General features: G+C 63.2%; 52 protein-coding genes (2 of these 52 running past the window's edge). 36 read left to right on the top strand and 16 right to left on the bottom strand.

Features of this window, described 5'->3' with window-relative positions; genetic code table 11:
- A protein-coding gene (locus tag CTR2_RS27240) for a two-component system sensor histidine kinase NtrB (RefSeq protein WP_087085617.1) crosses the window boundary here: on the top strand, window positions 1-1,778 show its 3' portion. It extends 298 nt beyond the left edge of the window; only the last 1,778 of its 2,076 coding nucleotides appear in the window; its start codon lies beyond the left edge, outside the window; its stop codon occupies window positions 1,776-1,778.
- A gap of 5 nt (window positions 1,779-1,783) precedes the next feature.
- Window positions 1,784-2,413: a response regulator transcription factor gene (locus tag CTR2_RS27235; RefSeq protein WP_003066795.1), complete on the top strand. Its 630-nt coding sequence runs from the start codon at window positions 1,784-1,786 to the stop codon at window positions 2,411-2,413.
- Window positions 2,414-2,478: 65 nt separating this feature from the next.
- On the opposite strand, the gene CTR2_RS27230 is transcribed toward CTR2_RS27235, so the two are convergent.
- Complete coding sequence (locus CTR2_RS27230; protein WP_034374831.1) at window positions 2,479-3,138, bottom strand: YiaD family glycine zipper/OmpA-like lipoprotein; 660 nt, start codon at window positions 3,136-3,138, stop codon at window positions 2,479-2,481.
- A gap of 184 nt (window positions 3,139-3,322) precedes the next feature.
- A complete protein-coding gene (locus CTR2_RS27225; protein WP_003072234.1) occupies window positions 3,323-3,493 on the bottom strand; it encodes a hypothetical protein in 171 nt (56 codons plus the stop codon).
- Between CTR2_RS27225 and mltA the strand changes: the two genes are divergently transcribed.
- Window positions 3,492-4,667: a murein transglycosylase A gene (gene mltA, locus CTR2_RS27220; RefSeq protein ID WP_087085618.1), complete on the top strand. Its 1,176-nt coding sequence runs from the start codon at window positions 3,492-3,494 to the stop codon at window positions 4,665-4,667. The genes CTR2_RS27225 and mltA overlap by 2 nt on opposite strands.
- A gap of 94 nt (window positions 4,668-4,761) precedes the next feature.
- Here the strand turns inward: mltA and CTR2_RS27215 are convergent, their stop codons facing one another.
- Both CTR2_RS27215 and CTR2_RS27210 read right to left on the bottom strand, forming a co-directional pair.
- Entirely contained in the window at window positions 4,762-6,471 is a 1,710-nt protein-coding gene (locus CTR2_RS27215) for an MFS transporter (protein ID WP_087085619.1), read from the bottom strand.
- Window positions 6,472-6,682: 211 nt separating this feature from the next.
- Complete coding sequence (locus CTR2_RS27210) at window positions 6,683-7,165, bottom strand: Lrp/AsnC family transcriptional regulator (protein ID WP_003072240.1); 483 nt, start codon at window positions 7,163-7,165, stop codon at window positions 6,683-6,685.
- 198 nt (window positions 7,166-7,363) lie between these two features.
- Between CTR2_RS27210 and CTR2_RS27205 the strand changes: the two genes are divergently transcribed.
- The 5 genes from CTR2_RS27205 to CTR2_RS27185 all read left to right on the top strand — a co-directional run bounded on the left by CTR2_RS27205 (window position 7,364) and on the right by CTR2_RS27185 (window position 17,050).
- Window positions 7,364-10,942: an indolepyruvate ferredoxin oxidoreductase family protein gene (locus tag CTR2_RS27205; protein ID WP_087085620.1), complete on the top strand. Its 3,579-nt coding sequence runs from the start codon at window positions 7,364-7,366 to the stop codon at window positions 10,940-10,942.
- A 364-nt stretch (window positions 10,943-11,306) separates the two neighbouring features.
- Window positions 11,307-11,639 (top strand): preprotein translocase subunit YajC, encoded by a 333-nt coding sequence (gene yajC, locus CTR2_RS27200; protein WP_003066810.1) that lies wholly within the window; start codon window positions 11,307-11,309, stop codon window positions 11,637-11,639.
- A gap of 88 nt (window positions 11,640-11,727) precedes the next feature.
- Window positions 11,728-13,626 (top strand): protein translocase subunit SecD, encoded by a 1,899-nt coding sequence (gene secD / locus CTR2_RS27195; RefSeq protein WP_087085621.1) that lies wholly within the window; start codon window positions 11,728-11,730, stop codon window positions 13,624-13,626.
- 11 nt (window positions 13,627-13,637) lie between these two features.
- Entirely contained in the window at window positions 13,638-14,594 is a 957-nt protein-coding gene (gene secF, locus CTR2_RS27190) for a protein translocase subunit SecF (RefSeq protein ID WP_003066813.1), read from the top strand.
- A 56-nt stretch (window positions 14,595-14,650) separates the two neighbouring features.
- The gene (locus CTR2_RS27185; protein ID WP_087085622.1) at window positions 14,651-17,050 is read left to right on the top strand and encodes a DUF1631 domain-containing protein; all 2,400 of its coding nucleotides are present in this window, start codon (window positions 14,651-14,653) and stop codon (window positions 17,048-17,050) included.
- A 48-nt stretch (window positions 17,051-17,098) separates the two neighbouring features.
- On the opposite strand, the gene dprA is transcribed toward CTR2_RS27185, so the two are convergent.
- Both dprA and CTR2_RS27175 read right to left on the bottom strand, forming a co-directional pair.
- Window positions 17,099-18,292, bottom strand: coding sequence for a DNA-processing protein DprA (gene dprA / locus CTR2_RS27180; protein ID WP_087085789.1), 1,194 nt, complete (start codon window positions 18,290-18,292; stop codon window positions 17,099-17,101).
- Between the two features lie 13 nt (window positions 18,293-18,305).
- A complete protein-coding gene (locus CTR2_RS27175) occupies window positions 18,306-19,493 on the bottom strand; it encodes a LysM peptidoglycan-binding domain-containing protein (RefSeq protein ID WP_087085623.1) in 1,188 nt (395 codons plus the stop codon).
- 203 nt (window positions 19,494-19,696) lie between these two features.
- Here CTR2_RS27175 and def point away from each other — a divergent pair, with 203 nt between their 5' ends.
- The 8 genes from def to CTR2_RS27135 all read left to right on the top strand — a co-directional run bounded on the left by def (window position 19,697) and on the right by CTR2_RS27135 (window position 25,822).
- Complete coding sequence (gene def, locus CTR2_RS27170) at window positions 19,697-20,209, top strand: peptide deformylase (RefSeq protein WP_087085624.1); 513 nt, start codon at window positions 19,697-19,699, stop codon at window positions 20,207-20,209.
- 11 nt (window positions 20,210-20,220) lie between these two features.
- Entirely contained in the window at window positions 20,221-20,718 is a 498-nt protein-coding gene (locus tag CTR2_RS27165) for a hypothetical protein (RefSeq protein WP_087085625.1), read from the top strand.
- A gap of 42 nt (window positions 20,719-20,760) precedes the next feature.
- The gene (fmt, locus tag CTR2_RS27160; protein ID WP_087085626.1) at window positions 20,761-21,726 is read left to right on the top strand and encodes a methionyl-tRNA formyltransferase; all 966 of its coding nucleotides are present in this window, start codon (window positions 20,761-20,763) and stop codon (window positions 21,724-21,726) included.
- Complete coding sequence (locus CTR2_RS27155; protein WP_087085627.1) at window positions 21,723-22,493, top strand: AzlC family ABC transporter permease; 771 nt, start codon at window positions 21,723-21,725, stop codon at window positions 22,491-22,493. The genes fmt and CTR2_RS27155 overlap by 4 nt, the downstream gene beginning before the upstream one ends.
- On the top strand, window positions 22,490-22,822 hold the full coding sequence (locus CTR2_RS27150) for an AzlD domain-containing protein (protein WP_087085628.1): 333 nt from the start codon (window positions 22,490-22,492) through the stop codon (window positions 22,820-22,822). The genes CTR2_RS27155 and CTR2_RS27150 overlap by 4 nt, the downstream gene beginning before the upstream one ends.
- Before the next feature lie 222 nt (window positions 22,823-23,044).
- Window positions 23,045-24,238, top strand: a complete 1,194-nt coding sequence (locus CTR2_RS27145; protein WP_034394464.1) for a phosphoglycerate kinase — start codon at window positions 23,045-23,047, stop codon at window positions 24,236-24,238.
- 296 nt (window positions 24,239-24,534) lie between these two features.
- The gene (locus CTR2_RS27140; RefSeq protein ID WP_034347941.1) at window positions 24,535-25,014 is read left to right on the top strand and encodes a Crp/Fnr family transcriptional regulator; all 480 of its coding nucleotides are present in this window, start codon (window positions 24,535-24,537) and stop codon (window positions 25,012-25,014) included.
- Window positions 25,015-25,156: 142 nt separating this feature from the next.
- Window positions 25,157-25,822, top strand: a complete 666-nt coding sequence (locus CTR2_RS27135; protein ID WP_087085629.1) for a hypothetical protein — start codon at window positions 25,157-25,159, stop codon at window positions 25,820-25,822.
- 22 nt (window positions 25,823-25,844) lie between these two features.
- Here CTR2_RS27135 and CTR2_RS27130 read toward each other — a convergent pair whose 3' ends face one another.
- Window positions 25,845-26,402, bottom strand: coding sequence for an adenine phosphoribosyltransferase (locus CTR2_RS27130; protein ID WP_087085630.1), 558 nt, complete (start codon window positions 26,400-26,402; stop codon window positions 25,845-25,847).
- Between the two features lie 111 nt (window positions 26,403-26,513).
- Here CTR2_RS27130 and CTR2_RS27125 point away from each other — a divergent pair, with 111 nt between their 5' ends.
- The 4 genes from CTR2_RS27125 to CTR2_RS27110 are packed head-to-tail and all read left to right on the top strand — an operon-like array spanning window position 26,514 to window position 29,487.
- Window positions 26,514-27,515: a KpsF/GutQ family sugar-phosphate isomerase gene (locus CTR2_RS27125; protein WP_087085631.1), complete on the top strand. Its 1,002-nt coding sequence runs from the start codon at window positions 26,514-26,516 to the stop codon at window positions 27,513-27,515.
- Window positions 27,515-28,075, top strand: coding sequence for a KdsC family phosphatase (locus CTR2_RS27120; RefSeq protein ID WP_087085632.1), 561 nt, complete (start codon window positions 27,515-27,517; stop codon window positions 28,073-28,075). The genes CTR2_RS27125 and CTR2_RS27120 overlap by 1 nt, the downstream gene beginning before the upstream one ends.
- Window positions 28,072-28,692 carry an LPS export ABC transporter periplasmic protein LptC gene (gene lptC, locus CTR2_RS27115; protein WP_087085633.1) on the top strand — a complete coding sequence of 207 codons (621 nt, stop codon included), beginning with the start codon at window positions 28,072-28,074 and terminating at the stop codon, window positions 28,690-28,692. The genes CTR2_RS27120 and lptC overlap by 4 nt, the downstream gene beginning before the upstream one ends.
- Before the next feature lie 3 nt (window positions 28,693-28,695).
- Window positions 28,696-29,487, top strand: a complete 792-nt coding sequence (locus CTR2_RS27110) for an SDR family oxidoreductase (RefSeq protein ID WP_087085634.1) — start codon at window positions 28,696-28,698, stop codon at window positions 29,485-29,487.
- 97 nt (window positions 29,488-29,584) lie between these two features.
- On the opposite strand, the gene CTR2_RS27105 is transcribed toward CTR2_RS27110, so the two are convergent.
- Window positions 29,585-30,076 carry an RNA recognition motif domain-containing protein gene (locus tag CTR2_RS27105; protein WP_087085635.1) on the bottom strand — a complete coding sequence of 164 codons (492 nt, stop codon included), beginning with the start codon at window positions 30,074-30,076 and terminating at the stop codon, window positions 29,585-29,587.
- Between the two features lie 240 nt (window positions 30,077-30,316).
- The gene (locus CTR2_RS27100; protein ID WP_003072279.1) at window positions 30,317-30,709 is read right to left on the bottom strand and encodes an RNA recognition motif domain-containing protein; all 393 of its coding nucleotides are present in this window, start codon (window positions 30,707-30,709) and stop codon (window positions 30,317-30,319) included.
- Window positions 30,710-31,204: 495 nt separating this feature from the next.
- Between CTR2_RS27100 and CTR2_RS27095 the strand changes: the two genes are divergently transcribed.
- The 6 genes from CTR2_RS27095 to CTR2_RS27070 all read left to right on the top strand — a co-directional run bounded on the left by CTR2_RS27095 (window position 31,205) and on the right by CTR2_RS27070 (window position 38,214).
- Window positions 31,205-31,774 (top strand): TMEM165/GDT1 family protein, encoded by a 570-nt coding sequence (locus CTR2_RS27095; RefSeq protein WP_087085636.1) that lies wholly within the window; start codon window positions 31,205-31,207, stop codon window positions 31,772-31,774.
- 217 nt (window positions 31,775-31,991) lie between these two features.
- Window positions 31,992-33,200: a homoserine O-succinyltransferase MetX gene (gene metX, locus CTR2_RS27090; RefSeq protein ID WP_087085637.1), complete on the top strand. Its 1,209-nt coding sequence runs from the start codon at window positions 31,992-31,994 to the stop codon at window positions 33,198-33,200.
- The gene (gene metW / locus CTR2_RS27085; protein WP_003066861.1) at window positions 33,197-33,781 is read left to right on the top strand and encodes a methionine biosynthesis protein MetW; all 585 of its coding nucleotides are present in this window, start codon (window positions 33,197-33,199) and stop codon (window positions 33,779-33,781) included. Before metX ends, metW begins: the two co-directional genes overlap by 4 nt.
- 297 nt (window positions 33,782-34,078) lie before the next feature.
- Window positions 34,079-35,563 carry a methyl-accepting chemotaxis protein gene (locus tag CTR2_RS27080; protein ID WP_087085638.1) on the top strand — a complete coding sequence of 495 codons (1,485 nt, stop codon included), beginning with the start codon at window positions 34,079-34,081 and terminating at the stop codon, window positions 35,561-35,563.
- A gap of 112 nt (window positions 35,564-35,675) precedes the next feature.
- A complete protein-coding gene (locus tag CTR2_RS27075) occupies window positions 35,676-37,169 on the top strand; it encodes a M20 family metallopeptidase (RefSeq protein ID WP_087085639.1) in 1,494 nt (497 codons plus the stop codon).
- Between the two features lie 166 nt (window positions 37,170-37,335).
- The gene (locus tag CTR2_RS27070) at window positions 37,336-38,214 is read left to right on the top strand and encodes an alpha/beta hydrolase (RefSeq protein WP_087085640.1); all 879 of its coding nucleotides are present in this window, start codon (window positions 37,336-37,338) and stop codon (window positions 38,212-38,214) included.
- 3 nt (window positions 38,215-38,217) lie between these two features.
- Here CTR2_RS27070 and CTR2_RS27065 read toward each other — a convergent pair whose 3' ends face one another.
- The 3 genes from CTR2_RS27065 to CTR2_RS27055 all read right to left on the bottom strand — a co-directional run bounded on the left by CTR2_RS27065 (window position 38,218) and on the right by CTR2_RS27055 (window position 40,986).
- Window positions 38,218-38,952 (bottom strand): SOS response-associated peptidase, encoded by a 735-nt coding sequence (locus tag CTR2_RS27065; RefSeq protein WP_087085641.1) that lies wholly within the window; start codon window positions 38,950-38,952, stop codon window positions 38,218-38,220.
- 4 nt (window positions 38,953-38,956) lie between these two features.
- Window positions 38,957-39,697: a 16S rRNA (uracil(1498)-N(3))-methyltransferase gene (locus CTR2_RS27060; protein ID WP_087085642.1), complete on the bottom strand. Its 741-nt coding sequence runs from the start codon at window positions 39,695-39,697 to the stop codon at window positions 38,957-38,959.
- Window positions 39,698-39,879: 182 nt separating this feature from the next.
- Complete coding sequence (locus CTR2_RS27055; protein ID WP_087085643.1) at window positions 39,880-40,986, bottom strand: aminoglycoside phosphotransferase family protein; 1,107 nt, start codon at window positions 40,984-40,986, stop codon at window positions 39,880-39,882.
- Between the two features lie 168 nt (window positions 40,987-41,154).
- Here CTR2_RS27055 and CTR2_RS27050 point away from each other — a divergent pair, with 168 nt between their 5' ends.
- The 3 genes from CTR2_RS27050 (at window position 41,155) to rsmA (ending at window position 45,882) form a co-directional block, all read left to right on the top strand.
- Complete coding sequence (locus CTR2_RS27050; RefSeq protein ID WP_176391770.1) at window positions 41,155-43,575, top strand: LPS-assembly protein LptD; 2,421 nt, start codon at window positions 41,155-41,157, stop codon at window positions 43,573-43,575.
- Between the two features lie 14 nt (window positions 43,576-43,589).
- Entirely contained in the window at window positions 43,590-45,017 is a 1,428-nt protein-coding gene (locus CTR2_RS27045; RefSeq protein WP_087085644.1) for a peptidylprolyl isomerase, read from the top strand.
- A 103-nt stretch (window positions 45,018-45,120) separates the two neighbouring features.
- Window positions 45,121-45,882, top strand: coding sequence for a 16S rRNA (adenine(1518)-N(6)/adenine(1519)-N(6))-dimethyltransferase RsmA (gene rsmA / locus CTR2_RS27040; RefSeq protein WP_087085645.1), 762 nt, complete (start codon window positions 45,121-45,123; stop codon window positions 45,880-45,882).
- Between the two features lie 60 nt (window positions 45,883-45,942).
- Here the strand turns inward: rsmA and aptA are convergent, their stop codons facing one another.
- Together aptA and CTR2_RS27030 are read right to left on the bottom strand one after the other, a co-directional pair.
- Entirely contained in the window at window positions 45,943-47,298 is a 1,356-nt protein-coding gene (aptA, locus tag CTR2_RS27035; protein WP_087085646.1) for an omega-aminotransferase AptA, read from the bottom strand.
- Window positions 47,299-47,635: 337 nt separating this feature from the next.
- Window positions 47,636-47,890, bottom strand: a complete 255-nt coding sequence (locus tag CTR2_RS27030; protein ID WP_003072311.1) for a DUF2061 domain-containing protein — start codon at window positions 47,888-47,890, stop codon at window positions 47,636-47,638.
- A gap of 197 nt (window positions 47,891-48,087) precedes the next feature.
- Here CTR2_RS27030 and CTR2_RS27025 point away from each other — a divergent pair, with 197 nt between their 5' ends.
- From CTR2_RS27025 to CTR2_RS27015, 3 genes are read left to right on the top strand one after another with little or no spacing between them, the layout of a single operon-like run.
- A complete protein-coding gene (locus CTR2_RS27025; RefSeq protein ID WP_087085647.1) occupies window positions 48,088-48,600 on the top strand; it encodes a GNAT family N-acetyltransferase in 513 nt (170 codons plus the stop codon).
- A gap of 26 nt (window positions 48,601-48,626) precedes the next feature.
- Window positions 48,627-49,184 carry an NUDIX hydrolase gene (locus tag CTR2_RS27020; RefSeq protein ID WP_003066904.1) on the top strand — a complete coding sequence of 186 codons (558 nt, stop codon included), beginning with the start codon at window positions 48,627-48,629 and terminating at the stop codon, window positions 49,182-49,184.
- 58 nt (window positions 49,185-49,242) lie between these two features.
- Window positions 49,243-50,139, top strand: coding sequence for a DMT family transporter (locus CTR2_RS27015; RefSeq protein ID WP_087085648.1), 897 nt, complete (start codon window positions 49,243-49,245; stop codon window positions 50,137-50,139).
- A gap of 22 nt (window positions 50,140-50,161) precedes the next feature.
- Here CTR2_RS27015 and CTR2_RS27010 read toward each other — a convergent pair whose 3' ends face one another.
- On the bottom strand, window positions 50,162-51,082 hold the full coding sequence (locus CTR2_RS27010; protein WP_087085649.1) for a LysR family transcriptional regulator: 921 nt from the start codon (window positions 51,080-51,082) through the stop codon (window positions 50,162-50,164).
- A 171-nt stretch (window positions 51,083-51,253) separates the two neighbouring features.
- Between CTR2_RS27010 and CTR2_RS27005 the strand changes: the two genes are divergently transcribed.
- The 4 genes from CTR2_RS27005 (at window position 51,254) to CTR2_RS26990 (ending at window position 55,869) form a co-directional block, all read left to right on the top strand.
- Window positions 51,254-52,264, top strand: a complete 1,011-nt coding sequence (locus tag CTR2_RS27005; RefSeq protein WP_087085650.1) for a Bug family tripartite tricarboxylate transporter substrate binding protein — start codon at window positions 51,254-51,256, stop codon at window positions 52,262-52,264.
- 148 nt (window positions 52,265-52,412) lie between these two features.
- Window positions 52,413-54,011, top strand: a complete 1,599-nt coding sequence (locus tag CTR2_RS27000; RefSeq protein WP_087085651.1) for a gamma-glutamyltransferase family protein — start codon at window positions 52,413-52,415, stop codon at window positions 54,009-54,011.
- A 195-nt stretch (window positions 54,012-54,206) separates the two neighbouring features.
- On the top strand, window positions 54,207-55,130 hold the full coding sequence (locus CTR2_RS26995; RefSeq protein WP_087085652.1) for an RNA polymerase sigma-70 factor: 924 nt from the start codon (window positions 54,207-54,209) through the stop codon (window positions 55,128-55,130).
- Window positions 55,131-55,371: 241 nt separating this feature from the next.
- Window positions 55,372-55,869, top strand: a complete 498-nt coding sequence (locus CTR2_RS26990) for a carboxymuconolactone decarboxylase family protein (RefSeq protein WP_087085653.1) — start codon at window positions 55,372-55,374, stop codon at window positions 55,867-55,869.
- A 130-nt stretch (window positions 55,870-55,999) separates the two neighbouring features.
- Here CTR2_RS26990 and CTR2_RS26985 read toward each other — a convergent pair whose 3' ends face one another.
- Window positions 56,000-56,312, bottom strand: the end of a protein-coding gene (locus CTR2_RS26985) for a Bug family tripartite tricarboxylate transporter substrate binding protein (RefSeq protein ID WP_087085654.1). 671 nt of this gene lie beyond the right edge of the window; 313 of the gene's 984 nt are visible here — the last part of the coding sequence; its start codon lies off the right edge, out of view — the gene reads right to left on this strand; it ends in the stop codon at window positions 56,000-56,002.

The raw sequence follows: 56,312 nt of genomic DNA, 5'->3' as shown, positions 1-56,312 counted from the left end.
GGCGCGAGCATGCGACCGAATTGCTGCAGCAGCGCCGCGACCTGATGCGCATCGAATGGCGGGGCGAAAACATGCGCCTCATCGAGCATGCCGAGACGCCTTATCGCACCTTGCTGGTCGAGGACGAAAGCCATTTGCCCGAGCTGCATTCGGGCGAGGCCCTGACCTGTACCCAGGCCAGGCGCGTCAACGGGCCATCGTACTCGCCCAGCCGCTTCCAGCTGCTGGGCGAGGGCCTGGGCACGGAGACCATGCAGGTCTGCATGCCGCTGACGGAGAACGGCCATGTGGTGGGCTATGTGCTGGGCACGTACAGCCTGCAAGGCATTCTGATGGCCCAGGTGGGCAAGTCCTTGCCGCGCACCCAGGAGGTTTCGTTCACCGAGCCGGACGGCACGCGTCTGGCCATGGTGGGGGCGGCCTGGCGCGGCTCGCGCATGTTCACGGCCCAGCAACTGTTGGACCTGCCAGGCAACACCCTGGTGCTGCGCATGGACAGCTGGCATCACGCGCCCAGCGTCTTTCCGAATGTGATGACGGCGCTGGTGACCGGCATGTCGATCGCGCTGGTGACCGTGGTGGTGGTGCTGGTGCGCGACAACCGCCGCCGCCTGCGGGCCGAGCGCGATCTGGGCGATGCGCTGGCCTTTCGCAAGGCCATGGAGGACTCCCTGGTCACGGGCATGCGTGCACGCGATCTCCAGGGTCGCATCACCTATGTGAACCCGGCCTTCTGCAATATGGTGGGCTTCAGCGCGCAGGAGCTGCTGGGCCTCAATGTGGCGCCTTACTGGCCGCCCGAACTGGCCCAGGAATATGTGAGCCGGCGCGATCAGCGCCTTGCCGGCCTGCTGCCCACACCGCGCCAGGGCCATGAGAGCGTGTTCATGCGCAAGGACGGCTCGCGTTTTCCGGTGCTGATTTTCGAGGCGCCGCTGATCACCGCCCAGGGCCAGCACACGGGCTGGATGAGCGCTTTCATCGATATCAGCGAGCAGCGCCGCATGGAGGAGATGTCGCGTGCCTCCCAGGAGCGCCTGCAGGCCACAGCACGCCTTGCTACGGTGGGCGAGATGGCCTCCATGCTCAGCCATGAGCTGACACAGCCGCTGGCCGCCATTTCCAGCTATGCCACGGGCTCGCTCAATCTGCTGGAGCATGAGCCGACTGACCCTCAGGCCCCGCATCTCAAGGACTTGCGCATGGCTCTGGAGCGCATCAGTTTTCAGGCCGACCGCGCGGGCAAGGTCATCAAGAGCGTGCGCGATTTCGTGCGCCGACGCGACAAGTCCAGAGAGGTGGTGCAGCCCGTGGAGCTGATCGATGCCGTCATGCCCCTGGTCTATCTGCAGGCGCACAAGCTCAATGCAACAGTGCAGCTGGAGCTGGAGCCCGATCTGCCGGGGGTGCTGTGCGATGTCACCATGGTCGAGCAGGTGCTGCTCAATCTGGCGCGCAACGGCATGCAGGCCATGGACCTGCCTGAGCTCAAGGAGAGGGTGTTGACCATGGCTGTCAGGCGCAGTTCTGACGGTAATAACGCGCGTTGGGTAGAATTTTCCATCATGGACTGCGGCGCCGGCATTTCTGCGGAAGTCGCCGAGCAGCTGTTCACCCCCTTCTTCACCACGCGCACCGAAGGCATGGGCCTGGGCCTGAGTCTGTGCCGCACGGTGGTGGAGCAACATGGTGGTCACCTTGATTACCGCCCGCACCTCCCGCAGGGCACGGAGTTTGTCTTCACGCTTCCGGCCCCCTGGGAACCCAGAGAGAACTAGGCTTCATGGAACCTGTAACCGACGCTACCGTCTACGTGGTGGACGACGATGCCGATGTCCGAGAGGCATTGGCATGGCTGCTGCGTTCGCGCAGATTGCTGAGCGAGTGCTATCGCAACGCCGAAGAATTCGAACAGGCCGTGCTGCAGACCAGCCCGGTGACGCGTCGCCCCTGCTGCCTGCTGCTCGATATGCGCATGACGGGCATGAGCGGGCTGTCGCTGTTCAACCGCATGCTGGAGCGCGGCCAGATCGAGGCCATGCCCGTGATCTTTCTGACCGGACATGCCGATGTGCCGACGGCCGTGGATACAGTCAAGCGTGGCGCCTTCGATTTCTGCGAGAAGCCGTTTTCCGACAATGCGCTGGTGGACCGGGTGGAGCAGGCGCTGGCGCTGTCCGCCGAGCATCTGGCTGCCTTGCAGGCGCGCGAAGAGGTGCGCAGCCGCTTGGACGAGCTGACCGATCGCGAGAAAGACGTGATGAAGCTGGTTGTCGAGGGCGTGCCGAACAAGTTGATTGCCGATCAGCTCGATATCAGCGTGCGCACCGTGGAAGTGCACCGGGCGCGTGTCTTCGACAAGATGCAGGTCAAGTCGGCCGTGGAGCTGGCCAATCTGCTGCGCAACGCCTGAGAGCAAGCCTCCGCGACATGAAAAAAGCCCCGCCAAGCGGGGCTTTTTGCTGGTCTCGCGCAGGCTTACTGAGGCGCACGCTCGCCCACGAAGATTTCCACGCGGCGGTTGCGCGCACGGCCTTCGTTGGTGGCATTGGAAGCCACGGGCTGGTGCGAGCCCATGCCCTGCACCTGGATGCGGGCGCCGTTGACGCCGCGCGATGTCAGATAGTTGCGGGTGCTCTCGGCACGCTGCAGCGACAGAGGGTTGTTGATGGCATCGGAGCCTGTGCTGTCGGTGTGACCGATGATGCGCACTTCTGCGTTGGGGTTGTTGCGCAGACCTTCGGCAAAGCGATCGAGGATGGGGGCGAAGTTGCCCTTGATGTCGGCGCGGCCGGTGTCAAAGGAGATGTCGCTGGGGATGTCCAGTTTGAGCTGGTTGTCCGCGGTCTGTGTCACGCCCACGCCTGTGCCCTGGGTCGCGGCTTCCATTTCACGCTTTTGCTTCTCGAGGTTTTGCGACCAGATATAGGTGCCCAGTGCGCCTACGCCAGCGCCGATCAGAGCGCCCGTGCCGGCGTTGTGGCCGGTCAGTGCGCCGATGGCAGCGCCGCCCAGTGCACCCACGCCTGCACCGGTGGCAGTACGACGCGTGGTGTCCGACATGCCGCCGGTATTGGCGCAGCCGGTGATCAACAATGCAGAGGCCAGAGCGGCCGTCACAGCCATTTGCTTGCGCATAGAAAACTCCTTAGTTTGATAAACGACCCGGAGGGTCATGCAAACCAGCTTCGCGTAAAAGCTGCAAGGCCACGAGCGTACTGCCAAGAGAAGGCAAAAAAAGTAGGACGCGGGCCAGCGAGCGGTTTCTGATGCAAAAGATTGTCACATGCAGCCCGCGCTGCAGTGGCTGCAGCGCCATGGGCTAAGCTCGATTAGAGCGATCTTGTTCGGGGTCTGCAAGCACTTCTTTGTGCGGCGCCGGCTCGACCGGGGCCGGCAACTCACCCTTTTTTCGACCCGAGAACATGGTCCACCACACAATAGCGACCAAAATGGCCAATGCCAGCAGTGCTTCAAGCAAAATCAGACCCATGAATTTCCATCTCCTGCGCCGTGCTTCACTGGCGCTGATTGTAGGAACCCTGGTGGCATGCACCACCACCAAGCAGCAAAACGACCCGGCACCGGTGCCCGAGATGGCTCCGCATGGCGGGCCGGCTTCCGCAGCCAAGCCGCCGTTTACCGCCAATGTACCGACTAAAAGCCGCTGGGTGGCGGTGGACTGGGGCGAGCTGCCCGGCGTGCCCCAGGATTCCCTGAACGAGGCCTGGAATGCCTGGATCAAGAACTGCGAGCGTCCCAGCACCGTGTTTGCCAATCTGTGCGGCGAGGTGCGAAGGCTGAGCATTGCCTCGGAAGACGAGCAGCGCAGCTGGATGATCAACACGCTGCAGCCCTATCGCATCGAAGCGACCACGGGCAGCCCCGACGGCATGCTGACCGCCTATTACGAGCCCTTGTACGAGGCGCGCCGTGTGCAGGGCAACGGCTTCAATGTGCCCATCTACCAGGTCCCGCAGGGCTTTGGCAAGCGCAAGCCCTGGTTCACGCGCCAGCAGATCGACACCAACTCCGAGGCGCAGGCCGCGCTGGCCGGCCGTGCCATTGCCTGGCTGCGCGACCCGGTGGACATGCTGGTGCTGCATATCCAGGGCTCGGGCCGGCTGATGCTGACCGAGGCCGACGGCCGCCAGCGCATGATCCGCGTGGCCTATGCCGGCACCAACGATCAGCCCTACAAGAGTGTGGGCCGCTGGCTGCTTGACCAGAACCTGGTGCGCGATGCCACCTGGCCCGGCATCAGCGCCTGGATTGCCGCCAATCCCTCGCGTGTCAACGAGATGCTGTGGAGCAATCCACGCTATGTGTTCTTCCGCGAGGAGGCGCTCAACGACTTCGATGCCCAGTTCGGTCCCAAGGGCGCGCAGGGCGTGGCGCTGACACCGGGCCGCTCGATTGCCGTGGACCGCAACAGCATCCCCTATGGCACGCCGGTCTGGTTGTCCACGCCCGGCCCCACGGTCTCGCTCAACCGCCTGGTGTTCGCGCAGGATACGGGCAGCGCCATTCTGGGCGCCGTGCGCGCCGACTATTTCATGGGCTGGGGGGCCGAGGCCGGTGATGTGGCGGGCCGCATCAAGCAGCCGCTCAAGCTCTGGGCCTTCTGGCCCAAGGCCTTGGCCGGATCGGCACCGCATCTGCGTTGATGCAAAAAACAGGAGCTGCCAGCGTTTGTCAGTCAATGAATTTCAATGGATAACCATCTGAAATCATTGTATTGATAGCGCTGGCAGCTCTCTTTTAAAGAGCGTCGGCGAAGTAGCGCTGCACCACGGGCGGTTCCTTGCCCTTGTGAAAGCTCAGCTTGCGATCGCGCAGCGCCACATCGGCGGTCGTCACGCGTTCGAAGCGGCGCAGATGCTCGGTCCAGGACTCGTCGGTGATCTGCTCCACGAAGCGCTCGGGCTGGCTCATGCTGTGCAGCAGGCTCCAGGACAGCGCGCCCTGGCGCAGACGGCTGCGCCGGCTCAGCTGCATCAGATCGCGGAAGGCGCCGGCCCTGGCCGGGTCGATCAGGTACTCGATGGTCACCACCACGCGGCCGGCTTCGGGCGGCAGCGCGGCCGTCGGCGGCGTGAAGGCGCGAGAAGGGCTGAGGTCTTCCTCGATGTCGCGGTCCGGGTTCAGGCGCTGCACGATCAGCAGGGCCGTCAGTCCGCTGACGGCGGCCACGGCCATGCTGATCTGCACCGAGCCCAGGCTGGCGACCTTGCCCCAGATGGCGGCGCCAATGGCCGTGCTGCCCATGATGGACATCTGGTAGATGGACATGCCGCGTGCCCTCACCCAGTTGGGCAAGGCCATCTGCGCGGCCACGCCCAGCGTGTTGGCCGTGGCCAGCAGGGCCATGCCCGAGAGCATCATGCCCGGCACGGCCACGGCGATGTGGGGGGCGAAGGCCACGGTCAGCGTGGCCAGGCTTTGCGCGGCCACGCCGGCCAGCACCGTGCGCTCGCCCGACAGCATCTGGCGTATGCGCGGCAGCAGCATGGCGCCCAGGATGGCGCCCGCGCCCATGGATGCCAGCAGCAGCGTGAAGGTGCCGGCACTGCCGCTGCTGGCCGTACCGTGGTCCAGGCGCTGGGCCGTCAGCGGCAGCAGGGCCATGATGGCGGCGGCCTGCAGAAAGTAGCAGACGGTGCGCAGCAGCACGGCATGCATGCGCGGCGACTCCTGGATGAACTGCAGGCCCACGCGCATGGCCGAGCCCAGGCGCTCGCGGCCCAGCGGGTTGGCGGGCTGCTGGCGCTTCCAGCGCAGCAGCACAAAGCCCGAGACGATGGACAGCACGGCGTTGAGCACGAACACCCAGGCGCTGCCCAGGCTGGCAATGAGGGCACCCGCCACCAGCGGGCCGATGATGCGCGAGGCATTCATGGCCACGCCGTTGAGCGCCATGGCAAAGGGCAGGTGGTGCTTGGGCACCAGCTCGGGGATCAGCGCGGAGAACACCGGCCAGCGCATGGCCAGGCCGATGCCGTTGGCAAACACCAGGGCCAGCAGCAGATAGGGTGTCAGCTGGCCGGAGAGCACGGCCAGGCAGAGCAGCAGGGCCACGGCAGCCACCCAGAACTGGGTGACGATGAAATAGCGGCGCCGGTCCAGAATGTCGGCCAGCGCGCCGCTGGGCAGGGCCAGCAGCATGACCGGCAAGGTGGAGGCCGACTGCACCAGCGCCACCAGCACGGGCGAGGTGGTCAGCGATGTCATCAGCCAGGCGGCCGCCACATCGTTCATCCACATGCAGATATTGGCCGTCATCCAGATCATCCACAGCATGCGGAAGGTGGGTGTGGCCAGCGGCGTCCAGACGCCCGGGGCCGCGGCAGGCGGCGCACCGCCGTCATGCATGGCCGAGGGATCTTCCAGCAGCTTGCCTGCGGGGACCTGGCCGGAGTCTGAAATTATTGGATTTTGGGAAGCGCGTGCTGCGGAATCATCGTGGGCCATGGGACACGATTCTGTAGCAGGAAAGTTGTGCTGACAAATACGTAGTTCCTCACAGCGCCAGGCTGCGGCGGCTACCTGTCGCAGCGGTGACGATTGCTATTGATCAGTGAGCTTTCAGCGTATGTCAGTAAATGATTTCAATGCTGATGCTGCAGGCATTGCCCATAGACCAAACGGTACGCGCTTCACTTTTAAAGTGCGTTGGCCGGGCTCAGGCGTGCGTCAGCGTGCTGGGCAGCGGCAGCGCGCTGCTGGACTTCACTTCGCCCAGCGAAAAAATCGTGTGCACGTCTTTGACATTGGGCAGGCGCAGCAGCACATTGCGCACAAAGCCGGAAAAGCTCTCCAGATCCCTGGCCACGACCTGCAGCTCGAAGGTGCCCGCGCCGCTGATGTAGTGGCAGGTGGTGACCTCGGGCAGCAGGCGAATGGCTTCCTCCATGCGCAGCGTGATGTCGGCCGTGTTCTGTGCGGCATCCACGCGCACAAAGGCCAGCACGCCCAGGCCCAGCTTGTGGCGGTCCAGCGTGGCGTGATAACCGGTGATGTAGCCCGACTCCTCCAGCGCGCGCACGCGTCGCCAGCAGGGCGCGGCGGACAGACCCACGCGCTGGGCCAGCTCGGCATTGGTGAGGCGGCCATCCATCTGCAGCTCATTCAGGATGGCCCAGTCGAAGCGATCAAGTTGATTCATGAGCCGCAATTTACAGCAAGATTCTTTCAAAAACTAGGTTAATCCCGGCAATAAAAAGAAAGCTCTATTCAGGGCGTTTTCCTTAAACTTTGGTCAAACAACTTGCGTTCCGTGCCTCTGGCGCAGGAATGCCCAAAGCAATATGCTGCTCTGGTAGCCAACAGCTGCCACGGGTGGTCACCCACATGGAGACAAGCCATGAATGCCCCTTTGCCCGATGAAGTCCGTCGCGCCCTGGAGTCTGTGACTCTGGACGACAAATATTCCCTGGACCGCGGCCGCGCCTTTATGAGCGGCGTGCAGGCCTTGGTCCGACTGCCCATGCTGCAGCGGCTGCGCGATGCGCAGGCCGGGCTCAATACCGCCGGCTTCATCAGCGGCTATCGCGGCTCGCCCCTGGGCACCTACGACCAGTCGCTGTGGGCGGCCAAAAAGCATATGGAGGCGAATCACATCGTCTTTCAGCCCGGCGTGAACGAAGAGCTGGGCGCCACGGCCGTCTGGGGCACGCAGCAGCTCGATCTCTATCCCGAGACCAAGAAGTTCGACGGCGTCTTCGGCATCTGGTATGGCAAGGGGCCGGGCGTGGACCGCTGCTCCGACGTGTTCAAGCACGCCAATATGGCGGGCACGGCCCAGCATGGCGGCGTGATTGCGATCGCGGGCGACGACCACATCAGCAAGTCCTCGACGGCCGCGCACCAGAGCGACCATATCTTCAAGGCCTGCGGCACGCCGGTGTTCTTCCCCAGCAATGTGCAGGACATCCTGGACATGGGTCTGCATGCCTTTGCCATGAGCCGCTTCTCGGGCCTGTGGTCGGGCATGAAGACGATCCAGGAGGTGGTGGAGTCCTCCTCCTCGGTGCTGGTGGACCCGGATCGCGTCAACATCATCCTGCCCGAAGACTTTCAGATGCCGGACGGCGGCCTGCATATCCGCTGGCCCGATCCGCCGCTGGAGCAGGAAGCGCGGCTGATGAACTACAAGTGGTATGCAGCCCTGGCCTATGTGCGCGCCAACAAGCTCAACCACAACGTGATCGAAGGGCCCAACGACCGCTTCGGCATCATCGCCAGCGGCAAGGCCTATAACGACACGCGTCAGGCCATGGCCGACCTGGGGCTGGACGAGGACACCTGCCATCAGCTGGGCATCAGGCTGCACAAGGTCAACGTGGTCTGGCCGCTGGAGGCCACGATCACGCGCGATTTCGCACGAGGCCTGCAGGAGATTCTGGTGGTCGAGGAAAAGCGCCAGGTCATCGAATACCAGATCAAGGAAGAGCTCTACAACTGGCGCGACGACGTGCGCCCCAATGTGGTGGGCAAGTTCAGCGACGAGCATGGCGGCGAATGGTCGCTGCCCAACCCCAGCACCGACTGGCTGCTGCGCCCCACGGCCGATCTGACTCCCGCCATCATTGCGCGCGCCATTGCCCAGCGCCTCAAGAAGCTGGGCGTGCCCGAGCATGTGCAAACGCGCATGCAGCAGCGTCTGGCCGTGCTCGACGCCCGCGAAGCAGCGATCAAGGCGGCCAAGGAGGTCTCGACCGGCGACCGCACGCCCTGGTTCTGCAGCGGCTGCCCGCACAACACCTCGACACGCGTGCCCGAAGGCTCGCGCGCCGTGGCCGGCATCGGCTGCCACTACATGACCACCTGGATGCCCGACCGCCGCACCAGCACCTTCACGCAGATGGGCGGTGAGGGCGTGACCTGGGTGGGGCAGGCGCCTTTCACCAAGGAGGCCCATGTCTTCGCCAACCTGGGCGACGGCACCTACTTCCACAGCGGGCTGCTGGCCATTCGCCAGAGCATTGCGGCCGGCACCAACATCACCTACAAGGTGCTCTACAACGACGCCGTGGCCATGACGGGCGGCCAGCGCGTGGGCGAGCGGCCCGAAGGGCATTCGGTGCTGCAGATCATGAACAGCCTGCTCTCCGAGGGCGTGGGCAAGCTGGTCATCGTCACCGACGAACCCGAGAAATACGATGGCGTGAAGCTGGGCGAGGGCGTGACCGTGCACCACCGCGACGAGCTGGATGCGATCCAGCGCCAGTTCCGCGAGCTCAAGGGCTGCACGGCCATCATCTACGACCAGACCTGCGCCACCGAAAAGCGTCGCCGCCGCAAACGCGGCACGCTGAGTACGCCCGATAAGACCGTGGTCATCAACGAACTGGTCTGCGAGGGCTGCGGCGATTGCTCGGTGCAGTCCAACTGCCTCTCGGTCGAGCCCGTGGAGACCGAGTTCGGGCGCAAGCGCCGCATCAACCAGAACAGCTGCAACAAGGACTATTCCTGCGTCAAGGGCTTCTGCCCGAGCTTCGTCACCGTCGAGGGTGGTCAGCTCAAGAAGCCCAAGCAGGAGAAGAAGGGCAGCCTGGATGCCCTGCCCCATATCCCCGAGCCCGTGCTGCCCGTGGCCGAGCAGGCCTGGGGCATCGTGGTGGCCGGCGTCGGCGGCACGGGCGTGATCACCATCGGTTCGCTGCTGGGCATGGCCGCACACCTGGAAGGCAAGGGCGTGGTCACGCAGGATGCGGCGGGTCTGGCGCAGAAGGGCGGCTCCACCTGGAGCCATATCCAGATCGCCAACCGCGCCGATGCCATCTACACCACCAAGGTGGACATGGCCAAGGCCGATCTGGTCATAGGCTGCGACCCCATCGTGGCGGCCACGCCCACCACCTTGTCCGTGATGCAGCCGGGGCGCACCTATGTGGCGCTCAACAGCCATGCAGCGCCCACGGCCACCTTCGTGGGCAACCCCGACTGGCAGTCGCCTGCCGCACGCTGCGCCACGGCGCTGGCCGAGGCCGTGGGCCATGGCGCCCTGGGCAGCTTCGATGCCGAGAAGGCCTCCACTGCCCTGCTGGGCGACAGCATCTACGCCAATCCCATGATGCTGGGCTACGCCTGGCAAAAAGGCAGGGTGCCGCTCAGTCATGCCTCGCTGATGCGCGCCATGGAGCTCAACGGCGTGCAGGTGGCGCGCAATCAGGAGGCCTTTGAATGGGGCCGCCGCTGCGCCCACGATCTGGAGGCCGTGCGCGCTCTGTATCAGGCATCGCAGGTGATCCAGTTCGTCAAGAAGCCGTCGCTGGAGGAAATGCTGGACAAGCGTGTGGAGTTCCTCACGGCCTACCAGAACGCGGCCTATGCCCAGCAGTACCGAGACTTCGTGGCCAAGGTGCGCGCGGCGGAAGAGCCGCTGCAGCAAGGCACGCGCCTGTCCCAGGCCGTGGCGCGCTATCTGTTCAAGCTCATGGCGTACAAGGACGAGTACGAGGTGGCGCGCCTGCACACCGAGGCGGCGTTCACCCAGAAGATCAGCGAGATGTTCGAGGGCGACTACAAACTCGTCCATCACCTGGCGCCCCCCGGTTTTGCCAAGAAGGACGAGCAGGGTCATCTGCTCAAGAAGTCCTATGGCCCCTGGATGCGCAAGGCCATGGGCTGGCTGGCCGGCATGAAGGGACTGCGCGGCACGGCGCTGGATCCCTTCGGCCGCACAGAGGAGCGCCGTACCGAGCGTGCCCTGATCGTCGAATACCGTCAGTGCATCGAAACCCTGCTGACGGGGTTGACGGCCGACAAGCTGGCGCTGGCCGTGGAGATCGCCTCCATCCCCGAAGACATTCGAGGCTACGGTCACGTCAAAGAGCACCATCTGGCGGCTGCGCGTATCAAGTGGCAATCCTTGATGACTCGCTGGAATGGCTCGGCTGCACCTGCTGCGTCAGCGGTCAAGCTGATGGCAGTGAACTAATTGCGCCGAGGCGCATCACAACAAGGCCGGGGCAACCCGGCCTTTGTATTCATGGCCAGAGGCGGTGCTGGTAGTGGCTATCTGAATTTGATAGCTGCCAGCGACTGTATTGAGTGATATTCAAATATAAAACAGTCACAAAACAATACAGGCAATGTGCTGATTGCTATGTTTTTTGCGGGCATTGTTGATGTGGGAAGGGAGGTCCTCATCGCATCAGGGAATGCCTGTGCTGCGCGGCTGCCCATGCCAATCTTGGGTACAAGCCAGCCGAATACAATGTCCCGCTGACCTGGCGAGATCGCGCAAGTGCGCGCCTGCCGGGACCTATTCCTGACAAATTCACTCTTTCGGAGTCTTTTTCGTGTTCATTTCTTCTGCTTTCGCCCAGACCGCTCCTGCCGCCGCTGCTGAAGGCGGCTTCATGGGTTCGCTCACCGGCATGCTGCCTCTGGTGCTGATGTTCGTGGTGTTGTACTTCGTGATGATTCGTCCCCAGATGAAGCGCCAGAAGGAACACCGCTCCATGATCGACGCGCTGGCCAAGGGTGACGAAGTGGCTACCGCCGGCGGCATCATCGGCACCGTGACCCGCATGGCCGAGCAATTCATCTACATCGAAGTGGCATCCGGCGTGGAAGTCCAGATCCAGCGCTCCGCGGTGGTGCAAGTGCTGCCCAAGGGCACGGCCAAGTAAGCCTGTCCGCTGTGGATTTTGAGGGGTACGGCGCTCGACCAGAGTGCGCGTACCCGTTGTGCGTTGCTGTAAAAAAAAGAGCGCGATCATGAACCGATACCCGGTCTGGAAGTACGCGATCATCGTGATCGCGCTGCTGGTGGGGGTGCTCTACACCCTGCCCAATTTCTTTGGTGAAGCGCCTGCCGTGCAGGTGTCCTCGGCCAAGTCCACCGTCAAGGTGGACAACGCGGTGCTGCAAAAGGTGGAATCTGCCTTGAGCGCGGCCAGCGTCAAAGCCACATCGATGTCGCTGGAAGGCACCTCGGTGCGCGCCCGCTTCGATACGCCCGATGAGCAGCTCAAGGCCAAGGACGTCATCCAGAAGGCCCTGGTTGCCGACCCCACCGATCCCTCCTACATCGTGGCGCTGAACCTGGTGTCGCGCTCGCCCGACTGGCTGACAGCCATCGGTGCCAAGCCCATGTATCTGGGTCTGGACCTGCGCGGCGGCGTGCACTTCATGCTGCAGGTGGACATGGCAGCGGCCCTGACCAAGAAGGCCGAGAGCTATGCGGGCGACCTGCGCTCTTCGATGCGCGACAAGAACATCCGCCACGGCGGTGTCAGCCGCGACGGCAACAACGTCACCATCCGCGTGCGCGACGAAGCCACGCTGACGGCGGCGCGCAATCTGATCGCGGACCAGTTCCCCGATCTGGTGGCCACCTCCACGCCTGACGGCACGGGCTTCAAGCTGGTGGCCTCGATCAAGCCTGAAGCCCTGCGCAAGGTGCAGGAACAGGCGCTCAAGCAGAACATCGTCACGCTGCACAACCGTATCAACGAGCTCGGCGTGGCCGAGCCCGTGATCCAGCAGCAGGGCCTGGACCGCATCGTGGTGCAACTGCCCGGCGTGCAGGACACGGCCAAGGCCAAGGACATTCTGGGCCGTACTGCCACACTGGAAGTGCGCATGGTGGACGAGTCTGCCGAAGCGCGTGCTGCCGAGATGGGCTCCGGCCCCGTGCCTTTCGGCTCCGAGAAATACCTGGACCGCAACGGCCAGAGCATCATCGTGCAAAAGCAGGTGACGCTGACCGGCGAGAACCTGACGGATGCCCAGCCTGGCTTTGACAGCCAGACCCAGGAGCCCACCGTCAACCTGACGCTGGACGCCAAGGGCGCGCGCATCTTCAAGGACGTGACGCGCGAGAACGTGGGCAAGCGCATGGCCATCATCCTGTTCGAAAAGGGCAAGGGCGAAGTGGTGACGGCTCCCGTGATTCGTGGCGAAATCGGCGGCGGCCGCGTGCAGATCTCGGGTCGCATGACTACGGCTGAAGCCAACGACACCTCGCTGCTGCTGCGCGCCGGTTCACTGGCCGCGCCCATGGAGATCATCGAGGAATACACCATCGGCCCAAGCCTGGGTGCCGACAACATCGACCGCGGTATCCACTCCGTGGTCTGGGGTATGGTGGCTGTTGCTGCCTTCATGTGTGTCTATTACATGCTGTTCGGCGTGATCTCCACGATCTCTCTGGGCATCAACGTATTGCTGCTGCTGGCCATTCTGTCCATGCTGCAGGCCACGCTGACCCTGCCCGGCATTGCCGCCATGGCGCTGGCGCTGGGTGTGGCCATCGACTCGAACGTGCTGATCAACGAGCGTATTCGTGAAGAACTGCGTGCCGGTGCCTCGCCCCAGGCTGCGATTCATGCCGGTTATGAGCATGCCTGGCACACCATTCTGGATTCGAACGTGACCACGCTGATTGTGGGTCTGGCGCTGCTGGCCTTTGGTTCTGGCGTGGTGCGTGGATTTGCCGTGGTGCACTGCATCGGCATTCTGACCAGCATGTTCTCGGCGGTGTTCTTCTCGCGTGGTCTGGTCAATCTCTGGTACGGCGGTCGCAAGAAGCTCAAGAGCCTCGCCATCGGTCAGGTCTGGAAGCCTGAGGGTGAGGGTCACCGTTCCGTGGCCGGCCGCGGCGGCAACAACTAAGGAGGAAGATCATGGAGTTCTTCCGCATCAAAAAAGACATTCCGTTCATGAAGTACGCGTTGGTCTTCAACGCGATTTCCTTCATCACCTTTGCGCTGGCCGTTTTTTTCCTGTTCTCGCGCGGCCTGCATCTGTCCGTGGAGTTCACGGGCGGTACGGTCATGGAAGTGGCCTACACCCAGCCTGCCGACATCGGCAAGGTGCGTGAAACCGTTTCCAAGCTCGGCTATGCCGATGTGATCGTGCAGAATTTCGGTACATCCAAGGATGTGATGATTCGTCTGCCCGTGCAAAAGGGCGTGACGACTGCTCAGCAAAGTGAGCGGGTGATCACTGCACTGAAGGCCGAGGATGCAGAGGTCACGCTGCGCCGCACCGAGTTTGTCGGCCCGCAGGTGGGCGATGAGCTGATGCACAACGGCCTGATGGCGCTGGGCATGGTGGTGCTGGGCATCATCATCTATCTGGCCTTTCGCTTCGAGTGGAAGTTCGGCGTGGCGGCCATCATTGCCAACTTGCACGACGTGATCATCATCCTGGGCTTCTTCGCCTTCTTCCAGTGGGAGTTCTCGCTCTCCGTGCTGGCAGGCGTGCTGGCCGTGCTGGGCTACTCGGTCAATGAGTCCGTGGTGATTTTCGACCGTATCCGCGAAGCCTTCCGCAAGTTCCGCAAGCTCAGCACCCACGAGGTGATCGACCACGCCATCACGTCGACCATGAGCCGGACCATCATCACTCACGCCTCGACCGAAGCCATGGTGCTGTCCATGTTCTTCTTTGGCGGCCCCAGCCTGCATTACTTTGCGCTGGCGCTGACGATCGGTATCTTGTTCGGTATCTATTCTTCGGTGTTCGTGGCGGCTGCCATTGCCATGTGGCTGGGCGTCAAGCGCGAAGATCTGGTCAAGGCTCCCGCCAAGTCCGGGTCGCAGGATCCCAATGATCCCAACGCGGGAGCCGTGGTCTGAAGCTTTGACCATTGCGGCGGGTGCATAACTGCTTCTGCCGCCATTACACTTACGGAATGGCTCTCTCGCAGTCTTCCTCCACCGCGCCTGCGGCCCCGCAACAGCTGGGCTGGCAGGCGCGCTTGCGTTGGGTCCATGGCATTTGTCAGGGCCTGCCCAAGGTAGCTCAGCAACTGGATGAATTCCTCTCCAACCAGAGCAGTGCCGTCTCCACTGCCAAGGAGATGCAGGAGTGGCGCGAGGCCTGGGTCGGCTTTCAGCAGAACAAGGACGCCTGGTTGCAGGCAGGTGCTCAGGCGCTGCAGCAGGCTGCCCGCAAGCCACCCTCTGGTGGAGCCGAGAGCACTGCTTCAGGCTCAGCTCCGCTGACCTTCGAGCTGCTCAGCGACGATGTCGTCGAAAACAGGATTCTGGCCTCCCGCATGGCCTTGGCCATGGGAGAGACGCTGCAGCCCGGCTTCGAGGCCATGCGCCTGCGCATTCAGGCGCTGGAGGGTCATGAGCTGGCTTCCCAGGACATGTTCCGTGCCGAGACCATCTGCCTGCATCTGGTCGAGCAATGGCTTGGCAGCGGCATGGAGCGAAAGCATTTGCTGAGGGCCGTGGAGCCCCTGCAAAATGCGCTGGCACCGCTGATGGAGTCCGAATACAGCATCCTGCACAAGCTGCTGGATGCGAAGGGCGTCAGCAAGGCCCAGGATGCCCCGCTGCGCGTGCGACGCACCGAGGGTGGTCCGTCCACCGGTGCCATGCATCTGGGCGCCAGCAGCGGCTATGGCAACGCGTCCGATGCGGGTTGGGTCAACTCTGCCATGCAGTACATGTCGGCTGGTATGGCTGCTGGCCTGGGCGCCGGGCCTGGGATGGCTCCGGGCATTGCCCTGTCGCCAGGCGCCAGCGCCGGCCTGGGCATGCTGGCGCGGGCGCGCCATCGCGCGCTGGATGCTATGAATCAGCTGCGCCAGGTGCTGAGCCAGCCTGCGGTCGGCATTCCAGGTCTGATGCCCGGCGCGCCTGTCGTTCCCATGCCTCCTGCGTCTGCCGCTCTGGCGCAGGCGCTGCAGGAGCAGCAACAGCTGATGGCGGTCGAGCTCCAGGCCCAGTATCCTTCTGCGGCCGGTTCGGCCATGGCCATGCCTGTCATGGACTACAGTCCGGCAGCGATCGGCCAGCTGGTCAATCTGGTGCGCGAGCGCTCGGCCGACTGGAAGCAAAAGGCCGAGACCAAGAGCGAGAAGGCGACCATCGAGGTGGTGGCGTTGATGTTCCAGAGCATTCTTTCGGAAGACCGGCTGCCACCGTCCATTCGCGTCTGGTTCGCGCGTCTGCAGGTCCCCGTGTTGCGCGTGGCCCTGGCCGAGCCGCAGTTCTTCAGCGACCTCAATCACCCGGCGCGCAAGCTGATCGATCGCATGGGCTCCTGCGTCATGGGTTTTGACGCCAGCAGCATCAACGGCAATGCGCTGGAGACCGAGATCCGCCGCGTGGTCCAGGTGATAGAGCAGTACCCTGAAACCGGGCAGAAGGTCTTTGCTCTGGTGCTGCGCGAGTTCGAGGAATTCCTCACCAGGCACTTTGCCCAGAACCGGTCCACGGCCAAGATCACCAGCGTGGCTCAGCAGGTGGAGCAGAAGGAAACGCTGGCCATCCAGTACACCATAGAGCTGCGCAATATGCTCACCGATATGCCGGTGCGCGAAGAGGTGCGAGACTTTCTCTTCAAATCCTGGGCCGATGTACTGGCCATGGCCACCGTGCGCTATGGCGCCAAGGATGCACGGGCCATGCGCCTCAAGCAGGCGGCCAGCGAGCTGGTCTGGTCGGCCAGCGCCAAGCCCTTGCGTCAGGAGCGCGCGCGTGTCATCCAGGGCTTGCCGACCTTGCTGCAGACCCTGCGTGAAGGGCTGGAGCTGGTGAGCGTGACCGGCGATAAGCAGTCGGCCACGATCAAGGTGTTGACCGATACGCTGGCCCAGGCCTTCATGTCCAAGACGGCAGCCATTCCGGCCGAGCGTATCGAGGCCATGGCCAAGCGCCTGGCGGAGCTGGAAAAATACATCAGCGAGGACGGCAAGCTCGACGATATGCCGCTGTCCAGCGAGAGCATAGAGCTGATGCTGGGCGTGGATGCGGGCGATCTGAACGTCATTCCCAACACGGACAGCCCGGTGGAGCCCGCCATGCTGGAGTGGGCCCAGTCGTTGGAAGGCGGTCGCTGGTTCACGCTGGACCACAACGGTGCCCGTGTGCAGGTGCAATATGTCTGGCATAGCCGTCGCAAGCATCTGCATTTGTTCGCCTCGCTGGATGGACACTGTTATCTGCTGCAGGCGCAACGCATGGCGACCTATCTGCAGGCCGGCCTGCTGGCCGTGCATGACGCCGAGGCGCTGACGGTGCGCGCCACGCGCGATGCACTGCAGAAAATTCAGGCGAATCCGGAAAGACTGGCCTGACCCACAGGCGCGAGGCGTCGTCCCGGTGGGCGCGAGCTCCGGGGCGTTTCAGCCTTGATTGAGGCGCTGGTACAGGCCGCCAGGCAGGCGCGCGACCAAGCCGTCGAGCTCCAGCTCCATCAGCTGCGCCTGCAGATGGGCGGCATCCCAGCCCGTGCGATCGCTCAAGGACTCCAGTGTCATGGGGTCATGGCCCAGCGCCTGCAGCAACGGGTGCTCCGAGACGGATGCCTTATTTTCGATAGCATCTTGCGCTTTATCAGACTGGGTTGTAGCGGGTTTCAGCCCCTGAAGCTCTTCGAGCACGTTGTCGGCGGTTTCCACCAGCTTGGCGCCCTGGCGTATCAGCGCATGGCAGCCCTTGGCCTGCGGCGCGTGGATGGAGCCGGGGATGGCAAAGACTTCGCGTCCCTGCTCGTTGGCCAGGCGGGCCGTGATCAGCGAGCCCGACTGAAGGGCGGCTTCCACCACCAGGGTGCCTTGCGACAGGCCGGAGATGATGCGGTTGCGCTGAGGGAAATGCCGGGGCAGGGGCTCGCTGCCCAGCAGGTATTCGCTGATGACCAGCCCGTTGCGCGCAATTTGCTGCGCCAGTTGGGTGTGCGCACGCGGATAGACCTGATCGAGGCCGGTGCCGACGACGGCAATCGTGCAGGGGGTAGGGCCTGAGCGGGCCTGAAGTGCTCCCTCATGGGCAGCTGCATCGATGCCGCGTGCCAGACCTGAGACTATGCACAGCCCTTGCTCGGCCAGTGCCAGTGCCATGCTGCGCGCATTGATGACGCCCTGGGCGGATGGATTGCGGCTGCCCACCATGGCCAGGGTGGCGGGGTAGGGAAACCAGGGCCGGGTAGATGCCAGCAGTGCCGCCGGACCTTGGACAAACAGCAGCAGGGGTGGATCTTCAGTCTGCAACAGGCAGTCCGGGTACTGAGAGTTGCCCAGATGAATCACGGTGTGCAAGATACCCGGTGCGGGCGAGGCCAGCCACCGAGCCAGGGTGCTGCAATGCTTTTCCCAGTCTGCCGGGAGCTCTGTCAGCGCCTTGATCTGAGCCTGAGTGGCGCATTCCGCCCATGTGGACCGCGGCAGTCGCCAGACCGCGTCTGCACTACCGGCTCTGGCCAGCAGGCGGCGTGCCGTGGTGCGTCCAAGACCTGGTGTCAGCAGCAGGCGCAGCCAAGCCAGAATTTCGGCATCGGGTAGGGCATGGTGCGCATCTTGTGAAGGGGGCGACACCATGCTCATGCTCCATTCAGGGTTGGGGCGACTGCAGGGCATCGCCCACATTCACGCCACGCTGGGCCGTGGTGATGAGCGCGTAGGAAACCCGGTCAAACACCTTGAAGACCATGGCATAGCCATTGGCCTCATCGGGCAGCTTCACCCGGTCACGGCTGGGGCTGGTCTTGTCCACGATGACATTGCCCTTGCTGACGAGTTCCAGCACTGCGCCGATGTCCATGCCGTCCTGGGCTCCCTTGTTGATGGCAATGACCTGATTCTGAGCTGCGTTATAGCCCACCGAGTCGCCATAGATGGAGACCACGGCGGCATCCACCGCTTTGTGCGAGGCATGGGGCACATAGCTCAGATACTGCTGCTCGGGCGAGGGCAGCAGACGGTCACCTGCGCGGATTTCATTCTTGGAGCGGATGATGTCCACTGTTCCTGGCGTGGTCTGTACAGGCTGGCCTGGCTCGGATTCCAGCAAGGTCTCGCCACGCGCCACGGTGGCACTGCCCAGGTACTTGGCCTCGTAGCCCAGGATTTCCCCGGTGACGGGGTCCTTGAGAGGCGTGGCATCGCGGAAGATGCGATAGCTCGCGGGCCGGCCCTTGCCGGCGGTGACCAGTGCGCCACCGGAGTTGCGTACATAGGCGCGATCGCCATTGGCCATGAGCACGCGCTTGTCCTGGGTGGCGATGATGCGCGGTGCTTGTGCCAGTGCCTGGCTGTCCACCACCAGCGGCTCGGCCAGGAAGGGCTCGATCAGATGCGGCGGCAGCGTGGGCAGGGCCAGGTCGTTCAGTGACGATTCACGCGTTTGCGGCGACAGACGCACCACCTCGGAATCGCCGTTGGGGGCAGTGGTCGACAGGCGGGCATAACCGTTGCTGCGCACCAGATACAGCACCTGGCCGGGGTAGATCTGATGCGGGTTGGCGATGCTGGAGAGGTTCATGCCCCAGAGTTCGGGCCAGCGCCAGGGCTGGCGCAGATACATGCCAGAGATGCCCCAGAGCGTGTCGCCGCGCTTGACGGTGTACTGCGCGGGAGCGTTGGGCGCCAGTTCGTTCTCGGGGATGCCTTGCTGAGCGACTTGCTGTGCGGTGGAGCGCTGGGTGGCGGTTACAGGATAGCTTTGGGCGTGGACCGAAGTCAGGGCTGCAAGCAATGTGGCTCCAATGCTCAAGGCGCGTGCAGTGGCAAATGCGGTCATGAAGTTCCTTCTGGCGGGATTCGTTTGCTGCAGCGTCCCTCGCGTCGCCGCACTGTGGCCGATCTTGGCATAGCCAGCCAACAAGTCTTACAAATGTGTCGAAATTCTCGATGCAAGGCCTCGATAGATCAATGTTTATTGAGGGCGTGACAAGCGTTTGGCGTCAAATGTTGGGACAATAACGACAGATTTACCGAGACACCATGGCCATTCTTCCCATCCTCTGCTATCCCGATCCCCGTCTTCACAAGGTCGCCCAACCCGTGGCGCAGGTGGACGAGCGCATCCAGACCCTGGTGAAAGACATGCTCGAGACCATGTATGACGCCCAGGGCATCGGCTTGGCTGCGACACAGATCGACGTGCATGAGCGCGTCATCGTGATCGACGTGTCCGAGAAGCGCAACGAGCCCATGGCTTTGATCAACCCCGAGATTCTCTGGGCCAGCGAGGAAAAGCAGCTGGGCGAGGAAGGCTGTCTGTCCGTGCCCGGCATCTACGACGGCGTGGAGCGCTCTATTGCCGTCAAGGTCAAGGCCCTGGACGAGAACGGCAACAGCCGTGAGATCGACGCCGAAGGCATGCTGGCCATCTGCATCCAGCACGAGATGGATCACCTGCTGGGCAAGGTGTTTGTCGAATACCTCTCGCCGCTGAAGCGCAATCGCATCAAGACCAAATTGGTCAAAGCCCAGAAGCAGGCCCTGAGGGCCTGATCGGAGTGTCCATGTCCCTGCCTCGCCTGCAAACACTATTGACTGCCAGTCTGCTGGCGGTGGGGCTGGCGGGTTGCATGGTGCCCCAGTGGCAAAAGCCTGGCATGCCTCAGGCCGAGGTGGAAAAAGGCATGGGCAAACCCACTCTGGTTGTGCCTCTGCCCGAGGGCGGTCAGCGCCTGGTCTATAGCCAGCAGCCTGCCGGTCAGCAGGTCTATCACATGGACTTCGATGCCCGGCACAAGCTGGTGCGTGTGGAGCAGGTGCTGGATACGGCGCACTTTTTCGCGTTGCGCAATGGTGTGGATACCCGTGACGATGTCTACCGCATGTTCGGCCCGCCCGCCAAGGTCGAGAGGGTCTACAGCTTCAAAGGTGACATCTGGACTTACCGTTTTCTGGACAATACCGTTGCTCGGCGTGCCCATGTGCACATAGACCCGCAAGGTGTGGTGCAGAAGGTCATGTTCACCGATGAGAGCATTTACTTCAAAGAGCCGCATCTTTGAACATCTGGCAGCCGGTGGCTGCCTTTTTAATTTGTGAGTCCCATGAAAGTCATTTTTGCCGGCACGCCCGAATTTGCGCGCGTGGCCCTGGAGAGTCTGCTGGCTGCAGGTTTTGAAGTTCCGCTGGTGCTGACCCAACCGGACCGTCCGGCCGGGCGCGGCATGAAGCTGCAAGCCTCTCCCGTCAAGCAGTGCGCTTTGGAGCATGGCATCGCAGTGGCTCAGCCGTTGAGTCTGCGTCTGGACGGCAAATATCCCGAAGATGCCGCTGCCGCCAAGGCCGCGATCGATGCCGCTCAGGCCGATGTGATGGTGGTGGCGGCCTATGGCCTGATCCTGCCGCAGTGGGTGCTCGATACGCCGCGCCTGGGCTGCCTGAACATCCACGCCAGCCTGCTGCCGCGCTGGCGCGGTGCAGCGCCGATTCATCGCGCCATCGAGGCCGGTGACGCTGAAACTGGCGTCACCATCATGCAGATGGATGCAGGCCTGGATACCGGCGATATGTGCTTGATCGAGCGCCTGCCGATTGCTGCGCAAGACACCACGGCCAGTCTGCACGACAAGCTGGCCACGCTGGGCGGCCGCCTGATCGTGGAAGCGCTGGAAATGGCGGCCTGCGGCGGTCTGCCGCGCACGCCACAGCCCGCTGATGGCGTGAGCTATGCACACAAGATCGAGAAGGCCGAGAGCCTGATCGACTGGAGCGAAAGCGCTGATGTCATTGCGCGCCGCCTGCGTGCCTTCAATCCTTTCCCTGGCGGCGCCACCAGCCTGGGCGGTGAAGCCATCAAGGTCTGGGAAGCAGAGGCCCAGCAAGGCAGCGGCGTGCCCGGTTCCGTGCTGTCGGCCGACGCTCGGGGTGTGCGCGTGGCCTGTGGCAGTGGCGTGCTCAATATGACGCTGTTGCAGCGCGCGGGTGGCAAGCGTCTGGCCGCAGGCGATTTTCTGCGTGGTTTCGAGCTGCCCGCAGGCGCGCAACTGGGCGAGGGTGCTGGCGAGGTATGACGGATATGGCGTTCACGCTGAGTCAGCGTGCGAAATCGATAGTCAGGGATCCGTTCTTCTGGGTCGGCTCCAAGGAGATGGGCGGCACCGCCTTGGGCATCGCTGCCTGGGGCCTGGTAACCGGCGTGGCCATGGTCAAAAGCGGCCTGTCCGTTCCCCTGGCGCTGCTCATGGGTTTGACTGTCTATGCGGGCAGTGCCCAGCTGGCCGTGCTGCCGCTGATGGCCGTGGGGGCGCCGCTGTGGGTGGTCTGGTTCACCGCCATCTGCGTGAACCTGCGTTTTGTGATCCTGTCCAGCATGTGGCGCAGCTATTTCGCCAACCTGAGTCTGCGTCACCGTCTGGCCGTCGCCTATTTCAGCGGCGATGTGATTTTCGTGAACTTCATGAGCCGCTACCCAGAGGCCAGGCCGCAGCCCGAGCAACTGCCCTATTTCTGGGGTGCGGCTCTGACCAACTGGCTGGCCTGGCAGATCCCGTCAACGCTGGGCATTTTCCTGGCCGACCAGATTCCTCTGTCCTGGGGGCTGGGCTTTGCCGGTGTGCTAGCGTTGTTGGGCGTGCTGCTGTCCATGCTCAAGGACCGCGCAACCTGGGTGGCCTCCATCGTGGCCTGTACGGCAGCCGTGGCGGCTTTTGCGCTGCCGCTCAAGCTCAATATCTTGGTGGCGATCGCAGCTGCGGTGGCTGCAGGCCTGACGGCCGAGCAACTGCAAAAACAGGCCAGCCGACTGTCTGCGGTGAAGAATGAGGAGGAGCGGTCATGATGAGCAGTTTCTGGGTCATCGTCGCCTGTATCGGTCTGGCCCTCATCACGCTGATCACGCGTGCTTTTTTCATGATCCCCGAGCGTGAACTGCCGCTGCCCAACTGGCTCAAGCGCGGGCTCAAATACGCGCCGCTGGCGGCCCTGGCCGCAGTGATTGCGCCCGAGATCGTGATGAGCAATGGTCAGCTGATCAATAGTCTGGCCGATGCGCGACTGCCTGCGCTGGCCGCTTCTGTGGTGTATTTTTTTTACAAGCGCAGCATTCTCGGAACCATCGCACTGGGCATGGCAATCTACCTGCCGCTACATATCGGTATGGGCTGGTAGCCCCAGGGCCACAGAAAACAGGAGCTGCGTGCTCCTGTTTTCATATGGGCTACCGCTAAAAAGGTCTGAAACCTAGTTACAGCATGTGCAAGATGCTCCTGTTTTTGAGTCGAGTAAGCGGATGAAAACGATGGCTGCAAAGGGTGAACGACCTAAAATGCAGACAGATTTTTTGTTTTCCAACCTTTGTATGGGCGACTTTCGGAGTCGCTTTTTTGCTGCATGAACATCATCCGCTTCTCCGATCTGTGCGCCCAGGGCAAGGCCCAGGGCCAACGTGTTTTCATCCGTGCCGACCTGAATGTGCCCCTGAACGACGCTGGTGAAATCACCGAAGACACGCGTGTGCGCGCTTCCGTGCCTGCGATTGAAATGGCTTTGAAGGCAGGCGCTGCCGTGATGGTCACCAGCCACCTGGGCCGCCCCACCGAAGGTGAATTCAAGCCCCAGGACTCGCTGGCTCCCGTGGCCAAGCGCCTGTCCGAGCTGCTGGGCCGCGATGTGCCCCTGGTCGCCAACTGGGTGGACGGCGTGCAGATTGCCCCTGGCCAGGTCGTGCTGCTCGAGAACTGCCGTGTCAACGTGGGTGAAAAGAAGAACAAGCCCGAGCTGGCCCAGAAGCTGGCCAAGCTCTGCGACATCTTTGTGAACGACGCCTTCGGCACCGCTCACCGCGCCGAAGGCACGACCTACGGCATCGCCGAATACGCCCCCATCGCCTGTGCCGGCCCGCTGCTGTCGGCCGAGATCGACGCGTTGAACAAGGCCCTGGCAGCGCCCGCACGTCCCCTGGCCGCCATCGTGGCAGGCTCCAAGGTGTCCACCAAGCTGACCATCCTCAAGAGCCTGGCCGACAAGGTGGACCAGCTCATCGTGGGCGGCGGCATTGCCAACACCTTCATGCTGGCTGCCGGTCTGAAGATCGGCAAGAGCCTGGCCGAGCCCGATCTGGTGGCCGATGCCAAGGCCGTGATCGACGCCATGGCTGCCCGTGGTGCCAATGTGCCCGTGCCCACCGATGTGGTCACCGCCAAGACCTTTGCTGCCGACGCCGTGGCCACCGTCAAGAAGGCCTCCGAAGTGGCGGACGACGACATGATTCTGGACATCGGCCCGGAAACAGCAGCCCTGCTGGCAGAGCAGCTCAAAAAGGCCGGCACCATCGTCTGGAACGGCCCCGTGGGCGTGTTCGAGTTCGACCAGTTTGCCAATGGCACCAAGGTCATCGCCCAGGCGATTGCCGAGTCCCCCGCCTTCAGCATTGCCGGCGGCGGTGATACTCTGGCCGCCATTGCCAAGTACGGCATTGAAAAGGACGTGGGCTACATCTCCACCGGCGGCGGAGCCTTCCTGGAAGTGCTGGAGGGCAAGAAGTTGCCCGCTTTCGAGATCCTGGAAAAGCGCGCCAATGGCTGATTTCCCTGGGGAATGGCGCTAACCCTAATGGGAAGAGCAATGTAAGCTATCAAAAAAGGATCGAATCATCGATCCTTTTTTGCTTTGACGCGAATGAAGATGCAGACGCTTTGGGGAAGTAAAAGCAACTCCGTACCGCAAGTGATTGGCGGGACTGTCAGAGTCGCTTAGCATTCACCCTGCGTTGATGGTGAGCCATGGCGCGCTATGAATTTCTTTTACCCTGAGCGGCCGGGATGTGTATCCGGATTTGTCCACCCGGATGGCATGCGGCGTTCGCGTTCTACTCACTGCTTATGTTCGCTTCAACACCTCAGGATTTGTCGGCGCTGATCCAGGCGATGACGACCTCGGTTGCCACCGATACCGCTCAAAACGTGCTCAGTGCCGCTCAATGGGAGTTGCTGGCGCCGTATCTGCAGCCGATCAATCTGGCGGCCAGCGAGGTGTTGTTTGCCGAAGGGGCGCTGGATCGCAATCTGTACCTGGTGGAGTACGGCTCGCTGAGCGTGCATTACCAGGATTCGAAGGAAAGAATCCGCCTGGCTCTGGTGGGGCCGGGGGCGATTGTGGGGGAAGGGGCCTTCTTTGCCCATCGACCACGCAAGGCCACGGTTCAGGCCGCAGCGCCCAGCCGTCTATGGTGTCTGACAGCGCTGCGTTATTCCGAAATTGCCAACCGTCAGCCTGCTCTGGCCCTGGCGCTGCTGACCATGGCAGGTCAGGTACTGGCCCGCCGTGCAGGGGACAGTCGTCGCCGGGTGGCCAGCACCTGAGTGAAGATTTTTTGTGTTCCGGCCGGTTTGGCGGCTTGATCCACGTCGGACAACGGCTAATATTTCAGCCAATGTCATGAGCTGCTTCAGACCAAGAGGCAGAATGTGTCCTCTTGTAAATATTGCCTGATCGAGTGTGCCCATGTCCCTGTTTCGATGGTTTTCTCGCGCGCCTCGTCAAGACGACGGTACGCCAGCATCGCGCCACGAGGATGATCCGGGGGCGCGTCAGTCGCAGCGCCGGGAGCGCTCGGCCAGACGCGAGCAGCTGTACGTCATCGTGCGCGAAGCCATGGTCAGGGTCGGCATTCTCTCTGCCGGCTACAAGTTCAAGGTGCTTTCGCTGGACAACGTCGGCCAGCGCTTTGTCGTGATGGTGGATCTGGCTCCTGCATACGCTGCGGATGCTCCGCAGCAAAGACGTATCGAGGCCTTGATTGCCGAGCTCGCCAGAACTCGCATGGATGCAGGGGTTCACGCCGTTTACTGGCGCGTGAATGGGCAGCTTCAAAGCGCTGCCAGCCCTGATTTTGCGCAGACGCAGTTTGACGGGGCCGTACCCCCGATGAAGGCGCCACGCCATGCTCCGGTCGCGGCACATTCAGGCCGCTCTTTCGAGCCCATTGACGCGCAGGAAATGGATGCGTTCAAGCAGGCAGTGGCCATGGCTGCTGTATCGCCCGCGAGTGTGCGCCAATCACGCCAGGCGCCATTGCTGGGCCCTGGCTCCGGCCATGAGGAAGGCGGCGAATTTGCCGTGTCCGGACTGGGCTCTCTGGGCACGACGCAGTACGGAGAGCTGCGCTGATCCAGGGCTGTTGCGGGGCTGTTCAGTGTCCGGCAAAGTCGACCAGAGTGAACAGGGGCAGGCCGCTGTCCTTGAGGTGCTTGGAACCGCCCAGTTCCGGCAGATCCACAATCGCTGCGCCTTCCACCACGGTAGCCCCCAGTTTTTCCAGCAGCTTCTTGCCGGCCATCATGGTGCCGCCGGTGGCGATCAAATCGTCGATCAGCAACACACGGTCGCCGGACTTGACGGCATCGGTATGCAGTTCCACGGTGGCGCTACCGTATTCGAGCTCATAGGTTTCTTCGACCGTGGTGAAGGGCAGCTTGCCTTTTTTGCGGATGGGCACAAAGCCGACATTGAGCTCGTGCGCGATCACGGCACCCAGAATGAATCCGCGGGCATCCAGACCTGCGACCACATCGGGGCGCAGCTTGGGGTCCATGTAACGGTGCACAAAGGCGTCGGTCATGACGCGAAAGACTTTGGGGTCCTGCAGCAGGGGCGTGATGTCGCGGAACTGCACGCCCGGTGCAGGCCAGTCCGGCACGGTACGGATATGGTCGCGCAGATAGTCGTTGACGCTGGTGGAAGATTGCATGGCTGGCCTGAGTTTCTTGAATGCTCGTCAGTGTATGGGCTCGGGCCTGAAATGCAGGTCAAAGGGATGTTGCCCGCTGCCCGGCTGGCAGGGGCTGGCTAAAATCCGGGCATGAATTCTGATGCTGCCAATTCGCGTCTGATCGACGCACCGCGAGCTTTGAACCTGGCCCGCGAGGCCCTGGATATCGAGGCCGCCGCCCTGCGTTCCATGTCCGAGCGCCTCAATGGCGCATTCACGGCCGTGGTGCAGCGCATTCTGCAGTTGCCGGGCCGGGTGGTGGTCATGGGCATGGGCAAAAGCGGGCATGTGGGCCGGAAGGTGGCTGCGACGCTCGCGTCCACAGGGACCCCCTCCTTTTTCGTGCATCCCGCAGAAGCCAGTCATGGCGACCTGGGCATGCTGACACAGGACGATCTGGTGCTGGCTCTGTCCAATAGCGGCGAGACCGATGAGCTGACTGGCGTGTTGCCCGCCATCAAGCGCATGGGCGTGCCCCTGGTGGCCGTGACCGGCGGTCTGCAATCGACACTGGCCAAGCATGCAGACTGGGTGCTGGATACACGCGTCGACAAGGAAGCCTGTCCTCTGAATCTGGCGCCCACTGCGAGCACGACCGCCCAGCTGGCCATGGGAGATGCGCTGGCCGTGGCCCTGCTCGACGCCCGTGGCTTTGGCGCCGAGGATTTTGCGCGCTCGCATCCTGGTGGAGCGCTGGGTCGGCGCCTGCTGACCCATGTGCGCGACGTGATGCGTCGTGGTGTCGATGTGCCCCAGGTTGCCCAGGACGTAAGCAGCGTGGACCTGATGCGCGAGATGAGTGCCAAGGGCCTGGGTTGCTCCGCCGTGGTCAACGCAGCCGGTGAGCTGGTGGGGATCTTTACCGATGGTGATTTGCGCCGCTGTGTGGAAGCCGGCGTGGACCTGCGCAGCCGCACGGCGCAGGACGTCATGCACGCCAGGCCTCTGACGATCAAGCCTGATCTGCTGGCGGTGGCCGCGGCCCGCATGATGGAAGAGCATGGCATTACCGCAGTGCTGGTGGCCGATGACAACCAGCGCCTGCAGGGTGTGGTGCATATTCGCGATCTGATGCGCGCCAAGGTGATTTGATGAACCGACCTGCTCTGACACCCCGCCAGCAATGGGACCCGCAGCTGTTGCTCAAGGCCCAGGGAATTCGCGTGGTCTTCTTCGATGTGGATGGCGTCCTGACCGACGGCGGCCTTTACTTCTCGGGTGAGGGTGAGGTCCTCAAGCGCTTCCATACGCTGGATGGTCATGGCCTGAAAATGTTGCAAAAGGCTGGCATCACGCCAGCCGTGGTGACGGGGCGAGACTCCGCGCCGCTGCGTTTGCGCTTGAAGCAACTGGGCATTGAACATGCGCGCTTTGGCACGGAAGACAAAGTGCCGGCTGCCGAGTCCATCTTGGCTGAACTGGGTCTGCAATGGCAGCAGGCCGCCGCCATGGGGGACGACTGGCCCGATCTTCCCGTCATGCGTCGCAGCCACTTTTCCTGCGCACCCGCCAATGCCCATGACGAGGCATCCCATGTGGCGGACTGGGTCAGTGGCAAGAATGGCGGAGAGGGGGCGGTGCGGCAGTTCTGCGATCTGCTGCTGGCCGCCAATGGTGTTTATGCGGCGCTGCTTTCGGGGTATGGCTCATGAGCGGGCAATGGCGCCGTGTGGGCGACAAGGCCTCGATGTACCTCCCGGTGCTCATCATGGGCCTGCTGGCGCTGGGCACCTGGTGGCTGGTGCGCAATGCTCCCAAGCCGATTGTCAGTGGCACGGAGAAGGCCGTGCGGCACGATCCGGACTATTTCCTCAAAGACTTCGTCATCAAGAATTTCGAAGCATCGGGCCGCCTCAAAAATCGCCTGAATGGCGCGACAGGTGAGCACTTTCCCGATACCGATACGCTGGAAGTCTACGATGCACGCATGCTGAGCTTCACGCCTGATGGACGCAAGACCGTGGGCAGCTCCAACCGTGCATTGAGCAATGGCGACGGCTCGGAAATCCAGATGTTCGGCCAGGCCGTCATTCAGCGCGAGCCGGTGCCTGCAACTGCAACCCAGAAGGCCTTGCCTGCCATGCGGCTGGAGAGCGAGTTCCTGCAAATCTGGCCCAATGACGAGCGCGTCAGCACCAACAAACCTGTGGTCATGACCCGTGGCAATGACAGATTCACGGGTGACAGCATGCAGTACGCGCACCTTGATCAGATTCTGCAGATGCAGGGGCGGGTCAAGGGTGTCATCCTGCCCAGCCAGAAGCCGTAAATCATGACAGGGCATGGTGCCGGACTCGTCTATATCACCGGTGCTTCCAGCGGCATAGGGCAGGCCCTGGCCTGGTACTACTATCAGCGTGGCTGGTCGATCGCATTGGTGGCCAGACGCACCGTCCTCATGGAGCAATGGGCGCGGTCCAGGCACATGGATGCATCCCGCTACGCTGTCTATGGCGCGGATGTCACGGACATCGACAGCATCTGCGGTGCTGCGAAGGCCTGTCTTGAGCGCCAGGGTCTGCCCGATGTCGTTATCGCCAACGCGGGGGTCAGCTGGGGCGTGGATACCTCCTTGCGCGAGGATCTTGAGGTCATGCAGCAGGTGCTGGCCAGCAACACCATGGGGCTGGCGGCAAGCTTTCAGCCGTTTATTACGCCCATGGTGCGACGCGGTTCCGGGCGTCTGGTAGGTATTTGCAGTGTGGCTGGTATTCGCGGCTTGCCCGGCCATGCCGCATATTCGGCCAGTAAAGCGGCAGCCATTGCTTATTGTGAGAGTCTGCGTGTTGAGTTGCAGAAATCCGGAGTCTCTGTGACCAGTTTATTGCCTGGCTATGTGGACACTCCGTTGACGAAAAATAATCCGTATTCCATGCCTTTTCTGCTCTCGCCCGAGGAGTTCGCAAGGCGTGCCTTTCGGGTTATCGAGCGCAAAGCCAGATATGCGATTATTCCCTGGCAGATGAGGATTGTCGGCAGCGTAATGCGGGTGTTGCCCGCTTATCTGTGGGATAGATTGACTCTGGGGAAAACCAGAAAGCCCAGGCATCTAAAAAAGGATTGAGTGGAAGACATTGGGAAAATGACTATGCATTTGAATGTCCTCGAAAATAAATAAAGGCACGCTATCGTGCCTTTATTTTCGAGCTGTTAACAGAAGCTCATTCGCCGTGGTTATTACCACCACCGTAGCCGCCGCGACCACCGTGGCGTGGGCCTGAGCCATAGGGGCTGCGGAAGCCGCCTTCGCCGCGACCACCACCACCATAGCCACCGCCGTCGCCGCGGCCATAGCCACCGCCTTCACTACGGCCGCCACCATAACCACCATCGCGATTACCACCGCCAAAACCGCCTTCACCGCGGAAGCCGCCGCCAAAACCGCCGGATCGAGGAGGACGGGGTTCCATGGGGCGCGCTTCATTCACGACGAGGCTGCGACCACCCAGGGGTTGGCCATTCATACCCTGAATGGCAGCCTGTGCTTCCGCTTCACTGGCCATTTCCACAAAACCAAAGCCTTTGGAGCGGCCGGTGTCTCGTTCCATCATGACGCGCGCACTTGCGACGGCGCCAAACTGGCCGAACGCCTGCTCCAGATCGTTGTCGCGCACACCATAAGGAAGGTTGCCGACATACAGCTTATTGCCCATTAATAACTCCTAGCTCCTCAATGCTTCAATGGCGCGATTGAATTCAGGATGGTCGTCGTATTTCCATGGGAAACATGAAAAAGAATCCTGAACACCTATTCGCTTGTGAACGGGAAATGCCCCGAGAAAGGAATTATGACGGAGAACAAGGAAAAAAATAAATGCTCGAAAACCGCGTTGCTAACGTTTAGCAACAAAAAAAGGATCCGAAGATCCTTTTTTGTTATTGGCAATAACTGATTAGTAGCTATTGCGACGGCCGTAGCCGCCATCGCCACGGCCGCCGCCGAAGCCGCCGTCACCACGGCCACCGCCGAAACCGCCACCGCCTTCACGGCCGCCACCGAAACCGCCGCCAAAGCCGCCGGAACGGGGAGGACGGGGTTCCATGGGACGTGCTTCGTTCACGACCAGGTCACGGCCGCCACGGTTTTGGCCGTGCAGGCCCTGGATAGCGGCTTGCGCCTCGGCATCGCTGCCCATTTCCACAAAACCAAAGCCCTTGGAACGGCCGGTGTCGCGCTCCATCATCACCTTGGCGCTGTTCACAGTGCCGAACTCGCTGAAGCTGTCTTGCAGATCTTGGTCGCGGAAAGAGTAAGGCAGATTGCCTACGTAAAGCTTGTTGCCCATGCTGGACTCCTGAAAAAACTTGAAAACGCGATGGAGCCCTAGGGAGTCAGCCTTGGATGACAACATTAGAGACGCTAACGCACTTGCCCCATCCAGAAATTGCTTTCCAGACAAAGACTCGTGCATTATGAGTCACAAGAGAAGCCGTAGTATTACGAAAAGATCAAATTTCGTGTTTGTAACAACATTGTCCTTATGGGAGTTACCCTGAAATACAAAATTTTGAATATTCAAATAAGCAGTTGTCTTACAGGGTTAAACAGATAGAATGACGGCTTACTTTCTTTGGGGAGTAGGCCGTTCGGCAGCCAGCTGCCGGATGCATGCGTCAACAGACTTGGGTCCTCGTGACCTATGGCGCATGCGGCACAGCGTGCAATGCGCGGTGCGACCGGTCGAGACCATTGATTACGTACCGAGAAAACCTATGAAGAGATAGGCCGGAGTCGGTGCGTGATCAATGCGTTCTGGCAACTCCGGCCGTCTATCCCCATCATGGAAGCCTTTCTCATATCTACCTCCATCGTCGCCCTGGCCGAGATGGGGGACAAGACCCAACTGCTGTCATTGGTACTGGCAGCCAAGTTCCGCAAACCACTGCCCATCGTGGCCGGCATTTTTGTCGCGACGCTGGTCAACCATGCTCTGGCCGGCGCCGTGGGCAACTGGATCACCACGATGCTGGGTCCCGACGTGCTGCGCTGGATCCTGGGGGTTTCATTCATCCTCATGGCGGGCTGGATGCTGATTCCCGACAAGTTAGACGATGACGACACCGGCAATGGCGCCGGGCGTTGGGGTGTCTTCGGTACGACGCTGATGCTGTTCTTCCTAGCCGAGATGGGGGACAAGACCCAACTGGCCACGGTGGGCCTAGCCGCCAAGTACCCTCTGTCGTATTACTGGGTGGTGGCTGGAACCACGCTGGGCATGATGCTGGCCAATGCACCGGTGGTGTGGTTTGGCGAGAAGATCACCAAGAAGCTACCGATCAAGACGATTCACCGTGTGTGCGCCGTGATCTTCCTGGTGCTGGGTGTGGCGGCGCTCCTGACCAAAGTGTGAAACTACCAAAAGCATAGCTATTTGCACAAGGCTCAAAAGGCTTGGACAGCTTTGACAGTCTCCTTTTGAGTTCGGTGCAATGAATGCAGTACACTGTATTTTTCACGCGCCGATTTGCCAAAGCTTGCGGGCGCTTTATAAATCCAGCTAAAGACCCGTCCGCGAAGTGACAGTACACCGACCCGGCCTCGTTTTTAGCGATGCCGGGTTTTTTCATATGTCCTTCATCGCGACACCTCAGTTCATGCATTTTGATGAGCCGCTGCCCTTGCAGAGCGGTGGTTCCATCGCCGATTACGATCTTGCCTTCGAGACCTATGGCCAGCTCAATGCCGACAAGAGCAACGCCATCGTGGTCTGTCATGCGCTCAATGCCTCCCATCATGTAGCCGGCAGCTACGAGGGCCAGCCCAAGAGCGAAGGCTGGTGGGACAACATGATCGGCCCGGGCAAGCCCGTCGATACCGACAAGTTCTTTGTCATCGGCATCAACAATCTGGGCTCCTGCTTCGGCTCTACCGGCCCCATGCACACCAACTCGGCCACGGGCAAGCCCTATGGAGCGGATTTTCCCGTGGTGACGGTGGAGGACTGGGTGGATGCGCAGGCGCGTCTGCTGGACCGCCTGGGCATCGAGAGGCTCGCCGCCGTGCTGGGCGGCAGCCTGGGCGGCATGCAGGCCCTGTCCTGGACGCTGCGCCATCCCGAGCGCATGCGCCATGCCGTGGTGGTGGCCAGCGCGCCGAATCTGAACGCCGAGAACATCGCTTTCAACGAGGTGGCACGTCGTGCCATCGTCACCGACCCGGATTTCAACGGCGGCCATTTCTACGAGCATGGCGTGGTGCCCGCGCGCGGTCTGCGCATCGCGCGCATGATAGGCCACATCACCTATCTGAGCGATGACGTGATGAACCAGAAGTTCGGCCGCAGCCTCAGGGCCTCGGCGCTCCCCGCTGAGGGGACTGACCTGGCTCGGGGCGGCCCGGCGTCGGATCGGCGCGATTACCTGTACAGCACCCAGGATGTGGAGTTCCAGATCGAGAGCTATCTGCGCTACCAGGGCGAGAAGTTCAGCGGCTACTTTGACGCAAACACCTATCTGCTCATCACGCGCGCACTGGACTATTTCGATCCGGCGCGCTCCCATGACGGCGATCTGACCCGGGCGCTGGCCGTGGCCAAGGCCCGGTTCCTGCTGGTGAGCTTCACGACGGACTGGCGCTTTGCCCCGGCGCGCAGCCGAGAGATCGTCAAGTCACTGCTGGAGAACAACCGCGACGTCAGCTATGCCGAGATCGACGCCCCCCATGGTCATGATGCGTTTTTGCTTGATGACCCACGCTATATGGGCGTGATGCGCTCCTATTTTGAAGGCATTGCCAAAGAACTGAACACCGCCGAACGCGTAGGAGAAGCCGCATGACCGAGTTGACCACCATGAAAGCCATTGCCCAGTTGGTGCCCGAAGGCGCACGCGTGCTGGACCTGGGTTGTGGCGACGGCGCGTTGCTCGAGCATCTGGTGCGCGAGCGCGGCTGTACGGGCTATGGCGTGGAGCTGGACGACGCCAATGTGCTGGCCTGTACGCGCCGCGGCGTGAACGTGCTGCAGCTCAATCTGGAGGATGGCCTGGCCATCTTCGGCGACAACAGCTTCGATGTGGTGCTGCAGATCGACACCTTGCAGCATTTGCGCAATGCCGAAGTGATGCTGCAGGAGACGGCCCGCATCGGCAAGCAAGGCGTGGTTGCCTTTCCCAACTTTGCACATTGGCAAAATCGCTTTTCCGTGCTGCGCGGGCGCATGCCGGTCACGCGTCGCCTGCCCTATCAGTGGTATGACACGCCGAATATCCGGGTGGGCACCTACAAGGACTTCGAGGTGCTGGCCACCAAGAACCGCCTGCGCATTCGCGACTCCTTCGGTCTGCAAAACGGGCAGGTGGTGAGGAGCCTGCCCAATCTGTTGGCGACAACGGCGGTGTTTCACTTCGAACATGCCTGATTGCTGCTCTTGAAACAGTAGCTAATTACGATTCATTGGCAATGAATCGGGTATTGATTCACATCGAATTCAACGCCTGATAAGAGTCGGAAGCTCTTAAATCTGAGAAGGCCGCACTCCTGCGGCAAGGCGGCGGTGCTGCTGCAATGCGAAGATGTAAGCATTTGATTCATAATCAATTGCTTATTTCTTTTTGATCTGAATCAATGCGCCGAAGCTTCGGCCGGTGCGCGCCTTGCCATGCGTTTTAGTTCCCGTCTCATTTTTTGCTCGGCTGCACCTGCAGCCTTGTTTGTTTTGGCGCTGCTCAGCAGCCAGTGGGGGCTGGCCCGCACACAGTCCGACTTCGACGACTATCTGAGGAACAATCAAGCCGTGGTGGCGCAGTTGCAGGAGCTGTATGCCCAGGGTCTGCAATCGGGCCAAGCACTGCGCAATATCGTGATGGATCCGTCGGACGGGCAGGCCGTGCAGAACCTGGGCAATGCCCGTCGGGCCTATGACGCCGCTTATGACGATCTGAGCCAGCGCGTGCAGGGCACGGCCATGGAAGTCGCCGTCAAGAGCCTGCAGGCCTTGCGCCAGGCCCAGTCCGAAGCGCAGGACCAGATCGTGACTCTGGCGGCCGAGGACTATGACACCGCCGCCGCCGCGCTCAAGACCCGGGAAACCCCGGCTTGGCGCAAGTTGCGCGAAGCTGTGCTGCAACAGCTCAAGGCGGCCCGTGATGAGGCCGAGGCATCGCATGTGACCACCCGTGCCAGCGCCCAGCGCATGCAGCTGTGGTCGGGTTTGCTGGCCCTGCTGGCCGTGGTCATCTCGGCCACGCTGCTCTGGGTGATGGTGCGCACGCTGCGCAGCGAGCTGGGCGGAGACCCGGCCGATGCGCGCAAGGCGTTGCGCCGTGTGGCCGATGGCGATCTGACCGATGGGAGCTCGGGCGGCATGGCCCGGGGGCTGATGTCCGATCTGCAAGCCATGCGCGGCGGGCTGCGCGAACTGGTCCGGCGCGTGCACGGCGCATCGGTGCAGATGCAACATGCCTCCAGCGAGATTGCCCAGGGCAATGCCGACCTGTCTGCCCGTACCGAAAGCCAGGCCAGCGCGCTGGAGGAAACGGCGGCCAGCATGGAGCAGCTCAGCGCCACCGTGCGCCAGAACGCCGATAGCGCCCAGACGGCCAATCAGTTGGCGCAGAACGCCTCGCAAGTGGCCCAGGAGGGCGGTGCCGTAGTAGCGCGCGTTGTGCAGACCATGCAGGACATCAACACCAGCAGCTCGCGCATTGCCGACATCATCGGCGTCATAGACTCCATCGCCTTCCAGACCAATATCCTGGCACTGAACGCGGCCGTGGAGGCTGCACGCGCCGGTGAACAGGGCCGAGGCTTTGCCGTGGTGGCCAGCGAGGTGCGCGCCCTGGCGGGGCGCAGCGCCGATGCGGCCAAGGAAATCAAGACCCTGATCACTGCCAGCGTGGAACGCGTGGCAGACGGCAGTGCTCTGGTCGACCAGGCAGGTCACACCATGGACGAGATCGTCAGAGCCATTCACCGCGTGACGGACATCATGGGCGAGATCAGCGCAGCGAGTAGCGAGCAGAGCGCAGGCGTGGCCCAGGTCGGCGAGGCTGTCATGCAGATGGACCGGGCCACGCAGCAAAACGCCGCCCTGGTGGAGGAAAGCGCAGCCGCTGCAGAGGGGCTGCGCCAACAGGCCGAAAGCCTGCTGACGGAGGTTTCCCGCTTTCAATTGGAGCGTGGGGCGCTGACATTGCACTAAACCCTGATCCGCCATGTCAATGCCTGCGGCGCAGGCGTCGGCATTGGCGCACAATCACGGGCATGGCGCGGGCCCGTCATGGCTCGCAGCCCCGTCACTGAAGGAGCCGACCATGAACGCACGCACTCCCGCCAATCTGCTGCAGCCCCAGGATGCGCTGCAGCACATCACCGAGCAGTGGGACCAGAGCATCGTCCCCGAGCTGACCAACTACATCACCATCCCCGCCAAGTCGCCCATGTTTGCGCCCGATTGGGAGCAGCAAGGCCATATCGCCACCGTGCTGCGCAACGCTGCGGCCTGGGTGGAGGCGCAGAAGGTGGCCGGGCTGACGCTGGAAGTGATTCAGCAGCCGGGGCGCACGCCGGTCATCTTCTTCGAGGTGGAAGGCACGGCAGAGAAGGCCTCGACCAGCCCCACGGTGCTGATGTACGGCCACCTCGACAAGCAGCCCGAGTTCGAAGGCTGGCGCAGCGATCTGGGCCCCTGGACGCCCAAATACGAGGACGGCAAGCTCTATGGCCGTGGCGGAGCCGACGACGGCTATGCGGTCTATGCCAGCGTGGCGGCGATTCAGGAGCTCAAGCGCCAGAACGTGCCCCATCCGCGCATCGTGGCCATCATCGAGACCTGCGAGGAAAGCGGCTCGGCCGATCTGCTGCCCTATGTGGATGCCTTGCGCCCGCGTCTGGGCGATGTGGGCCTGGTGATCTGTCTCGACAGCGGTGCCGGCAACTACGACCAGCTGTGGCTGACCACCAGCCTGCGCGGCATGGCCAGCGGCACGCTCAAGGTGCAGATCCTCACCGAGGGTGTGCACTCGGGCGATGCCTCGGGCGTGGTGCCATCGTCCTTTCGCATCATGCGTCAGGTGCTGGACCGTCTCGAGGACAGCAAGAACGGCCGCGTGCTGCCGCAGAGCTTTCACTGCGAGGTGCCGGTCGAGCGCATGGCGCAGATCCGCGCCACGGCGGAGATACTCGGCGAGGACGCCTATGCGCGCTTTCCCTGGGCGCACTACGACTGCGGCGGCTCGGCCCGTGTGTCCCTGCCCACGACCACCGATCCGGTCCAGGCGCTGGTGCGCCGCACCTGGGAGCCCACGCTGAGCGTGACCGGTGTGGAGGGCATGCCCAATCTGCAAAATGCCGGCAATGTGCTGCGCCCCTACACGGCCTTCAAGCTCAGCTTGCGCCTGCCGCCGCTGGTCGATGCCGCAGCCTGCGTGCAGGAGATGAAAGCCTTGCTGGAGGACAACGCGCCCTATGAGGCCAGGGTGACCTGGGAAGGCCTGTCCAGCTCCAGCGGCTGGAATGCGCCGGGCATGGACGGCTGGTTCGAGAATGCGCTCAATGCCGCCAGCCGGGCCCATTTCGGTGCCGGCTGCGGCTATATCGGCCAGGGCGGCACGATTCCGCTGATGAACATGCTGAGCAAGGGCTTTCCCAAGGCGCAGATGATGGTCTGCGGCGTGCTGGGCCCCAAGAGCAATGCCCACGGCCCCAACGAATTCCTCCATGTGCCCTATGCCAAGAAGCTCACGGCTTCGGTGGCCGAGGTGATTGCTGCCATGGCCCGCCATCAGACGGAAGCTGCGCAGGCTTGAATAGTCATTGCCAAACAGCGGTCAGTGCTGATCTTCAAGGCGCTGACAGCTGTATTTGGGTATTGGCGTTGTCGATTTCCGGTGGCCAGATCGGGGACTGTCACGGTTGACGTGCGCTGGTGGCGGCTGCATCCTGCAAGCTCTTGCCAGCCTGAAGAGATCGTGCATGACGCCTACCGATACCCGTACCCAGACGACGCCCCGGTTGCTGCATATGGCCGCATCGGACGCCACTCAGCTTGCGCTGCGCGACTGGCTGCTGGCGCCGGGCGTCAAGCCCCGTGCCCAGGTGTTGCTGGTACATGGCCTGGGCGAGCACAGCGGCCGCTATGCCGCGCTGGCACAGCGGCTCAACGAGCACGGCTTTGCTGTGCGGGCCTATGACCAGTACGGCCACGGCCTGTCGGGCGGGCCGCAGGGAGGCCTGACCAGCGATATGCGCTTGCTCGACGATCTGGCCGTGGTGCTCGATGCCACACGTGCAGCCATGCCCAAGCATCAGTCCCTGGTGCTGCTGGGGCACAGCCTGGGTGGGTTGGTGGCTGCGGATTTTGTCGCCTCCGGTCTGCGCCATGTGGATGGGCTGGTGCTGTCCTCGCCGGCGCTGGCTCTGCATCTGTCGGGTGTGCAGAAGGCACTGGTGGCGAGCCTGCCCAGGCTGCTGCCCAATTTGCGCGTGGCCAATGGCGTGCAGTCCGCGCATCTTTCGCATGATCCCGAAGTGGCCCAGGCCTATGACGCCGATGCACTGCAGCACAGACGCATCAGCGCCCGGCTGGCGCGCTATATGGCCGAGGGCGGCCGCCACGTGCTGTCCAAGGCGACGGCCTGGTGCGTGCCCACGCTGCTGCTATGGGCCGGACAGGACAAGCTGGTCAATCCGGCCGGCAGCGCCGCCTTTGCCGCCCAGGCGCCACGCGATCTGGTGCAGTCCCAGTGCTTTGAGGCGGCCTATCACGAGATCTTCAACGAGAGCCCTGAACTTGCTGCGCCGGTTTTTGCGCGACTCGAGCAGTGGCTGGATCAGCGCTTTCCGGCGGCTTGACGCTTACAGCAGGGGCGGCGGCTGCTTGCGGCCTTTTTCCACGGGGTTGGCGCGCAGTTTTTCCGCCGGGTAGGGGCGCAGGAACTCCTTGGCCTTGTTGACCTTGGCATTGAGCCAGGCGTCGTATGCGCCTTCGTTGAGGATGGCGGGCATGGCCTTGTCGTTGCCGGGCTGGCCGTAGCGGTTCATCAGCGCATGGGCATTGGCATTGATGGTGATGAGGGCATAGCTGACGATGACCTCGCCGTCCTCGCCCACCCAGCGTGCCCAGACGCCGGCGGCGCCCATGGGCTGGTTGTCCACGCGGGTGATGCGTGTGGGCAGGGGCTTGCCGGGGCGCAGGTCGTCGACCTGAAAGGCCTGCATGGGCACGATGCAGCGCTGGCCTGCCAGCCAGGCATCGCGAAAGGCCGTGCCCGTGGTCAGGTTGTCGATCTTTGCATTCACCAGCTTGAGCGCGCGCAGGCGCCCGTCAGACGCCGACTTGACCCAGTGCGGCACCAGGCCGAAGCTGGCGGGCACCAGCACACGCTCCACAGGCAGCGCGGGTGCTCCTTCTTCGGGAGCTGTAAACGAGCGGCCCAGCAGCGCTGCAGAGGATTCTGCGGCTGCGTTGACGATGATGAGACCCATGCGCCTGGGGGTTAGCACGGCCTCGGGCAGAGACTCGGGGGCCTCCACGCGAAAGTTCTGCAGATAAAACTCGGGCTTGGCCAGAGAGAGGTGACAGCTGCTCATTGATTTACTCCAGGGCCAGCAGGGACAGGGCGGCAACAGATGCCGTTTCAGCGCGCAGCACGCGGGGGCCGAGGCTGGCAGGTTTCCAGCCCTGCTCCAGGGCCCAGTCTTCTTCCTGGGCGGTCAGGCCCCCTTCGGGGCCATGCAGCACCCAGACTGCCTGAGCATCGCCGGCGGCGGTACGCAGCGGCTGATTGCCTTCGCGCAGCGACAGCACCAGACGCGTCGCATCGGCTGCTGCTGCCTGCTGGCTGCGCAGCCAGTCGGCCAGCGGCTGGGGCGCGTGAATCACGGGCACCTGGTTGCGGCCGCATTGCTCGCAGGCCGAGACGGCAATCGACTGCCAGCGCTCGATCTTCTTGTCGGCGCGGTCGCCCTTGAGCTTGAGCACGCTGCGCGCCGCCATCACGGGCTGGATGCTGGCCACGCCTAGCTCGGTGGCTTTTTCCACCAGCCAGTCCATGCGCTCGTTGGCGGGCATGCCGACGACCAGGTGCACGGCACGTTCGGCTTCGCGCTCGGCGGGGCTGTGGCTGTCCACGCGCACGCCCACATCGCTGCGGCCCATGTGGGTGATGGTCGCCTGGAACTCGCCGCCGGTAAAACCGTTGCCGGTCTGGCCCTCAAACAGGGTGATGACATCGCCGGGCTGGTGGCGCAGCACCTGCACATGGCGGGCAGCGCCTGCAGGCAGGTCCAGCTCGTTGCCGATGTGCAGTGGAATAGGGCAGTGATAGCGCGGCATAGGGAAAAATTCGGGGTTCGTGATTCATGGTGCCACGCAGAGTCCGTGGCTCGCAAAACTGGCGCTGAATCACCTCAGGGACGCCAAGCAAGGGCCGCCCCGCAGCGAGGGCGTCGTCCCCCTCCCGCATTGCGAAGCAAGGCGAGAGAGGGGGAAGCCGCAAAGCGGCTCAGGGGGTGTGTTTACATCCGCCCGTAGGCGTAACCCACCTGCGTCTGGATGCCTTCGATCTCGTCGATCAATTTGAGGAACGGGCCCAGCGCGCGGTAGCGGTTGCAGGTGGAGCGGATGTAGTGGATGAAACGAGGCGCATCGGCCAGATACTTGGGCTTGCCGTCGCGCAGCGTCAGGCGCGCAAAGATACCCGCAACCTTGAGGTGGCGCTGCAGACCCATCCATTCAACCCCACGATAGAACTCGCCGAAGTCGTCGCCCCAGCCGCTGGCGCTGTTGGCGCCCACCAGGCCGGCCTTGCGAGCCTTTTCCCAGTAACGGATGGTGATGTCGATGATGAAGTCCTCTTCCCAGCTGATGAAGGCATCGCGCAGCAGGCTGGCGATGTCATAGGTGATGGGGCCGTAGACGGCATCCTGGAAGTCCAGCACGCCCAGCGGCGCGCCGCTGGACACAGGTTGCATCAGGTTGCGCATCATGAAGTCACGGTGCACATAGACGCTGGGGGCCTGCAGATTGTGGGCGACGATCTGATCGAAGGTCTTGCCGAGCAGGGCCTGCTGCTTGTCGTCCAGCGTGAACTGGCGGTGCTTGGCGATGTACCAGTCGGGAAACAGCTGCAGCTCGCGGCGCAGCAGGGCCTCGTCATAGAGAGGCAAGCTGCCGGTATTGCCGGCCTTGGAGGCCAGTTGCCAGTCCAGCAGCACCTCGATGGCCGAGCGGTACCAGGCTTCGGCATCCTGGGGCTTTTCGGGGTTCAGAGCCTCGATGACGGTCTGGCCGCCCAGATCGCTGAGCAGCATGAAGCCGTGACCGGCGTCCCAGTCCAGAATCTGCGGCACGCACAGGCCGGCCTGGCTCATCAAGCCCTGAACCTTGGCAAAAGGCGCGCAATCTTCCTTGTCTGGCGGCGCGTCCATGACGATCAGGCTGCTGCCATCGCTGCGATCCAGGCGCAGATAGCGGCGAAAGCTCGCATCGGCCGAAGCGGGGCGCAGGGTTGCGGGAAGCAGCTGGTGCTTTTGAGCCAGCGGTGCCAGCCAGGCGTCGAATGCGGCGTGGCGGGCAGAATCTGCCCAGGCAACGCCAACTGTGGGGGTGATAGGAGCGGTCATGGATAATCGGATTTTACAAACCGATGCCGCCGCATCTGTGGACAGTGGTGCTAGGCTCTCGGTTTTCTGTTGACGTGTGCCAGGGCACGCGCGCTTTTGACGTTCAAGATCATCGTGCAATCCCCATCCCATCCGCGAGATTTCCTACCTGCCCGCCCTGCCCGTTCAATGCGTGCGGGAGCTGCTCGGCCGGTGATTCGTCCTCTGGCATGGGCTGTGGCACTGGCATGGGCGGGTGCTGGCATGCAGGCCTATGCCCAGTCGGCCGATACGGGCGGATTGTCCTCCTCCAGCGTCGCGGGCGAGCTGCCAGCCCTGGAACTCAAGTCCAGCAGCCTGTTACAGGAGAGCTATCCTCAGGAAGTGCGTGACCAGCAGCCCATCTATATCAAAGGTGACAGCCTGTCCGGTCAGCCCGATCTCAAGGCCTCGGTTCATGGCGAGGCAGAGTTGCGCCGCGGCGACACCATGATCCGTGCGGACAAGCTCGACTATGCGGTTCCGGACGACAGGATCAACGCCGTGGGCTCGGTCCACATCAACCAGGCCGGCAATGTCTACGAGGGTACGGCGCTGGATCTGCAGATGGATGCCTTCAAGGGCCAGTTCGACAATGCCAACTATCGCTTTCTGGCCACGGGCGGCCATGGCGAGTCCTCGCGAGTGGATTTCATCGACAAGGATCGTTCGGTCGTCCATGACGCCACCTACACCACCTGCCAGCGCGATGACGAGGCCAGCTGGGAGCCGAGCTGGGTGCTCGAGGCCAAGACCATTCATCTGGACATGGCCGAAGAGGTGGGGGTGGCCGAGGGTGCGTCCCTGAAATTCAAGGGCGTGACCGTCCTGCCCGTGCCGCGCATGAGCTTTCCGCTCTCGGACAAGCGCAAATCGGGCCTGCTGCCGCCGATGATAGGCATGGACAAGCTCGGCGGCATCGAGTATTCACAGCCCTATTACTGGAATATCGCCCCCAATCGCGATATGACCATCACGCCCACGCTGATGACCAAGCGCGGCGTGAACCTGACGGGACAGTTCCGCTATCTGGAGCCCAGCTACTCGGGCGAGACCTATGCCAGCTACATGCCCGGCGACAATCTGCGCAACCGCGATCGCTGGGGCTATTCCTGGCAGCATCGTGCGAGCTTCGATACGCCGGTCGGCGGCTTGGGGCTGAATTTCAATCTGAACCGCGTCAGCGACGGTGATTACTGGCGCGACTTCCGCCTGGCTCCCGTGGCGCTGCGCCAGCGCCTGCTGCCCAGCACGGTCAATCTGAGCTGGGCCAAGGGCGATGGGGTGCTGAGCCTCAATGTGCTGCGCTACCAAGTGCAGCAGGATGTGACTTCGCCGATTGCGCCGCCCTACAGCATGGTGCCGCAGCTGCAGTACCGCTATACGCCGCTGGACCTGCCGCATGGGCTGGATTTCTCCGTGGTGGCCGACACTACACGCTTCGAGCTGATTCGCCCCATCACGGGTCAGGTCGGCAACAACGGTCAGCGCAGCTATGTGCAGGCACAGCTGAGCCGGCCATTCCTGTCTCCCGGCGCCTTCATCACGCCCAAGCTGATGCTGCATACCTCCATGTATCAGACCGATCAGCTGATGAGCAACGGCAGCAAGAGCGCCAACCGGACCTTGCCCACCTTCAGCCTGGACAGCGGCCTGATCTTCGAGCGCGACACCTCCTGGTTCGGCAAGAATCTGTTGCAGACTTTCGAACCCCGGGCCTTCTATACCTATACGCCCTATCGCGATCAGAGCATGCTGCCGCTCTACGATACGGGTCGCAGCGATTTCAACTTCGCGAGTATTTTTTCCGAGAACGACTATGTCGGTCAGGACCGCATTGCCGACAACCATCTGATGACGCTGGGCGCGACCTCGCGCTTCATCGACCCTGAAAGCGGCGCAGAAAAGCTCAAGTTCGCCGTGGCCCAGCGCGTGCGCCTGTCAGATCAGCGCGTGCTGCTGCCCGGTGAGGTGGCTGCAACCAGCAAGCTGTCCGATATCCTGCTGGGCGCGGCCTTCAACTGGACCGACAAGTGGTCGCTTGAAGGCACGACCCAGTACAACAAGGACTTGAACCGCACGGTCCGTACCACGGCCACGGCGCGTTACAGCCCGGGCAACTACCGCACCTTCAACATCGGCTACCGCACGCAGCTGGATACGGTCACCAAGAAGCCCTCCAGCGAGCTGGTGGACGTGGGCTGGCAATGGCCGATCAACGACCTCTGGGGCGACAAGGGCAAGGATCTGGGCGCCGGTCGCGGCCAGGGCGGTGGCCGCTGGTATGCCGTGGGCCGCCTCAACTACTCCATCAAGGACAACAAGCTGGTGGATACCGTGGTCGGCTTCGAATACGACGGTTGCTGCTGGATTGGCCGTGTGGTGCTGGAGCGCCTGCAAAGCTCGGTCATCCAGTCGAATCTGCGTCTGCTGTTCCAGATGGAGTTCGTGGGCTTCTCGCGCCTGAGCTTTGGTGCCGATCCCACCTCCAGCCTCAAGCAGAATGTGCCGCGCTATCAATATTTGCGTGAGGCGGTGACTCCGCCCAGCCGCTTTACCAATTACGATTAATCAAGGCTTTTTTCATGCGTTTTTTCTCCAAGACATCCAATGCATGTGCTGTTGCCGTGGCACTGGCTGTAATGGCTGCCGGTGTGCAGGCCCAGGGCCTGAAGAGCCCCGGCAGCAAGGCCAAGGCTGGCAATGACTCCTCCATCTCGCGCGCACTGGAGGCTACGGCCCAGCCCTCGGGGCGCCAGGCTCCGGCAGCCGCACAGGGTGTTCGCTCGGCCGATTACATTGTGGCCGTGGTCAATTCCGAGCCCATCACCAATAACGAAGTGCGTGCACGCATGGAGCGCGTTGCGCAGAACGTGACCGAGCAGGGCGGGCAGCTGCCGTCCCAGAGCGAGCTGGCCCGCCAGGTTCTGGAGCGCCTGATTGTCGAGCGCGTGCAGTTGCAGGAAGCCAAGGACACGGGCATCAACATTGACAACATGACGGTCGATCAGGCCGTGGCCAATGTGGCGCGCCAGAACAACACCGACAAGGCTGGCCTGATGTCGCGCCTGAAGGCCGAAGGGATTTCCGAAGCGCAGTTCCGTTCGGAGATCCGCAACCAGATGCTGATGCAGCGTGTGCGCGAGCGTGATGTGGACGGTCGCGTCAAGGTCGGGGAAGCCGACATCGATCGCTATCTCAAGGACCAGAAGCGCCCGGGCGATGCGGCGGCGGGTGCCGCAGCCAATCTGGGCCACATCCTGATCATCGTGCCGGAAAACGCCAGCGCTGCCGTGGTGGCGGAGCGCGAGGCCAAGGCCAAGCAGGCGGCAGAAGCCGCTCGCAAGAACCCCGACTTCATCGCTGCCGTGCGGGAATTTTCGGATGTCCCCAACGGTCAGGGTGGCGGCGCCATGGGCATGCGCCCCATGAGCGATTACCCCGAGCTGTTTTCTCAGCAGGTGGGCAATGCGGCAGTCGGAGCCATCGTCGGTCCGTTTCGTTCGGGCGCTGGTTTCCACGTGCTCAAGGTGCTGGAAAAATCTCAGGCCGGAGCGCCCGTGTACATCACGCAGAACCACGCCCGCCATTTCCTGCTGACCGTGGGTGAGGGTATGACCGAAGCACAGGCGGCCAAGCGTCTGGAGGATTACAAGCGTCGCGTGGAAGCCGGCCAGGCCACCTTCCAGCAACTGGCGCAGGAGTTCTCTAAGGACGGCAGCGCCCGCAACGGCGGTGATCTGGGCTGGTCCTCGCCAGGCCAGTTCGTGCCCGAGTTCGAGCGCGTGCTCGACAGCCTCCAGCCCGGCCAGATCAGCAACCCCGTGGTGTCGCGTTTCGGCGTGCACCTGATCCAGCTGATCGAGCGCCGCCAGGAAAAGCTCACCGAGCGCGAGCAACGCGAAATGGTGCGCAACGTGGTGCGCGAGCGCAAGGCCGAGCAGGACTACGAAACCTGGCTCAAGGAACTGCGCGGCAAGGCCTTTGTGGAATACCGCGAGCCACCCCAATAAGCCCATTCAATCCGCTTGAAGTGCCCGGTAATGTCATCATTGCGCACCGGGCATCGGAGCTCCCCCTCATTCCAAGCGGTGCCCAGGCACCGCTTTCGCATTCATGAAACATATTCCCCGCAAGCGCTTCGGCCAGAATTTCCTGACCGACGGCGCCATCATCGACAACATCGTCCAGGCCATCGACCCCAAGGCGGGCGAACCCATGGTCGAGATCGGCCCGGGCCTGATGGCGCTGTCGCAGCCCCTGGTCGAGCGCCTGGGCAAGCTCACCGTGATCGAGCTGGACCGGGACCTGGCGGCCCGTCTGCGTCTGCGCGACGATCTCGACGTGGTCGAGTCCGATGTGCTCAAGGTGGACTTCCGTGCGCTGGCCGCACGTCTGGGCGTGGCCAAGCTGCGCGTGGTCGGTAATCTGCCCTACAACATCTCCAGCCCCATTCTTTTCCATCTGCTGGAGCAGGTGGACGTGGTGCAGGACCAGCACTTCATGCTGCAAAAAGAGGTCATCGATCGCATGGTGGCCGACGCAGGCACCTCGGCCTATGGCCGTCTGTCGGTGATGCTGCAGTGGCGCTACGCCATGGAAGATGTGCTGTTCGTGCCGCCGGGCAGCTTCAATCCGCCTCCCAAGGTGGACAGTGCCGTGGTGCGCATGATTCCGCGCGAGCAGCCTGCGGATCTCAATCCCAAGCTGCTGGAAGAGCTGGTGCAGGTGGCGTTCAGCCAGCGCCGCAAGATCTTGCGCAACACCCTGGGCAAGTGGCTGGAAGCCAAGGACTTTGCGGGCGAGTTCGACCTGCAGCGCCGCGCGGAAGAAGTGCCGGTCGCCGAATTCGAAGCCCTGGCAGCACAGCTTTCCTGAGTTCAGGCGGTAGGCTTCAATCGCTTGCCAGAAAAGCGATTGAAGCTATTGATTTAATAGTCAATCGGTGGCCTGCAGCGCATCGCCAAGTGCGTTGATCAGCCGCTCGATCTCGGCCTGCTCGCTGATGAAGGGCGGTGCCAGCTGAATCGTGTCGCCGCCGTAGCGCACATAAAAGCCGGCCTCCCAGCATTTCATGGCGATCTCGTAAGGGCGCCTGGCGGGTTCGCCGGGCAGGGACGCAATCGTGATGCCTGCCGCCAGGCCGATATTGCGGATGTCCATCACATGCCTGGCGCCCTTGAGGCTGTGCACGGCCTGCTCGAAGAAGGGGGCCAGCGCTCGCACGCGGCCCGGGCCGTCTTCGCGCTCCAGCAGATCGAGTGCCGCAATGCCTGCCGCGCAGGCCACGGGATGGGCCGAATAGGTATAGCCGTGGGCAAATTCCACCATGTACTCCGGACCTCCGGCCGCCATGAACTGCTCATAGATGGCGGGCGTGACCACGCAGGCTCCCAGTGGCTGGGCGCCATTGCTGACCTGCTTGGCGATATTCATGATGTCCGGCGTCACGCCAAAGGCCTCGGCAGCCGTCATCGCTCCGAGGCGGCCAAAGCCCGTGATGACCTCGTCGAAGATCAGCAGGATGTCGTGCTGGGTGCAGATCTCACGCAAACGCTGCAGATAGCCGGCGGGCGGAATCACCACCCCGCCAGAGCCTGACATGGGCTCCACGATCACGGCAGCGATATTGCTGGCGTCATGCAGGGCGATCAGATCGAGCAGCCGGTCTGCCAGGGCGCGCCCGTCGGTCTGGGGCTGGCCCTTGAAGAACGAACCTGCTGGCGGCTGGGTGTGTGGCAGATGATCGGCTTCGATCCCTTGGCCGAACATCTTGCGGTTGCCCCCCATGCCGCCTACCGAGATGCCACCGAAGTTCACGCCGTGATAGCCCTTTTCGCGGCCGATCAGCCGGGTCTTGGTGCCCTGGCCCCTGGCGCGCCAGTAGGCGCGCGCCATCTTCAGCGAGGTGTCGGCGGCTTCAGAGCCCGAGCCGGTGAAGAACACATGCTCAAGCCCCTGGGGCATCAGTGCCACGATGCGGTTGGCCAGCGCGAACGAGGCCGGGTGGCCGAACTGGAAGGCGGGAGCGTAATCAAGCTGCAGCGCAGCCTGACCAATGGCCTCGGCGATCTCGCGGCGGCCATGGCCCAGTCCCGAGCACCACAGGCCCGAGAGGCCGTCGAAAATGCGCCGGCCATCGGCATCGCTGTAGTAGGCGCCCTGTGCGCCCGTGATGATGCGGGGCCTGGCCTTGAAGTTGCGGTTGCCGGTGAACGGCATCCAGTGGGCGCTCAGCCATTGCTCGTCGTGGCGGGAGAGGTCTGTGGATGTCTGGCGGTCTGCAAGCTGCATGGGAACTCCTTGGATTCCTGGCCATTGTTGGCTTTGGGCCCGGTTTGGCAAATAGCCGCAAACCCATGGGAGCAAGGCCGCATTGGCATGCTCTGCATGACTTATCCACAGGGTTCTCTGGTGCTGGAGAGCTTGGCTCGAATGATTTCCTGGCGCAAGTGATCAGAAAATCAGAAATAGTCCGGGATATTCAAGATTTGACAAAGGCTTATGCAAAGGCTTGTCCACATGATTTCTACAGATCATTAAGATGGCCGTTGCAGTCGCCCAGCATGGCCAGGGAGCGCAGCAGCCATTGCGCAAAAGTGGCGGGGTGGTCGGTGTTCATAGGCGGCTCTCAGGCGCTAAGCGCCTGTCCATCAAGCACTTGTTGCTCACGTTTCTTCAGGCGGCGCTCCCAGACTTTCTCATGGAAGAAGAAGGCAAAGGCCTGGACCGTGGGCTCCAGCAGGCTCAGCGTCAGCGAGGCAATCAGATTGCCGGTCACGGCATAGGCGACGCAGGCGGCCACGGTGATGTGGATCACGTAGTAACTGGCGGTCTTGGTCAGCGTGAGCTGGTTCTGGCGCAATGTCTTGATCAAGCGTGTCATCTGTTTCTCCCTGAGCGATGAATGAATGGTAGAGAGGAGGGCGATGAATTTCCAATTGAGAATCATTACCATCGCGATAGTGCCTACAGGCTGCTGCGAGATGAGCGGCTTGCTAAGCTGTGTGCTGGGGTTTGATTGAAATTGGCTGTCAGCCATTGCCTGATAAGCGTTGACAGCTATTGATTTGAGAGTTTCTTATGCCGGAGTCGATGCCAATCCAGCTGCGCGCGCTGGGCGCGGACGATGTGGATGCCCTGCTGCGCATTCAGGAGCATTGCTATGGCGCGGACTTTGCCGAGCCGCGCGAGGTGTTTGTGCGCCGTTTGCGCACCGCCGGGCATTGTTCCTGGGCGGCAGAGCAGGGGGGCGAGCTGGTGGCCTATCTGGCAGCCTACTGGTCGCGCCCCGGAGCCATCACGCCGCTCAACGGCGACTTTGCCGAATATGACGACGCCAGCGTGCTCTATCTGCACGATATGGCCGTGTCCGAGGCTGCAGCCGGCCAGGGCCTGGCGCGGCGCATGGTGCAGGCCCTGAAGGCCCAGGCCAGAGCGCGCGGCGTGCAGCGCACGGCACTGGTTTCGGTGCAGGGATCACGGCTTTATTGGGAGCGTCAAGGCTATGCGGTCGAATCCGTGACAAATGCTGCGCAGCAGCAACATTTGGCCAGTTACGGCGAAGGAGCGCTCTATATGGTGGGATTTATCTGACACATCGTCGGGTTGGGACAAGGATAATGCCGGCCATGCCCAATCGCTGGAAACCCAATGTGACTGTCTCGGCCATCATCGAACGCGATGGCCGTTTTTTGCTGGTGGAAGAACAAACGGCGGATGGACTGCGTCTGAATACGCCGGCCGGTCATCTCGACCCTTCCGAAAGCCCTGTCGATGCTTGTGTGCGCGAAGTCATGGAAGAGACGGCCTACAGTTTCACGCCCACGGCCCTGGTCGGCATCTACATGAACCGCTTTGTGCGCACGCGCACGGGCTCGGACATCACCTATCTGCGCTTTGCCTTCACGGGCGATCTGGGCATGCACCATGCCCAGCGCCATCTGGACGACGGCATCGTGCGCAGCGTCTGGCTCTCGCTTGACGAGCTCAAGGCCACCGAGCATCTGCACCGCAGCCCCATCGTGCTGGAGTCGGTGGGCGATTATCTGGCCGGTCAGCGCTATGACATAGGCCTGATCCATGCCGATGCCAGCATCTACAAGGTGCCCCAGCTGACCCGGCCGGTACCCGAAGAGGCCGGTGCCACGCTGGACGATGTGCTGGTGCAGATTCACTGAATTTGGCATTCGGCAGTTGTGACAGGCGTGCAGGCCGGGGCTGTGCACAATGCCCTGTATGTCTGTAGCCAGCCTGATCCGACTGATGACACTGGCCGCCCTCTGGGGCGGCAGTTTTTTGTTCATGCGCGTGGCCGTGCCCTATCTGGGGGCCGTGCCCACGGCCGTGGGCCGCGGCCTGTTTTCGGCGCTAGGCCTTGGCGCGGCGCTGTTTGCCATGGGCTACCGGCCCAGGCTAGGACGCTATCTTTGGCCCTTGCTGGGGCTGGGTGTCATCAATTCAGGCATCCCCTTTCTCATGTACGCGCTGGCGGCCCAGGTGCTGCCATCGGGCTATAGCGCCATCTTCAATGCCACCACGCCGCTGGTTGCCACCGTGGTGGGAGCGCTGGTGTTTGCCGAGGCGATCACGCCCGCTCGTGTGGCTGCCGTGCTGCTGGGGATCGGCGGTGTGGCAGTGCTGGCCCAGGCCGGGCCGCTGGATCTCGGCAGCGCCGTGCTGGGAGGCATGGCGGCCTGTTTTGTGGCCACCGTCTGCTATGCGTTTTCCAGCTATCTGACGCTCAGGCTTGCGGGTGCCAATGCGTCCGTGGACACGCGCGCTGCCGTTTTCATCAGCCAGCTCGGTGCGCTGATGGTGCTGACGCCGGCGCTGCTCATCGACATGGTGCTGGAGCCCGGCATGCTGGCCAGGCTGCAGGCCGCGCCGCTGCTGGCTTGGGGCAATGTGGCGCTGCTGGGCCTGTTGAGCACGGCTCTGGCCTATGTGCTGTATTTCCGGCTGATTGCCGACGAGGGCCCGCAAAAGGCGCTGACCGTGACCTTTATCGTGCCCGTGTTTGCGGTGCTCTGGGGCTGGACCTTGCTCGATGAGTCCTTGACCGCAGCGCATGCCATGGGAGGCGGGCTGATTGCGCTGTCGCTCTGGCTGGTGCTGCGCCCCAAGGCGGATTGAGCCGGGGTCTGCGGCCGTCTTTTCACCAGGCGGCGGGCAGACGCAGCTGCAAAAGCTCCAGAAAGGACTGCGCCGCATGCGGCAGCGTGCGGCCGGCCAGGGTCTGCACCTCGATATCGCGCAGATCCATGCCGCGGTCGCTGAGCGCCACGGCCACGAGTGCGCCTGTGGCCACCATGTCGCGGGCGGCGATTTCGCTGGCCACGGCAACTGCCGCGCCCTGGGCCGCAAAGTTCAGCAGCGTCTTGCCGTGATTGCTCTCCAGGGCCGGCATCAGCATCAGTCCCTGGCGGCTGCAGGCCGCATCCAGCAACTGCCGCACGGCCGTGCTGGGCGGCGTCAGTGCCAGCGGGTAGCGCACCAGCCTGGCCAGCGACACACTGCGCTCCTGCGCCAGCTCATGGCCGGATGCCACCAGCGCCAGCACGGGCGCGGCCACGCGGCAGGCGACGGCGATGCCTGGCTCGGGGGCCCGGCTGAAGCACAGGCCTATGTCGGCCATGCCGGTGCGCACGGCATCGGACACTTCGGGCGTTGGCAGCACCGTCACCTCGAAGACGATGCCGCCGTGCTCGCGCTGAAAGGCCGCGCACAGGCGCGGCAGAAATTCGCTGGCGAAGGCGTCGGAGCTGGCGATGCGCACCTTGCCGCTGCGCAGGCCCTGCAAGGCCTTGATCTCGTCGAGTGCGCGCTCGGCGTCCAGCCCCGAGCGGCGCGCATGATCGGCGAGGATCTCGCCGGCGGCGTTGAGTACCATGCCGCGCGGGTGGCGCTCGAACAGCGGCGTGCCCAGCCGCGCCTCCAATGCCGCGATCTGGCGGCTGATGGCCGAGGCCGCCACATGCAGTCTTGCCGAAGCCTCGGCCAGCGAGCCGCATTGCGCGACTTCGTGGAAGTAGCGCAGCGCGGTGTCTTGGAGCAGCAAATGGCGGGACTCGGGCATGGCAGTCGGTAAAAGCAAACCACCATTGTGATCGGTTTGCTGTTTTGGCAATGATGGCTTGCAAATTTGCCGATAGCGGCAAATGCCTCGGCTTTCTAAGATGTCCCGTTCGACGGTTGCCGGGCAGCGGCGACCCCTTTCGAACAAGCTGTCATTTCACCGGGAGTTGCCATGCGGGCACGGTTTACTGTTTCAACGACGCGCCGACAGTGGCTCCAGGCCGCAACGGTCTTGGCCGGTGGTTTGCTGGTCTTGCCGGCCCTGGCCCAGGGCGAGGCTGCCTGGCCCGGCCGACCGGTACGGGTGATCGTGCCGTTCCCGGCCAGCGGCGCGACCGATCTGGTGGCACGCGTGATCGCGCAGCGCGTATCGCAGGAGCTGGGCCAGCAGCTGGTCATCGACAACCGGCCCGGCGCCGGCGGCACCATAGGCACGGCCGAGGCCGCCAAGGCGGCGGCCGACGGTTACACCCTGCTGTTCACCACCAGCAGCACGCATGCGATTTCGCCGCATCTGATGCCCAGGCTGGCCTACAAGGCGGACAAGGACTTCAGTCCCATCGCGCACACGGCCGACGCGGCCAGCGTGCTGCTCGTCACGCCCTCGCTGCCGGTCAAGAGCGTGCAGGAGCTGATTGCCTATGCCAGGGCCAATCCCGGCAAGCTCAATTACGCCACCAGCGGCAACGGCACCATCGTGCACCTGAACACCGCCGCCTTTGCCGCGCAGGCCGGCATACAGCTCGCCCATGTGCCCTATAAGGGCACGGCGCAATCGATCACCGATCTGGCGGCAGGCCAGGTGCATCTGCTGTTCGACTCCATTCCCACAGGCATGCCCCATGTGGCCAGCGGCCGCCTGCGTGCCCTGGCCGTGACCGGCGACAGGCGCAGCACGCTGGCTCCGAATCTGCCCACGGTGGCCGAATCGGGCCTGCCAGGCTATTCCTCGGTCACCTGGTTCGGCGTCTACGGCCCGGCCGGCATGAAGCCCGAGCTGGTCGGCCGGATCAACCAGGCCTTCAACCGCGCCATCCAGAATCCCGAGGTGATCGCCAGCCTGGCCAAGCAGGGCGTGGAGCCCGCCAAGCCGCAGACGCCGGGACAGTTCGCGGCCATGGTGCAGGCCGACAGCGCGCGCTGGGCCAAGGTCATCAAGGACAACCACATTACATTGGAATGACATATGAAACCCCCTGTGCGGCTGCGCCGCTTCCCCCTGGGAGGGGGACGGCATCCTCGCCACGAGGCGGCTCTTGCTCGATGCCTCTGGTCTGGAGCGTGTCAGTTTTAGACGCCACGCCCATGAATCACTGATCGGATCTTTACGTATGACACACATCAAGGACTGGACGCTTCCCTACGCCTCGCACCGCTCACCGGTGCTGGGGCGCAACGTGGTCAGCACTTCGCAGCCGCTGGCCGCGCAGGCCGGCCTCTCCATGCTGCTGGCCGGCGGCAATGCGGTGGATGCGGCACTCGCCGCAGCGATGACGCTCACCGTGGTCGAGCCCACGGGCTGCGGCATCGGCAGCGACGGCTTCGCCATCGTCTGGGACGGCAAGGAACTGCACGGCCTCAACGCCTCGGGCCGCTCGCCCGCGGGTTGGACACCCGAGTACTTCGCCCAGCTTGGCGGCATCCCGGAAAAAGGCTGGAATGCCGTGACCGTGCCCGGTGCCGTGTCGGCCTGGGTGGCGCTGTCCAAGTGCTTCGGCAAACTGCCCTTCGCGCAAGTGGCACAGCCTGCCATAGCCTATGCGCGCAACGGCTTCGCGGTCTCGCCCACCATTGCCACGCTGTGGGAGCTGGGCGGCAAGAAGCTGGGCGACCAGCCCGGCTTTGCCGAGTGCTTTCTGCCCGGCGGCCGCGCGCCCCGGGCCGGTGAAGTGTTCAGGAGCGAAGCCCATGCGCGCACGCTGGAAGAGATTGCCGAGACCATGGGCGAGTCCTTCTACCGCGGCGCGCTGGCGCAGAAGATGGTCGCGCATGCGCGGGCCTGCGGCGGCGTGATGAGCGAGGAAGACCTGGCCGCGCACCAGGCCGACTGGGTGGGCACGGTGTCGCAGAAGTTCGGCGATTCGGTGATCCACGAGATTCCGCCCAACGGCCAGGGCATTGCGGCGCTGATGGCTCTGGGCATGCTGGATGAGCTGGGCGTGGGCAGGCAAGACCTCGACGGCGTGGACAGCGTGCACCTGCAGATCGAGGCCATGAAGCTCGCCTTTGCCGACCTGCACCAGTACAACGCCGACCTCGACCATATGCGCGTCACTCCTGCGCAACTGCTGGACCGCGACTACCTGCGCGAACGCGCCAGGCTCATAGACCCGAAGCTGGCCGGTGCACCGGGCTGCGGCGCGCCCCGGCCCGGCGGCACGGTCTACCTGGCGGCGGCGGATGCCAGCGGCATGATGGTTTCCTTCATCCAGTCCAACTACATGGGCTTTGGCTCGGGCGTGGTCGTGCCGGGCACGGGCATCAGCCTGCAGAACCGTGGCCACGGCTTCACCACCGAGGCCGGCCACGCCAACCAGGTCGGCCCGCGCAAGCGTCCCTCGCACACCATCATTCCGGCCTTTGCCATGCATGCCGACGGCACGCCACAGATGGCCTTCGGCGTGATGGGCGGCCCCATGCAGAGCCAGGGCCATCTGCAGATGGCCCTGCGCGTGCTGCGCTACGGCCAGAACCCGCAGGCCGCGGCCGATGCGCCGCGCTGGCGCGTGACCGGCGGCAAGGGCGTGGCCGTGGAGCCGTCCTTCGATGCCGCCGTGGTCGAGCAGCTGCGCGCACGCGGCCACGAGGTCAGCGTCGAGGCCGGCCACGGCGTGTTCGCCTTTGGCGGCGCCCAGTTGGTGCTGCGCGACGGCGAGCACTACATCGCGGGTTCCGATCCGCGCAAGGACGGGTGCGCGGTGGGGTATTGAGGTCCCCCCTGAGCGGCTGCGCCGCTTCCCCCAAGGGGGACGACGGCCTCGCTGCGGGGCGGCCCTTGCTTGCCGTCCCTGGCTTGGGCTCTGCCTGTTTTGGCTGCGTTGTCACAAAAGCTGCGCGTTCTGCGTCTAAGGCTTGGTGCCTGTCACACTGGGTGGCTGGCCCGGCCTATTTGCAGGAGACATCACGTGAGCCCCACTTCCCACGCTGCGCCGTCCGCCGATGCGGGACTGCAGGATTTCGAGCGCCATCGCCCGCGTCTGTTCGGGCTGGCCTATCGCATGCTGGGCCAGCGCGCCGAGGCCGAGGATCTGGTGCAGGATGTCTGGCTGCGCTGGCAGGACAGCGAGCGCGCCGCCATTGCCCAGCCCGAGGCCTGGCTGGTGACCACGGCCACGCGGCTGGCCATAGACCGGCTGCGGCGCCTGCGTGTGGAGCGCGAGCACTATGCGGGTTTCTGGCTGCCCGAGCCGCTGGTCCAGCCATGGACCGAGGCCGCTCCCTCTGCCGAGGAGCTGCTGGAGCAGGCCCATGATGTGTCCACGGCGCTGCTGTTCGTGCTGGAGCAACTGACGCCCGAGGAGCGCGCGGCCTTTTTGCTGCGTGAGGTCTTCGATGCCGACTATGCCGAAGTGGCCCAGGCGCTGGGCCGCAGCGAAGCCGCCTGCCGCCAGCTGGTACACCGCGCGCGTGCCCATGTGAAGGCCAGAAGACCGCGCTTCGAGGCGCCCGCACAGGCCCATGCCGAGCTGCTGCGCCGCTTTGCCCAGGCGGCGCGGGGCGGCGATTTGGCGCAGATCCAGGCGCTCTTCGCTCCCGATGCCGCGCTGATCAGCGACGGCGGCGGCAAGGTGGCATCCTTTGGCCGCGTGCTGGAAACCGGGCGCCGCCTGGCGCTGCTGTACTTCGCCACGGCCAGGCGCCTGCGCCGCGACGGGCAGGAGCAGACCTTGCATCTGGCGCGGGTCAACGGCCTGCCGGGTCTGGTGCGCTGCGTGGATGGCCAGGTGGAGTCGGTGCAGACGCTGCTGGTCGAGGACGGACTGATCCGGCGCATCTACACGCTGCGCAATCCGGACAAGCTGACGCGCGTGCTTGTGCCGGATGCCTGATTGCCTGATGGGCGACGCCCGTCGCAGAAGGTAAATAAAACAATAGCTTCTACTGCCAGCTAATCAAAGGATTCAGATGGTTTTATTGCTGAATTTGTTTTGCAACTAGTGATAGCAGCTATGTTTATTGATGGCCCGGCGATGGATGGCGGCATCTGTCACAAACCACACCGCTGCCGCGTCTAAGAGGTATGGGCCGGCCGCTGGGGCGGGCCTGCAATGTCCCTCAAGGAGTATTCACATGGCCGACATCGTCAACCCCACCGTCAATCCCATTGCCATCCCCACGCCGCGCCTGGACTTCCGTGCGCTGGCCCCCGAGCTCTACAAGGCGCAGGCCGGCCTCAACGCCCAGATCGCGCGCTCCAGCCTCGGTGTCCAGCTGCTGGAGCTGGTCTATCTGCGCGTCTCGCAGATCAACGGCTGTGCTTTTTGCGTGGACATGCATGTGCGCGAGCTGCTGTCGCGCGGCGAGGATCTGCAGCGCATCAACAGCGTGGTGACCTGGCGCGAGGTGGACTTCTTCGACATGCGCGAGCGTGCCGCGCTGAACTGGGCCGAACGCTGCACGCGGCTGAGCCAGGCACACCCCGAGCAGCAGGACTTCGACGTGCTGCGCCCGCACTTCAGCGAGCGCGAGATCGTGGAGCTCAGCTACGCCATCGGCTGCATCAATGTCTGGAATCGTCTGTGCGTGGGCTTTGCGGCTCCCGTGGAGAAAAAGCCCATCACGGTCTGAGCCGCTGCACGGCTTTTCCCGTGGCACGGCGGCTCTCTCGCTGCGAGGCCGGCGAGGCCCTTGCTCGCCAGCCTGACCTGGACTGCGTCCAACTCATGCGTCAGGCAACGGCGCGAGCGGGGCCGTGCGCTCAGTTCTGGGTGATCTTGCGTTCCTTGACCACCTTGCCCCACTGCTCGTATTCCTTCTTCATGAAGGCCGCGAACTCGGTGCGGGTCGTGGGCTGGGGTGTCAGGCCGTGGACCTTGAGCGCCTCGGCCACGCCGGGGTCCTTGAGCACCTTGACGATCTCCAGGTTCCAGCGGTCCAGCACGGGCGTGGGGGTCTTGCCGGGGGCGACGAAGGCATACCAGTTCAGCGCCTCGAAGCCGGGGTAGCCCGCTTCGGCCACGGTGGGAATATTGGGCATGTAGGCGGGGCGGGTCAGGCCGGTGGTGGCCAGA

Origin of the sequence: Comamonas thiooxydans (assembly GCF_002157685.2) — a bacterium.
GTDB classification, from domain to species: domain Bacteria; phylum Pseudomonadota; class Gammaproteobacteria; order Burkholderiales; family Burkholderiaceae_C; genus Comamonas; species Comamonas testosteroni_H.
Note: the sequence above shows the minus strand (reverse complement) of the source record. Positions and strands in the feature narration are given on the sequence as shown.

Coding starts and splice junctions, on each gene's coding strand:
- CTR2_RS27235 (WP_003066795.1), top strand. CDS start 1,784: ATGGAACCTGTAACCGACGCTACCGTCTACGTGGTGGACGACGATGCC.
- CTR2_RS27230 (WP_034374831.1), bottom strand. CDS start 3,138: ATGCGCAAGCAAATGGCTGTGACGGCCGCTCTGGCCTCTGCATTGTTG.
- mltA (WP_087085618.1), top strand. CDS start 3,492: ATGAATTTCCATCTCCTGCGCCGTGCTTCACTGGCGCTGATTGTAGGA.
- CTR2_RS27225 (WP_003072234.1), bottom strand. CDS start 3,493: ATGGGTCTGATTTTGCTTGAAGCACTGCTGGCATTGGCCATTTTGGTC.
- CTR2_RS27215 (WP_087085619.1), bottom strand. CDS start 6,471: ATGGCCCACGATGATTCCGCAGCACGCGCTTCCCAAAATCCAATAATT.
- CTR2_RS27210 (WP_003072240.1), bottom strand. CDS start 7,165: ATGAATCAACTTGATCGCTTCGACTGGGCCATCCTGAATGAGCTGCAG.
- CTR2_RS27205 (WP_087085620.1), top strand. CDS start 7,364: ATGAATGCCCCTTTGCCCGATGAAGTCCGTCGCGCCCTGGAGTCTGTG.
- secD (WP_087085621.1), top strand. CDS start 11,728: ATGAACCGATACCCGGTCTGGAAGTACGCGATCATCGTGATCGCGCTG.
- secF (WP_003066813.1), top strand. CDS start 13,638: ATGGAGTTCTTCCGCATCAAAAAAGACATTCCGTTCATGAAGTACGCG.
- CTR2_RS27185 (WP_087085622.1), top strand. CDS start 14,651: ATGGCTCTCTCGCAGTCTTCCTCCACCGCGCCTGCGGCCCCGCAACAG.
- dprA (WP_087085789.1), bottom strand. CDS start 18,292: ATGGTGTCGCCCCCTTCACAAGATGCGCACCATGCCCTACCCGATGCC.
- CTR2_RS27175 (WP_087085623.1), bottom strand. CDS start 19,493: ATGACCGCATTTGCCACTGCACGCGCCTTGAGCATTGGAGCCACATTG.
- def (WP_087085624.1), top strand. CDS start 19,697: ATGGCCATTCTTCCCATCCTCTGCTATCCCGATCCCCGTCTTCACAAG.
- CTR2_RS27165 (WP_087085625.1), top strand. CDS start 20,221: ATGTCCCTGCCTCGCCTGCAAACACTATTGACTGCCAGTCTGCTGGCG.
- fmt (WP_087085626.1), top strand. CDS start 20,761: ATGAAAGTCATTTTTGCCGGCACGCCCGAATTTGCGCGCGTGGCCCTG.
- CTR2_RS27155 (WP_087085627.1), top strand. CDS start 21,723: ATGACGGATATGGCGTTCACGCTGAGTCAGCGTGCGAAATCGATAGTC.
- CTR2_RS27150 (WP_087085628.1), top strand. CDS start 22,490: ATGATGAGCAGTTTCTGGGTCATCGTCGCCTGTATCGGTCTGGCCCTC.
- CTR2_RS27145 (WP_034394464.1), top strand. CDS start 23,045: ATGAACATCATCCGCTTCTCCGATCTGTGCGCCCAGGGCAAGGCCCAG.
- CTR2_RS27140 (WP_034347941.1), top strand. CDS start 24,535: ATGTTCGCTTCAACACCTCAGGATTTGTCGGCGCTGATCCAGGCGATG.
- CTR2_RS27135 (WP_087085629.1), top strand. CDS start 25,157: ATGTCCCTGTTTCGATGGTTTTCTCGCGCGCCTCGTCAAGACGACGGT.
- CTR2_RS27130 (WP_087085630.1), bottom strand. CDS start 26,402: ATGCAATCTTCCACCAGCGTCAACGACTATCTGCGCGACCATATCCGT.
- CTR2_RS27125 (WP_087085631.1), top strand. CDS start 26,514: ATGAATTCTGATGCTGCCAATTCGCGTCTGATCGACGCACCGCGAGCT.
- CTR2_RS27120 (WP_087085632.1), top strand. CDS start 27,515: ATGAACCGACCTGCTCTGACACCCCGCCAGCAATGGGACCCGCAGCTG.
- lptC (WP_087085633.1), top strand. CDS start 28,072: ATGAGCGGGCAATGGCGCCGTGTGGGCGACAAGGCCTCGATGTACCTC.
- CTR2_RS27110 (WP_087085634.1), top strand. CDS start 28,696: ATGACAGGGCATGGTGCCGGACTCGTCTATATCACCGGTGCTTCCAGC.
- CTR2_RS27105 (WP_087085635.1), bottom strand. CDS start 30,076: ATGGGCAATAAGCTGTATGTCGGCAACCTTCCTTATGGTGTGCGCGAC.
- CTR2_RS27100 (WP_003072279.1), bottom strand. CDS start 30,709: ATGGGCAACAAGCTTTACGTAGGCAATCTGCCTTACTCTTTCCGCGAC.
- CTR2_RS27095 (WP_087085636.1), top strand. CDS start 31,205: ATGGAAGCCTTTCTCATATCTACCTCCATCGTCGCCCTGGCCGAGATG.
- metX (WP_087085637.1), top strand. CDS start 31,992: ATGTCCTTCATCGCGACACCTCAGTTCATGCATTTTGATGAGCCGCTG.
- metW (WP_003066861.1), top strand. CDS start 33,197: ATGACCGAGTTGACCACCATGAAAGCCATTGCCCAGTTGGTGCCCGAA.
- CTR2_RS27075 (WP_087085639.1), top strand. CDS start 35,676: ATGAACGCACGCACTCCCGCCAATCTGCTGCAGCCCCAGGATGCGCTG.
- CTR2_RS27070 (WP_087085640.1), top strand. CDS start 37,336: ATGACGCCTACCGATACCCGTACCCAGACGACGCCCCGGTTGCTGCAT.
- CTR2_RS27065 (WP_087085641.1), bottom strand. CDS start 38,952: ATGAGCAGCTGTCACCTCTCTCTGGCCAAGCCCGAGTTTTATCTGCAG.
- CTR2_RS27060 (WP_087085642.1), bottom strand. CDS start 39,697: ATGCCGCGCTATCACTGCCCTATTCCACTGCACATCGGCAACGAGCTG.
- CTR2_RS27055 (WP_087085643.1), bottom strand. CDS start 40,986: ATGACCGCTCCTATCACCCCCACAGTTGGCGTTGCCTGGGCAGATTCT.
- CTR2_RS27050 (WP_176391770.1), top strand. CDS start 41,155: ATGCGTGCGGGAGCTGCTCGGCCGGTGATTCGTCCTCTGGCATGGGCT.
- CTR2_RS27045 (WP_087085644.1), top strand. CDS start 43,590: ATGCGTTTTTTCTCCAAGACATCCAATGCATGTGCTGTTGCCGTGGCA.
- rsmA (WP_087085645.1), top strand. CDS start 45,121: ATGAAACATATTCCCCGCAAGCGCTTCGGCCAGAATTTCCTGACCGAC.
- aptA (WP_087085646.1), bottom strand. CDS start 47,298: ATGCAGCTTGCAGACCGCCAGACATCCACAGACCTCTCCCGCCACGAC.
- CTR2_RS27030 (WP_003072311.1), bottom strand. CDS start 47,890: ATGACACGCTTGATCAAGACATTGCGCCAGAACCAGCTCACGCTGACC.
- CTR2_RS27025 (WP_087085647.1), top strand. CDS start 48,088: ATGCCGGAGTCGATGCCAATCCAGCTGCGCGCGCTGGGCGCGGACGAT.
- CTR2_RS27020 (WP_003066904.1), top strand. CDS start 48,627: ATGCCGGCCATGCCCAATCGCTGGAAACCCAATGTGACTGTCTCGGCC.
- CTR2_RS27015 (WP_087085648.1), top strand. CDS start 49,243: ATGTCTGTAGCCAGCCTGATCCGACTGATGACACTGGCCGCCCTCTGG.
- CTR2_RS27010 (WP_087085649.1), bottom strand. CDS start 51,082: ATGCCCGAGTCCCGCCATTTGCTGCTCCAAGACACCGCGCTGCGCTAC.
- CTR2_RS27005 (WP_087085650.1), top strand. CDS start 51,254: ATGCGGGCACGGTTTACTGTTTCAACGACGCGCCGACAGTGGCTCCAG.
- CTR2_RS27000 (WP_087085651.1), top strand. CDS start 52,413: ATGACACACATCAAGGACTGGACGCTTCCCTACGCCTCGCACCGCTCA.
- CTR2_RS26990 (WP_087085653.1), top strand. CDS start 55,372: ATGGCCGACATCGTCAACCCCACCGTCAATCCCATTGCCATCCCCACG.